The organism is Streptomyces sp. NPDC090499 (assembly GCF_044769305.1).
In the GTDB taxonomy this organism is placed as follows: domain Bacteria; phylum Actinomycetota; class Actinomycetes; order Streptomycetales; family Streptomycetaceae; genus Streptomyces.
In genome coordinates this window covers 56,542-113,173 of record NZ_JBIVXP010000003.1, presented here as the reverse complement: position 1 = coordinate 113,173, position 56,632 = coordinate 56,542, and the positions used below count along the sequence as shown (strand labels likewise).

Annotated in this window: 49 protein-coding genes and 1 pseudogene (2 of these 50 running past the window's edge); 23 read left to right on the top strand and 27 right to left on the bottom strand. The window is 71.9% G+C overall.

Going from position 1 to position 56,632, the window contains the following annotated elements:
* Positions 1–899, bottom strand: partial view of an ABC transporter substrate-binding protein gene (locus ACIQVL_RS12480; RefSeq protein ID WP_403475528.1) — the 5' portion only. Its footprint begins 130 nt before the window's first position; only the first 899 of its 1,029 coding nucleotides appear in the window; its start codon is at positions 897–899; the stop codon falls past the left edge of the window.
* A gap of 115 nt (positions 900–1,014) precedes the next feature.
* Between ACIQVL_RS12480 and ACIQVL_RS12475 the strand changes: the two genes are divergently transcribed.
* Entirely contained in the window at positions 1,015–1,398 is a 384-nt protein-coding gene (locus ACIQVL_RS12475) for a VOC family protein (RefSeq protein WP_403475276.1), read from the top strand.
* A gap of 22 nt (positions 1,399–1,420) precedes the next feature.
* On the opposite strand, the gene ACIQVL_RS12470 is transcribed toward ACIQVL_RS12475, so the two are convergent.
* Together ACIQVL_RS12470 and ACIQVL_RS12465 are read right to left on the bottom strand one after the other, a co-directional pair.
* Positions 1,421–2,542 (bottom strand): serine hydrolase domain-containing protein, encoded by a 1,122-nt coding sequence (locus tag ACIQVL_RS12470; protein WP_403475275.1) that lies wholly within the window; start codon positions 2,540–2,542, stop codon positions 1,421–1,423.
* Positions 2,543–2,653: 111 nt separating this feature from the next.
* Complete coding sequence (locus tag ACIQVL_RS12465) at positions 2,654–3,412, bottom strand: FadR/GntR family transcriptional regulator (protein WP_403475274.1); 759 nt, start codon at positions 3,410–3,412, stop codon at positions 2,654–2,656.
* A 79-nt stretch (positions 3,413–3,491) separates the two neighbouring features.
* Between ACIQVL_RS12465 and ACIQVL_RS12460 the strand changes: the two genes are divergently transcribed.
* The 4 genes from ACIQVL_RS12460 to ACIQVL_RS12445 all read left to right on the top strand — a co-directional run bounded on the left by ACIQVL_RS12460 (position 3,492) and on the right by ACIQVL_RS12445 (position 7,111).
* On the top strand, positions 3,492–4,364 hold the full coding sequence (locus ACIQVL_RS12460) for a carbon-nitrogen hydrolase family protein (RefSeq protein WP_403443555.1): 873 nt from the start codon (positions 3,492–3,494) through the stop codon (positions 4,362–4,364).
* Positions 4,365–4,397: 33 nt separating this feature from the next.
* Positions 4,398–5,837 carry an APC family permease gene (locus ACIQVL_RS12455; protein ID WP_403475273.1) on the top strand — a complete coding sequence of 480 codons (1,440 nt, stop codon included), beginning with the start codon at positions 4,398–4,400 and terminating at the stop codon, positions 5,835–5,837.
* Between the two features lie 80 nt (positions 5,838–5,917).
* Entirely contained in the window at positions 5,918–6,430 is a 513-nt protein-coding gene (msrA, locus tag ACIQVL_RS12450; protein ID WP_403443561.1) for a peptide-methionine (S)-S-oxide reductase MsrA, read from the top strand.
* A 174-nt stretch (positions 6,431–6,604) separates the two neighbouring features.
* Positions 6,605–7,111, top strand: coding sequence for a Dps family protein (locus tag ACIQVL_RS12445; protein WP_403443564.1), 507 nt, complete (start codon positions 6,605–6,607; stop codon positions 7,109–7,111).
* 63 nt (positions 7,112–7,174) lie between these two features.
* On the opposite strand, the gene ACIQVL_RS12440 is transcribed toward ACIQVL_RS12445, so the two are convergent.
* Positions 7,175–8,065, bottom strand: a complete 891-nt coding sequence (locus tag ACIQVL_RS12440) for a LysR family transcriptional regulator (protein WP_403475272.1) — start codon at positions 8,063–8,065, stop codon at positions 7,175–7,177.
* 211 nt (positions 8,066–8,276) lie between these two features.
* Here ACIQVL_RS12440 and ACIQVL_RS12435 point away from each other — a divergent pair, with 211 nt between their 5' ends.
* Positions 8,277–9,251 carry a zinc-binding alcohol dehydrogenase family protein gene (locus tag ACIQVL_RS12435; protein ID WP_403475271.1) on the top strand — a complete coding sequence of 325 codons (975 nt, stop codon included), beginning with the start codon at positions 8,277–8,279 and terminating at the stop codon, positions 9,249–9,251.
* Positions 9,252–9,303: 52 nt separating this feature from the next.
* Positions 9,304–10,170: an MIP/aquaporin family protein gene (locus ACIQVL_RS12430; RefSeq protein WP_403443572.1), complete on the top strand. Its 867-nt coding sequence runs from the start codon at positions 9,304–9,306 to the stop codon at positions 10,168–10,170.
* On the opposite strand, the gene ACIQVL_RS12425 is transcribed toward ACIQVL_RS12430, so the two are convergent.
* From ACIQVL_RS12425 to ACIQVL_RS12405, 5 genes and pseudogenes are all read right to left on the bottom strand, one after another.
* Positions 10,142–10,672, bottom strand: coding sequence for a hypothetical protein (locus tag ACIQVL_RS12425; RefSeq protein WP_403475270.1), 531 nt, complete (start codon positions 10,670–10,672; stop codon positions 10,142–10,144). The two genes, ACIQVL_RS12430 and ACIQVL_RS12425, sit on opposite strands and share 29 nt — an antisense overlap.
* Before the next feature lie 200 nt (positions 10,673–10,872).
* The gene (locus ACIQVL_RS12420) at positions 10,873–11,427 is read right to left on the bottom strand and encodes a hypothetical protein (RefSeq protein WP_403443577.1); all 555 of its coding nucleotides are present in this window, start codon (positions 11,425–11,427) and stop codon (positions 10,873–10,875) included.
* Between the two features lie 405 nt (positions 11,428–11,832).
* Entirely contained in the window at positions 11,833–14,268 is a 2,436-nt protein-coding gene (locus tag ACIQVL_RS12415; protein ID WP_403443579.1) for a SpoIIE family protein phosphatase, read from the bottom strand.
* Between the two features lie 727 nt (positions 14,269–14,995).
* Positions 14,996–16,690 (bottom strand): annotated as a pseudogene (locus ACIQVL_RS12410) (M48 family metalloprotease).
* Positions 16,691–16,877: 187 nt separating this feature from the next.
* Positions 16,878–17,996 carry a hypothetical protein gene (locus ACIQVL_RS12405; RefSeq protein ID WP_403443585.1) on the bottom strand — a complete coding sequence of 373 codons (1,119 nt, stop codon included), beginning with the start codon at positions 17,994–17,996 and terminating at the stop codon, positions 16,878–16,880.
* A 170-nt stretch (positions 17,997–18,166) separates the two neighbouring features.
* Here ACIQVL_RS12405 and ACIQVL_RS12400 point away from each other — a divergent pair, with 170 nt between their 5' ends.
* Complete coding sequence (locus ACIQVL_RS12400; protein WP_362595138.1) at positions 18,167–19,324, top strand: cystathionine gamma-synthase; 1,158 nt, start codon at positions 18,167–18,169, stop codon at positions 19,322–19,324.
* A 139-nt stretch (positions 19,325–19,463) separates the two neighbouring features.
* Here the strand turns inward: ACIQVL_RS12400 and ACIQVL_RS12395 are convergent, their stop codons facing one another.
* The 3 genes from ACIQVL_RS12395 to ACIQVL_RS12385 all read right to left on the bottom strand — a co-directional run bounded on the left by ACIQVL_RS12395 (position 19,464) and on the right by ACIQVL_RS12385 (position 20,906).
* Entirely contained in the window at positions 19,464–19,712 is a 249-nt protein-coding gene (locus ACIQVL_RS12395) for a hypothetical protein (protein WP_403443590.1), read from the bottom strand.
* On the bottom strand, positions 19,709–20,215 hold the full coding sequence (locus tag ACIQVL_RS12390) for a sigma factor-like helix-turn-helix DNA-binding protein (RefSeq protein ID WP_403475269.1): 507 nt from the start codon (positions 20,213–20,215) through the stop codon (positions 19,709–19,711). The genes ACIQVL_RS12395 and ACIQVL_RS12390 overlap by 4 nt, the downstream gene beginning before the upstream one ends.
* Positions 20,216–20,411: 196 nt before the next feature.
* Positions 20,412–20,906, bottom strand: a complete 495-nt coding sequence (locus ACIQVL_RS12385) for a MarR family winged helix-turn-helix transcriptional regulator (protein ID WP_403443714.1) — start codon at positions 20,904–20,906, stop codon at positions 20,412–20,414.
* Positions 20,907–21,075: 169 nt separating this feature from the next.
* On the opposite strand from ACIQVL_RS12385, the gene ilvA reads away from it, so the two are divergent.
* The 3 genes from ilvA to ACIQVL_RS12370 all read left to right on the top strand — a co-directional run bounded on the left by ilvA (position 21,076) and on the right by ACIQVL_RS12370 (position 24,396).
* Positions 21,076–22,305: a threonine ammonia-lyase gene (gene ilvA, locus ACIQVL_RS12380; RefSeq protein ID WP_403443595.1), complete on the top strand. Its 1,230-nt coding sequence runs from the start codon at positions 21,076–21,078 to the stop codon at positions 22,303–22,305.
* 217 nt (positions 22,306–22,522) lie between these two features.
* The gene (locus tag ACIQVL_RS12375) at positions 22,523–23,539 is read left to right on the top strand and encodes an ATP-binding cassette domain-containing protein (RefSeq protein WP_403475268.1); all 1,017 of its coding nucleotides are present in this window, start codon (positions 22,523–22,525) and stop codon (positions 23,537–23,539) included.
* Entirely contained in the window at positions 23,536–24,396 is an 861-nt protein-coding gene (locus ACIQVL_RS12370; protein WP_403475267.1) for an ABC transporter permease, read from the top strand. The genes ACIQVL_RS12375 and ACIQVL_RS12370 overlap by 4 nt, the downstream gene beginning before the upstream one ends.
* Before the next feature lie 61 nt (positions 24,397–24,457).
* Here the strand turns inward: ACIQVL_RS12370 and greA are convergent, their stop codons facing one another.
* Positions 24,458–24,958 (bottom strand): transcription elongation factor GreA, encoded by a 501-nt coding sequence (gene greA, locus ACIQVL_RS12365; protein ID WP_403443603.1) that lies wholly within the window; start codon positions 24,956–24,958, stop codon positions 24,458–24,460.
* Positions 24,959–25,126: 168 nt separating this feature from the next.
* Complete coding sequence (locus tag ACIQVL_RS12360; RefSeq protein WP_403475266.1) at positions 25,127–25,525, bottom strand: DUF4307 domain-containing protein; 399 nt, start codon at positions 25,523–25,525, stop codon at positions 25,127–25,129.
* A 139-nt stretch (positions 25,526–25,664) separates the two neighbouring features.
* On the opposite strand from ACIQVL_RS12360, the gene mca reads away from it, so the two are divergent.
* The gene (gene mca / locus ACIQVL_RS12355; RefSeq protein ID WP_403443606.1) at positions 25,665–26,546 is read left to right on the top strand and encodes a mycothiol conjugate amidase Mca; all 882 of its coding nucleotides are present in this window, start codon (positions 25,665–25,667) and stop codon (positions 26,544–26,546) included.
* Entirely contained in the window at positions 26,539–26,772 is a 234-nt protein-coding gene (locus tag ACIQVL_RS12350) for a hypothetical protein (RefSeq protein ID WP_403443609.1), read from the top strand. The genes mca and ACIQVL_RS12350 overlap by 8 nt, the downstream gene beginning before the upstream one ends.
* Positions 26,773–26,778: 6 nt before the next feature.
* Here ACIQVL_RS12350 and ACIQVL_RS12345 read toward each other — a convergent pair whose 3' ends face one another.
* Together ACIQVL_RS12345 and ACIQVL_RS12340 are read right to left on the bottom strand one after the other, a co-directional pair.
* Positions 26,779–29,979, bottom strand: a complete 3,201-nt coding sequence (locus tag ACIQVL_RS12345; protein WP_403475265.1) for a tetratricopeptide repeat protein — start codon at positions 29,977–29,979, stop codon at positions 26,779–26,781.
* Positions 29,980–30,123: 144 nt separating this feature from the next.
* Positions 30,124–30,531, bottom strand: a complete 408-nt coding sequence (locus ACIQVL_RS12340; protein WP_403475264.1) for a hypothetical protein — start codon at positions 30,529–30,531, stop codon at positions 30,124–30,126.
* A gap of 235 nt (positions 30,532–30,766) precedes the next feature.
* Between ACIQVL_RS12340 and ACIQVL_RS12335 the strand changes: the two genes are divergently transcribed.
* From ACIQVL_RS12335 to ACIQVL_RS12310, 6 genes are all read left to right on the top strand, one after another.
* Complete coding sequence (locus ACIQVL_RS12335; RefSeq protein WP_403443617.1) at positions 30,767–31,393, top strand: ArsR/SmtB family transcription factor; 627 nt, start codon at positions 30,767–30,769, stop codon at positions 31,391–31,393.
* Positions 31,374–33,413, top strand: a complete 2,040-nt coding sequence (locus ACIQVL_RS12330) for a thioredoxin domain-containing protein (protein WP_403475263.1) — start codon at positions 31,374–31,376, stop codon at positions 33,411–33,413. The genes ACIQVL_RS12335 and ACIQVL_RS12330 overlap by 20 nt, the downstream gene beginning before the upstream one ends.
* A gap of 392 nt (positions 33,414–33,805) precedes the next feature.
* Positions 33,806–35,101 (top strand): glycosyltransferase family 2 protein, encoded by a 1,296-nt coding sequence (locus ACIQVL_RS12325; RefSeq protein WP_403475262.1) that lies wholly within the window; start codon positions 33,806–33,808, stop codon positions 35,099–35,101.
* Positions 35,102–35,105: 4 nt separating this feature from the next.
* Positions 35,106–37,058 carry a right-handed parallel beta-helix repeat-containing protein gene (locus ACIQVL_RS12320; RefSeq protein ID WP_403443625.1) on the top strand — a complete coding sequence of 651 codons (1,953 nt, stop codon included), beginning with the start codon at positions 35,106–35,108 and terminating at the stop codon, positions 37,056–37,058.
* Complete coding sequence (locus ACIQVL_RS12315; RefSeq protein WP_403475261.1) at positions 37,055–38,371, top strand: nitrous oxide reductase family maturation protein NosD; 1,317 nt, start codon at positions 37,055–37,057, stop codon at positions 38,369–38,371. Before ACIQVL_RS12320 ends, ACIQVL_RS12315 begins: the two co-directional genes overlap by 4 nt.
* A 122-nt stretch (positions 38,372–38,493) precedes the next feature.
* Positions 38,494–39,864 (top strand): UDP-glucose dehydrogenase family protein, encoded by a 1,371-nt coding sequence (locus tag ACIQVL_RS12310; protein ID WP_403475260.1) that lies wholly within the window; start codon positions 38,494–38,496, stop codon positions 39,862–39,864.
* Positions 39,865–39,882: 18 nt separating this feature from the next.
* Here ACIQVL_RS12310 and ACIQVL_RS12305 read toward each other — a convergent pair whose 3' ends face one another.
* From ACIQVL_RS12305 to ACIQVL_RS12290, 4 genes are all read right to left on the bottom strand, one after another.
* Positions 39,883–40,605, bottom strand: a complete 723-nt coding sequence (locus ACIQVL_RS12305) for a Mut7-C RNAse domain-containing protein (RefSeq protein WP_403443633.1) — start codon at positions 40,603–40,605, stop codon at positions 39,883–39,885.
* A gap of 33 nt (positions 40,606–40,638) precedes the next feature.
* Complete coding sequence (locus tag ACIQVL_RS12300; RefSeq protein WP_403443636.1) at positions 40,639–41,262, bottom strand: TetR/AcrR family transcriptional regulator; 624 nt, start codon at positions 41,260–41,262, stop codon at positions 40,639–40,641.
* Positions 41,259–42,827 carry a DHA2 family efflux MFS transporter permease subunit gene (locus ACIQVL_RS12295; protein ID WP_403475259.1) on the bottom strand — a complete coding sequence of 523 codons (1,569 nt, stop codon included), beginning with the start codon at positions 42,825–42,827 and terminating at the stop codon, positions 41,259–41,261. The genes ACIQVL_RS12300 and ACIQVL_RS12295 overlap by 4 nt, the downstream gene beginning before the upstream one ends.
* 127 nt (positions 42,828–42,954) lie before the next feature.
* Positions 42,955–43,671: a hemolysin III family protein gene (locus ACIQVL_RS12290; RefSeq protein ID WP_403443642.1), complete on the bottom strand. Its 717-nt coding sequence runs from the start codon at positions 43,669–43,671 to the stop codon at positions 42,955–42,957.
* A gap of 353 nt (positions 43,672–44,024) precedes the next feature.
* Between ACIQVL_RS12290 and ACIQVL_RS12285 the strand changes: the two genes are divergently transcribed.
* Positions 44,025–45,848, top strand: a complete 1,824-nt coding sequence (locus ACIQVL_RS12285) for a phosphoenolpyruvate carboxykinase (GTP) (protein WP_403475258.1) — start codon at positions 44,025–44,027, stop codon at positions 45,846–45,848.
* A gap of 345 nt (positions 45,849–46,193) precedes the next feature.
* Positions 46,194–48,173, top strand: coding sequence for a calcium-binding protein (locus ACIQVL_RS12280; RefSeq protein ID WP_403475257.1), 1,980 nt, complete (start codon positions 46,194–46,196; stop codon positions 48,171–48,173).
* 45 nt (positions 48,174–48,218) lie between these two features.
* On the opposite strand, the gene ACIQVL_RS12275 is transcribed toward ACIQVL_RS12280, so the two are convergent.
* From ACIQVL_RS12275 to ACIQVL_RS12245, 7 genes are all read right to left on the bottom strand, one after another.
* Positions 48,219–48,821: a hypothetical protein gene (locus ACIQVL_RS12275; protein ID WP_403443650.1), complete on the bottom strand. Its 603-nt coding sequence runs from the start codon at positions 48,819–48,821 to the stop codon at positions 48,219–48,221.
* Positions 48,808–50,337 carry a substrate-binding domain-containing protein gene (locus ACIQVL_RS12270; protein WP_403475256.1) on the bottom strand — a complete coding sequence of 510 codons (1,530 nt, stop codon included), beginning with the start codon at positions 50,335–50,337 and terminating at the stop codon, positions 48,808–48,810. Before ACIQVL_RS12270 ends, ACIQVL_RS12275 begins: the two co-directional genes overlap by 14 nt.
* Complete coding sequence (locus ACIQVL_RS12265; RefSeq protein ID WP_403443717.1) at positions 50,334–51,533, bottom strand: toxic anion resistance protein; 1,200 nt, start codon at positions 51,531–51,533, stop codon at positions 50,334–50,336. The genes ACIQVL_RS12270 and ACIQVL_RS12265 overlap by 4 nt, the downstream gene beginning before the upstream one ends.
* A 32-nt stretch (positions 51,534–51,565) precedes the next feature.
* The gene (locus tag ACIQVL_RS12260; RefSeq protein ID WP_403475255.1) at positions 51,566–52,642 is read right to left on the bottom strand and encodes a hypothetical protein; all 1,077 of its coding nucleotides are present in this window, start codon (positions 52,640–52,642) and stop codon (positions 51,566–51,568) included.
* A gap of 109 nt (positions 52,643–52,751) precedes the next feature.
* A complete protein-coding gene (locus ACIQVL_RS12255; RefSeq protein ID WP_403475254.1) occupies positions 52,752–53,102 on the bottom strand; it encodes a Uma2 family endonuclease in 351 nt (116 codons plus the stop codon).
* A gap of 318 nt (positions 53,103–53,420) precedes the next feature.
* On the bottom strand, positions 53,421–53,828 hold the full coding sequence (locus ACIQVL_RS12250; RefSeq protein ID WP_403443657.1) for a hypothetical protein: 408 nt from the start codon (positions 53,826–53,828) through the stop codon (positions 53,421–53,423).
* Between the two features lie 93 nt (positions 53,829–53,921).
* Positions 53,922–55,133 carry a pyridoxal phosphate-dependent aminotransferase gene (locus tag ACIQVL_RS12245; RefSeq protein WP_403443660.1) on the bottom strand — a complete coding sequence of 404 codons (1,212 nt, stop codon included), beginning with the start codon at positions 55,131–55,133 and terminating at the stop codon, positions 53,922–53,924.
* Positions 55,134–55,282: 149 nt separating this feature from the next.
* On the opposite strand from ACIQVL_RS12245, the gene ACIQVL_RS12240 reads away from it, so the two are divergent.
* Both ACIQVL_RS12240 and ACIQVL_RS12235 read left to right on the top strand, forming a co-directional pair.
* On the top strand, positions 55,283–55,921 hold the full coding sequence (locus tag ACIQVL_RS12240; RefSeq protein ID WP_403475253.1) for a hypothetical protein: 639 nt from the start codon (positions 55,283–55,285) through the stop codon (positions 55,919–55,921).
* Positions 55,922–56,007: 86 nt separating this feature from the next.
* Positions 56,008–56,632: the beginning of a P-loop NTPase fold protein gene (locus tag ACIQVL_RS12235; protein WP_403475252.1), read on the top strand. 1,127 nt of this gene lie beyond the right edge of the window; 625 of the gene's 1,752 nt are visible here — the first part of the coding sequence; its start codon is at positions 56,008–56,010; its stop codon lies off the right edge, out of view.

Genomic DNA, 56,632 nt, shown 5'->3' with positions numbered 1-56,632 from the left:
GGTCCGGCGAGCACGGTCGCCGCGTCCGTCCTCTGTGCGTCGCCCTGCACGGAGTAGAAGATCCAGTCGCCGTCGGCGATGTCGACCTTCTCCGCGCTGATGTCCTGCGAAATGGCGTTGAACCGCTGGGACTTCGGGCGGGACAGGCCCATGTCGACGGCGATCGAGCCGGTGAAGGAGGAGACGCCGAACATCCGGGTGCGGTCGGGCGTGAAGCGGACCATGGAGACGGTGGCCGAGCCGTCGAGGGCGGAGCCGCTGTCCTTCGCGTTGCCGACGATGTCGTCGAGGAGTTCCTGCGCCTTCTGCCCCTCGCCGACCGCGTCCCCGACGAGCAGCAGGTCCCGCTTCCAGTTGATGCCCTGGCCGGCGGTGACCACGGTGGGCGCGATCTTCGACAGCTGGGGGTAGAGGTCGCCGAGCGAGTCGTTGACCAGGATCAGGTCGGGCCTGGCGGCGGCCAGGGACTCCAGGTTGGGCGCGGTGCGGGTGCCCGCGTCGGTCATCGCGGCGAGCTTCTTCTTGTACTGCGGGAAGGCGTCGGCGAGGTAGCCGGGGACGAGTCCGGCGTTCTCGGCGCGGGTGCCGGCGGTCGGGACGATGCCGAGGGTCAGCAGGTCGTCCAGCTGCCCGGTGCTGAGCACCGCGATCCGCTTCGGCTGCGCCTTGACGGTGGTCTCTCCCTCGAAGTGGGTGACCGTGCGCGGGAAGACGCCGTCGGTGTCGGTGTCGGAGCCCATCCCGTCGGCGAGGGCGCTCGGCGCGGCGGAGGGGCCCTCGGAGGCGCCGGCGACCTTGTTCACGGTTCCGTCGCCGTGGGCGGCGGCCCCGGCGTCGTCGTCACCGCCGGACGACGAGCAGCCGGCCAGCAGGCCGCCCACCACGGACACGGCGGACACCGCCACGACGGCCCTCAACCTCAACGCACGCACGACTGACTCTCCCGATCAATGACTAAGGCGAGCCTTACCTTAGCTGGTGCCGGGAGTACGTTGGACGGGAGGAGGTCCCACGATGACCGTGAACCTGAACCACACCATTGTCGCCGCACACGACAGGCACGCCTCGGCGAGGTTCCTCGCCGACATCCTCGGTCTCGAAGTCGGCCCGGACTACGGCCCGTTCGCCCCGGTCGCGCTGCCCAACGGTGTCACCCTCGACTACCTGGACACCCCCGGGAACATCTCGCCACAGCACTATGCCTTCCTGGTCTCCGAGGACGACTTCGACGAGATCTTCACCCGCGTCCGGGAGGCCGGCCTCAGCTACTGGGCCGACCCGTCCCACAGCCGTCCCGGCGAGGTCAACACCAACGACGGCGGCCGCGGCACCTACTTCGACGACCCCGACGGCCACCGCCTGGAGATCCTCACCCGCCCCTACGGCAGCGGCGGCTGACCCCGGGCCAGGTCGGGCCAGGTCAGGCCCGGAGCCCGGTGAGGCCGTCCTGGGCGGCCATGACCAGCTCGATGCCCCGGTTGTCGGCGGCGGGCTCGCGCATCTGGTTCGTCACGTACGCGATCGCCATCCGTTCGCCGGGGTCGACCCAGACCAGCGCGCCGCCCCAGCCGCCCCAGCCGAGGGCGTTGCCGAAGAGGCCGTAGCCGAGGCCGTACCGGGCCGGCATGCCAAGGCGCCGGTCCTCGCCCTCGAACTGCACCTCCCGCGCCCGCTCGCACCCCTCGGGGGACAGCACCCGCACCCCGCCGACGGTTCCGCCGCAGGCCAGCAGGGACTGGACGAGGGCGGCCGAGCGGGCGTTGCCGTAGCCGCTCGCCGCGGGGATCTGCGCGCGGCGCCAGGCGATGCCGTTGCCGTCCCGGAGGCGGAAGGCGGTGGCGGGAGCGGTGGCGGGGTCGGCGGGGGTCGCGTCGGGGTTCGCCGCACCCGCCGTGTAGTCCTCGTCCCGCCCCGGCGGCGGCAGGGTCGGCGCCACCCGGGAGTCGTGCTCGGGTCCGAGGCCGAGGTGGAAGTCCGCGCCGAGCGGCCCGGCCACCTCCGCGGCGAAGAACTCACCCACACTCCGCCCGGTGATCCGGCGCAGCACCTCGCCCACGAGGAACCCCTGGGTGAGCGAGTGGTACCCGGCCGCGGTCCCCGGCTCCCACAGCGGTGCCTGCCGGGCGAGCCGCGCCGTGGCGGCCGGCCAGTCGTACAGCTCCTCGACCGGTCCCACCCAGTCGGGCAGCCCGGCGGTGTGCGACAGCAGATGCCTCACCAGCACGTGCCGCTTGCCGGCCGCCGCGAACTCCGGCCAGTAGCGGGCGACCGGCGCGTCCGGGTCCAGCTTCCCCCGGTCGACCAGGACGAGCGCGCACAGCGCGGTCATCGTCTTGGTCACGGAGAACACGTTGACGATCGTGTCCCGCTCCCAGGCCCGGGTCCGTCCGGCGTCGGCGAACCCGGCCCACACGTCCACCACCGGCCGCCCGTCCACGAAGACGGCCACGGCACCTCCCACGTCACCTTCGTCGACGAATCCGGCGAGTGTGGAGGGCACGGCGGAGAACAACTCGTCGTACGAGCCCTGGATATCGGCCATGCCTGCCATTGAGCCCGCACGCGCGAGTCCCGGCAACCGAATATCGGTGCCCCGGCGGTGCCGCGATCTGTCGTCTCGGACCGCGGCGACCCCTGCGGGGCGCGCTGCCGCTCAGCGCAGCAGTCCCACGAACATCGTCCGGTGCAGGGTCTCGACGTGGCGGCGGGCGATGTCGGCCGCCGCGGCCGCGTCACCCGCGCGGAGCGCCGCCACCAGGGACCGGTGCTCGTCGTTGGACTCGCGCAGCGCGGCGAGGGGGTAGGGGAGGTAGTACGCGTAGAGCCGGCGCAGCACGGTCCCGTAGGTCCCGACGCTCGCGTCGAGACCGGTGGCGCGGGCCACGGCGAGGTGGAACCGCTCGTCGCAGGAGTGGAACTCCGCCCAGCTCACCGCCCGGTCCATGGCCGCGACCAGCGCGTCGAGCTCGTCGAGGGCCGCGCCGGTCATGCCGCGGGCGGCGAGATGGGCGATCCCGCACTCCAGGACGGTCCGCTCGTCGATCAGGCGGTGCACCTCGGCGCTCTGCCCGTGGTACGCCTCGGCCGCGCCGACGACCCCCCGGGCCGGCTGCTCGGCGACCAGCGTGCCGCCGTTGCGGCCGCGCCTGCGCTCCAGGACGCCGTCCGCGCACAGGGAGCCGAGCGCGCGGCGCACGGTGATCTCCCCGACGCCGAGCGCCTCGGCTATGGCGTCGGTCGGGGGCAGCCGCTCGCCGGGGGAGAGCAGCCCGAGGTCGACCGCCATGGCGATCCGGGCGCGCACCGTATCCAGCGCGGTGAGCCGGCGGATCCCGTTCAGCTTGGGCGAGTTGAGGGCGAGGACGGGCCCCTCGGGGTGCGCCGGTGCGGATCCGTCGGGGGTGCCGGTCATGCCTTCAATGTAGCGGCCAGTAAAACTGCTCATAATGAGACCATTGTATAAGGGCTCATATTGAGTTAATTTCCTGGCCATGTCCCGACCCCTCCCCGTCGCCCTGGTCCAGGCCCCTCCCCGCCCGGCCACCGACCCGCTGTCCGGCTTCGCCGAAGACGTCGGGGGCGTACTGGCGCGCTTCCCGCAGACCCGCCTCGTCGTCTACCCCGAGCTGCACCTGTGCGGCACCGAAGGCCCGCCCGCCGAGTCGGAGGCCCGCCTGGCGGCCGCCGCGGAGCCGCTCGACGGCCCCCGGGTGCGGCAGCTCGCCGAGCTCGCGGGCGACCTGGGCGTCTGGCTGTTCCCGGGGACCGTGGCCGAGCGCGGCCCGGCCGGGGAGCTCTTCAACACCGCCCTCGCGTTCACCCCCGAGGGCCGGCTCGCCGCCCACTACCGCAAGCTCTTCCCGTGGCGGCCCTTCGAGCCGTACACCCCCGGCGACCGCTTCGTCGTCCTGGACCTCCCGGGCACCGGCCGCGTCGGCTTCGCCATCTGCTACGACGCCTGGTTCCCGGAGGTGGCCAGGCACCTGGCCTGGATGGGCGCCGAGGTCATCGTCAACCCGGTCATGACCACCTCGGCCGACCGCGCCCAGGAACTCGTCCTCGCCCGGGCCAACGCCATCGTCAACCAGGTCCACGTCGTCAGCGTCAACACCGCGGGCCCCCTCGGCACCGGGCGCAGCCTGGTCGTCGACCCGGAGGGACGCGTCCGCGTCCAGGCCGCCGACTCCGCGCCCACCGTGCTGACCGACGTCCTCGACCTGGACGACGTCACCCGCGTACGGACCTTCGGCACCGCGGGCCTGAACCGCATGTGGGACCAGTTCACCGAGGCCGACGCCCCCATCGACCTCCCGCTCTACGACGGCCGTCTGGACCCCCGCCGCTGGCGGCCGGCCGGCGACTGATCCGTTCCGTCCCCTCCTCCCGCAAGGAACGCCATGTCCGCACCCTCCGCACCCTCCTCCCCGCCTGCGCTCACCCGCAGCCTGACCCTGAGATCCGTCGTGCTCTTCGGGCTCGCCTACATGACCCCGATCATCGTGCTCGGCACCTTCGGCGTCGTCGCCGACAGCACCCACGGCGCCGTGCCGACCGCCTACCTGCTGGCCCTGGTCGCCATGCTCTTCACCGCGCACAGCTACGGGAAGATGGCCGCGACCCACCCCGTCGCCGGGTCCGCCTACACCTACGTACGGCGCTCCATAGACTCCCGGGTCGGCTTCCTCGTCGGCTGGGCCACCCTGCTGGACTACTTCTTCCTGCCCATGGTCATCTGGCTCATCGGCGGGGCCTACCTCCAGGCGGAGTACCCCTCGGTGCCGTTCTGGGTGTGGATCATCGCGTTCATCGTCGTGACCACCGCGCTCAACATCCGGGGCATCAAGACCGCGGAGCGGGTCAACGACCTGCTGATGGTCTTCCAGGTCCTGGTCGTCGCGATCTTCGCGCTGCTCTGCCTGCACCACGTCTTCCAGCACCGGGGAGCGGCCGGACTCGTCAGCGCCACCCCGTTCGCCAACCACGCGACCGGCCTCGCGGGCATCTCCGCGGGGGCCGCGATCGCCGCGTACTCCTTCCTCGGCTTCGACGCGGTCACCACGCTGACCGAGGAGACCGTCGAGCCGCAGCGCACCATCCCCCGCGCCATCCTGCTGACCGCGCTGATCGGCGGCGGCATCTTCGTCGTCGTCGCCTACACCACACAGCTGGCCCACCCCGGGTACGCGTTCACCGACTCCAGCTCCGCCGCGTTCGAGATCGCCAAGGCGGTCGGCGGCGACCTGTTCTCCTCCGTGTTCCTGGCCGGCCTGATCGTCGCCCAGTTCGCCTCCGGGATCGCGGCCCAGGCCAGCACGTCACGGCTGCTCTACGCGATGGGCCGCGACTCCGTGCTGCCGAAGAAGGTCTTCGGCAGCATCCACCCCAAGTACCACACCCCCGCCCTGAACATCCTCCTCGCCGGTGCCGTCGGCCTGATCGCGCTGCGCCTGAACGTCGCCACCTCCACCTCCTTCATCAACTTCGGCGCCTTCACCGCCTTCACCTTCGTCAACCTCTCCGTCATCGCCACCTACGTCCGGGAGCGCCGCGCGGGCCGCCGCCCCGCCGTGTGGTCGTACGTCCTGCTCCCGGCGGTCGGCGCCGTCGTCGACGTGTGGCTGCTGTGCCACCTCGACGACCGGGCCCGCACCCTCGGCCTGATCTGGCTGGCCCTCGGCGTCTGCTACCTCGCCTACCTCACCCGGGGCTTCCGCAAGTCCCCGCCGGAGATGACCTTCGACGAGGACCCGGCCCCGGACCCGGCCCCGGACCCGGCCCCCGGGACGGCGACCGGCCGGACGGCGGGCGCGGAATCGCCGGGAACCCGCACGCGTTGAGGTGGGTGGACATCGGAGGCCGCCGGTGTGCGAGCCGAGGAGCCCGGGTGACCGGGCCGACGAGAACTGGAGGGGTCACGATGACTGTGCAGACGCAGAGGGCCGTACTGGCCGGCGGATGCTTCTGGGGGATGCAGGACCTGATCCGCAAGCAGCCGGGCGTGACGGCCACCCGGGTCGGCTACACCGGGGGTGACGTGCCCAACGCCACGTACCGCAACCACGGCACGCACGCGGAGGCCATCGAGATCCTCTTCGACCCCGAGAAGACCGACTACCGGGCTCTCCTGGAGTTCTTCTTCCAGATCCACGACCCGAGCACCAGGAACCGCCAGGGCAACGACATCGGCCTCAGCTACCGCTCGGCGATCTACTACGTCGACGACGAGCAGAAGCGGATCGCCGAGGACACGATCGCGGACGTGGACGCCTCCCAGCTGTGGCCGGGCAAGGTCGTCACCGAGGTGGAACCGGTCGGCCCCTTCTGGGAGGCCGAGCCCGAGCACCAGGACTACCTGGAGCGCTACCCGGACGGCTACACCTGCCACTTCCCGCGTCCCGGCTGGAAGCTGCCGGTCCGCGCGGAGGGCTGACGACGGGGACGGGCCCGGCACCCGGTGGAAGCCATCGCACGAGGCTCCGCCGGGTGCCGGGCCGCCTCATGACGCGGATGGACGCCCCGGATGGCGGCGACGCGCTCCGTTCACGAGTCTGAATCCGACCGGATCCACAGACAGCGCGGATCGTCCCGTCGAAGGAGCAGAGGCATGTCCCCCAGCAGCTCGAAGGGCGCCTCGCGCCGCCGCAAGGAAGACGCCCCGCAGTTCACGGCCTCGGCGCAGCTCGCCGGACACCTGCAGGAGATCGTGGCCGATCTGGTCGAACTGCATCTGCAGGGCAAGCAGGCGCACTGGAACGTGGTCGGGCACAACTTCCGCGACCTGCACCTGCAGCTGGACGAGGTCGTCGACGACGCGCGGGAGGCGGCCGACACGATCGCCGAGCGGATGCGGGCCCTGGGCTCCTGCCCGGACGGGCGCTCCGACACCGTGGCGGCGACCACCACCCTCCCGAAGTTTCCGGCGGACGAGCGGAGCGTGAGTGCCGTGGTCGACCTGATCACCGCACGACTGCGCGCCGTCGTCGACACGGTGCGCCGCGTCCACGACGAGGTCGACGCCGAGGACCCGTCCACCGCCGACCTGCTGCACACGGTCATCGACTCCCTGGAGAAGCACGCGTGGATGGTCAGCGCGGAGAACCGCTCAGTCTGACCGCTGACCGCTGACCGCTGACCGCTGACCGCTGACCGCTGACCTGCGCCGGCCGGTGATCCGTCACCGGCCGCTCCGGTCCGCCTGGCGGGCGAGGGCATCCGCCAGAGCCCTGGCGGCGGGCGAGAGGTTCCGCCCGTCGGGTACGGCCAGCGAGAGGTGCCAGGTGACGGTGGGGACCAGGGGGAGAGCACGCAGCTCGGGATAGAGGGCGGCCGCCGACCGGGGCACGAGCGCGGTGCCCAGCCGGTGGCGGACGAGTCCGGCGGCGGTCGCGTAGTCCGAGACCTCGTACGGGGCGGCGGGTTCCGCGTGGGCGTCACGAAGGGCCTCGTCCACCAGACTGCGGATGCCCCAGCCCGTGACGAACTGCACGAGGGTCTCGTCCGCCAGGTCGGCGGCCCGGACCTCACCGCGGCCGGCCAGGACGTGATCGGGGTGGCAGAGGGCCACCAGCGGTTCCGCGACGAGCGGCCGCAGCGTGACCTTCGCGGGCTTGCCGGTCCTGGACACCAGGGCCAGATCGAGGGAGCCGTCGGCGACCGCCGCGAGGTGGCCGGCCGATCCCGCGTGGTTCTGCCGCATCCGCACCGACACCAGCGGGTACGCCGCGTGGAACCGGCCCAGCGCGGCGGGGACGTCGAGCGGGCCGGACGACATGAGCGCGCCCAGGTCGACCGTGCCGCTGAGCCGTCCGTGGAAGCCGGTGACCGTCTCCTTCGCCCGCTGGGCGGCGTGCAGGGTGGACCTGGCCTCGGTCAGGAACGCCCGACCGGCCGGCGTGAGCCTGATGTGCTGCCTCGACCGGTCGAAGAGGGGCGTACCGAGCTCCCGCTCCAGCTTCCCGACAGCCGCGGACACCGCCGACTGGACGACGTTCTGCCGCTGGGCTCCCCGGGAGAAGCTCATTTCCTCGGCGACCGCGACGAAGTACTCCAACTGCCGCAGCTCCACGCTCCCATTATCCCCGGCTCATCTCCCGGATCGATGGGGCTGATCGAACGATTTCGTTGGACGCGATCGCCCGGGAGCGTGACGCTGGATGGAGATGGGGGGGGCCGCCACCGGCGGACGGACAAAGCCATCCCGGTCAGAACCTCGGTCAGTACCTCGGTCAGAGCCTCGGTGAGACCCGGTGAGAATCCCCGTGAGAAAGGCCCCCGTCATGCGTGCTCTGCGTTTCGACCACTTCGGTGGACCCTCGGTCCTGGCGCTGACCGAGATGCCCGATCCGGTGGCGGGGGACGGTGAGGCCGTCGTCGCCGTCAGGGCCGCCTCGGTGAACCCTTCGGACCTCAAGAACGTCGCCGGCCGGTTCGAGGACACGACTCTGCCCCGCACCCCCGGGCGGGACTTCGCAGGCGTCGTCGTCGGCGGACCACGGGAATGGCTCGGCGCCGAGGTCTGGGGCACCGGCGGCGACGTGGGCTTCACCCGGGACGGCTCGCACGCCCAGATGATCACCGTTCCGGCGGCAGCGCTGGCCCGCAAGCCGGAGCGGCTGAGCTTCGAGGAGGCCTCGGCCGTGGGCGTCAACTTCGTCACCGCCTGGCTCGGCGCCGTCGAGGCCGCCCAGCTGGCCAAGGACGAGACCGTGGCCGTCATCGGCGTCTCCGGCGGGGTCGGCGGCGCCGTCGCCCAGATCGCCCACGCGCTCGGCGCCCGGGTGATCGGCCTGGGGCGGGCCCGCCCCGACGACGGCAGCCCGGCCGCGTCGGTCATCGACGGCTTCGTCGCACTGGACGGCTCCGCGCAGGAGATCGGCGCCGAGGTCCGGCGCCTCACCGGGGGCCGGGGCGCGGACGTGGTGTACGACGCGGTCGGGGGCGTCACCACACCGGCGGCGCTGGCCTCGCTGGCCCGCCGGGGCAGGCTCGTCGTGATCAGCGCCGTGAGCTCGCCGACCGTGGAGATCGACCTGCTCGCCCTCTACCGCAACGAGCACCGGATCCTCGGCTGCAACAGCGCGCACTTCGACGTCACCGAGTGCGGTACGCGGCTGCAGCGGCTCGCGCCCTTCTTCGACTCCGGGCAGTTCAGGCCGCTGCCCGTCGCCGACCGCTACCCCCTGGACGACGGCGGGGACGCCTACCTCGCGGTGCAGAACCGGGTCCGCGGCCGGGTCGTCATCTGCCCGTGAACCGGCTCCGCACGCACCGACCCCGTACCCCCGACCCCGACAGGCCACCACCATGACCTCGGAAGCGGGACCACAGGCCCCCTCGCTCCCGCCCGCCTCCGCCTCCGCCCCCGGCTGGCGTACGGCAGCACTCGGCAGCGTCCTTGAGTGCCTGCTGGCCACGGTGCTGCTCTTCGGAGTCACCACGATCGTGCGCTGGGTCGCCGGACCCTCACCCGTCTCGGCGGCGATCCCCCAGATCCACGAGAAGCTGCTGGTCATCGGCGCGTGTGTGGGACTGCTGCTCGCCGGGCTCATCCTCAGTCCGGCGGGCCGGGCGTCCGGAGGGCACATCAACCCGGCCATCTCGATCGCCATGTGGCGCTTCGGGCTCTTCCCCGGCGCCGCGGTCGTCCCCTACATCGCCGCCCAGCTCCTCGGCTCCCTCCTGGGCACCGCCGCGGGCCGCGCCGTGTGGGGTCCGGCGCTGGGCCGCCCGCCCGCCGAGGACGCCGCGCTCCGGCCGGGCCCCGGCTGGTCCGCCGGGACGCTGTTCGCCGCCGAGACCGTCTCGATGGGGGTCATCGTGCTCCTCGTCGGGCTCTTCCTGGCCGCGCCCCGACTCGCCCGGCTGGTCCCCTGGCTCGTCGGACTCCTGATCGGAACGGCCATCGCACTGCTGGGCACCACGACCGGCGGCTCGGTCAACCCGGCCCGCCAGTTCGGCCCCGCCGTCGTCGCCGCCCGGCCGGACTTCCTCTGGGTCTACCTGCTCGCCCCCTTGCTGGGCGCCCTCCTGGCGGCAGCCCTCCGCAACGGCCTCCTCGGCCGACGCACCGCGGACCGCACCGCGCCACACCGCCGGCCGGGGAACAAAGGCGGTTCCGCCGCCCGGCCGGAGGACCGCGGCGTCACATGTCACGGCAGGCCGTCGCTCTGAACTGCGTCAGCGGGACGACGGCCGCGGATTCGTCGCCGTCGTCCGAGACGTGGTCGTACAGGACTTCTCCCGGCGCGAGCCGGTCCCGGTCGGCCCGGGTGAAGGAGACGCTGCTCGTCGACCAGGAGTTGTCCTTGGTCCCGCCGTAAAAGGCGTAGGTGGTCCCGGCGGTGAGCGGGGTGAGCGCCCGGGTCGTGGTCCAGCCGGCGGCGGGAGATTCGAGGGGCCAGACGACGAGACCGGCCTTGTGCGGGCGAGCGGACGTCCACGAACCGACCGTCACCGTCTTGTCGGTGTCGTCGCTGTCCACGTAGAGGGTCGCGCCGTCGATGTGGTGCCCGCAGATCATCATGACGCCGAGCAGGTGTCCGTCGCCGGTCACGGAGACACCGGCGACGGCGTCGACGGGAACCGTGCACCCGGACGTCGCGGCCAAGGCGACGCCGGCCACGACGGCACCGACGAAGCGCCGGAACACCGGTGGTGAAGTGGTCGGTCGCACGGCTCCCCCTCCCGCCCGGAGGGCTTGCGGGCCCCCTCTCCCCGGATGCTAGGGGCGAGCGCCGTCGGGTGGGCGGCGTCGCCGCCCACCCGATGCACGCCTGTTGCCGCCCTGTAGTCGCGGCGGCCGAGCCGGCAGCGAACGGGCATCGCCGATCGGCGGCAACCGACGCCGGTTCCGCGGGCCCGGCCGCCAGGCGCTCAGGCGCTCAGCCGCTCCCGGTCACCCATCACCACGACCGGGTGGAGACGGGGATCGAGGGTGTGCAGCAGGGTCTTCATACCGGACTCGGGAACGGTGACACAGGCGGACGTGCCGTCGCCGTGGTCCAGGTGCAGCCATATGCCGCCGCCCTTCTCCACTCCGTCGGGGCGGCTCCAGTCGAACGGCGGGACCCCCTTGAGCCGGTTGTAGTTGATGGCGATGACGTAGTCGAAGTCGTGGACGTGGTCGTCGCCGTCCTCGACCATGGAGGCGAAGGCGTTGTCGTCGTACCAGTAGCGCAGGCGGCTGCCCGGATCCTCGAGCGAGCCTCCCGCATCCGTCAGGGAGAACACGCCGACGGGACTGCGCTCGTCGTCCATGCGATGGTCGGCCGTCCAGCCCAGCCTGCCGTTGTGCGCGGGCCAACTGCCCTCGCGTTTCCAGGCGGTGCCCTGCTTCTCGTAGAGCACGACGGTGCTCTCGGCGGAGTCCGTGTCGTCGCCGTAGACGACCACGGCCTGGCGGGCGTCGGCCGGTACGCGCTTGCCCATGCGGCTCCCGACGCCCGGAAGGCGCGGGCCCGCTTCCGGGCCGGGGGAGCCGGAGGCGGCCGGGTTGTTGACACCCGGGGCACCGACGTGACTCCTGTGCCCGCCGGTTCCGGCACACGCCGTGGTGCCGGCCAGCAGCACGCCGCAGGCGAGGGCCGCGGCTATGGCATGACGCGCACTGCCGTGCCGCGCCGGAGGAGAACAGGGCCGTATCTCAGAAGTTGTCCGCATGACCAGGATCCTGTGGCGGGCCGCTGCGGCACGCACCCCGAGGACGCCAACCGGCCTAGCGACCGGGCGGACCTGCGTGCCGGAGCCCCCACGGCGGCAGCCGGCCCGGCTCGCGGGCGCCGCGCGCGTGCCGCCCGGTGGCGGGCATGACCGTCCGTCACCGGTGGGCGTGGGTCATGTGGGTGGCAGGGGCTGTTCCGTCCAGACGGTCTTGCCGTCGTGGGTGTAGCGCGTGCCCCACCGCTCGGTGAGCTGCGCGACCAGGAAGAGCCCGCGCCCGCCCTCGTCCGTGCTGAGGGCCCGCCGGAGGTGGGGCGAGGTGTGGCTGGCGTCGGAGACCTCGCAGATCAGGGAGTGGGTGCGGATGAGGCGCAGGGTGGCGGGGCCGGTCGCGTACCGGTAGGCGTTGGTGACGAGCTCGCTGGCGACCAGTTCGGTGGTGAACGCCAGCTCGGACAGCCCCCATTCGGTCAGCTTCGCCGCGGTCAGCTCCCTGGCCCGGGCGGCGGCGGTCGCTTCCAGCGGCAGCTGCCAGGAGGCGACGTTCTGCGGCTGCAGCACCCGGGTGCGCGCGACGAGCAGCGCGATGTCGTCGATGGGCCGGTGGTCCTTGGGCAGCAGTGCTTCGACCACGGCGTGGCAGGTCTGGTCCAGAGGCTCGGTGACGTGGCTGAGACACGCGTTCAGGGTCTTCAACGCGGCGTCGATGTCGCCGTTGCGTGCCTCCAGCAGACCGTTGGTGTACAGCGAGAGCAGGCTGCCCTCCGGGAGGTCGAGATCGTACGTCTCGAACGGCAGGCCGCCCAGGCCCAGCGGCGGCCCCGCGGGCAGGTCGAGCACGGTCACCTCGCCGTCCGGGGTGGACAGCAGCGGCGCCGGGTGGCCGGCGCGTGCCAGGGAGCAGCGCTGGGAGACCGGGTCGTAGACCGCGTAGAGGCAGGTGGCCCCGAGCACCTGCTCGATCGCCGAGTGGTTGCCCTCGGCGTTCGCCTCCAGTTCGGTGGCCAGCAGGCTGACCAGATCGTCCAGCCGCGCCACCACCTCGTCCGGTTCCAGGTCGAGGCTGGCCAGGGTGCGCGCGGAGGCCCGCAGACGGCCCATCGAGGCCGCGGCGTGGATCCCGTGGCCGACCACGTCCCCCACGACGAGGGCCACCCGGGCCCCCGACAACGGGATCACGTCGAACCAGTCGCCCCCGATCCCCGGCTCGGCGCTCGCGGGCAGGTACCGGCAGGCCACCTCCACGGCCGGCAGGTCGGACGCCACGCTCGGCAGCAGACTGCGCTGAAGAGTCAGCGCGGCGCTCTGCTGCTGGGTGAAGCGGCGTGCGTTGTCGATGCACACGGCCGCACGCGAGGTCAGCTCCTGGGCCACCGCGGCGTCGTCGTCCTCGAAGGGCTCCGCGTGCCGCGACCGCCACAGGCTCACCACGCCCAGTACGAGGCCGCGCGCGACCAGGGGCACCGCGATCAGGGAATGGACACCGAGACCGGAGGCGATCTCGATCCGCCGCCGGTCCATGGCGTACCACTCGGGGCGCAGCGACAGCAGCCCTTCCAGGATCGGGCGGCGCTCGGTCAGGCACCGCGCCTGCGGGGACTCCGGAAGCAGCGGGACCACCTCGCCCTCCTGGTACGGCACCCGGTGTTCCGGTGGCGCGAGGGCGGCCCGGAGCAGCGGACCTGCCGTACCCGCAACAGGATCGTCACCGAGTGTCACCGATGTGAGGAGGTCCACCGAGCAGTGGTCGGCCAGGCCGCGGACGGCCACCTCGGCCAGTTCCCGGGCGGTCTGTATCACGTCCAGCGAGGTTCCGATCTCGGTGCTCGCCTCGTTCAGCAGCGCGAGCCTGCGCTGCGCCCGGTGGCGGTCGGTGACGTCCTGGATCGTCTCCGCCACTCCGAGAACCCGGCCCGAGGAGTCCTCCATCCGGAACGCCGAGACGGACACGATCCGTTCCCGGCCGGGGTCGTGGCGTGCGCGGGCGGACTGCTCCGTGAAGATCAACGGCTCGCCGGTCTCCAGGACGTGCCGTACCCGGTCGTCGGTCGGCCCCGCGTCCTCGTCGACCATGAACTCGCGGGGGTGACGGCCCACCGGCGCCTCGGCCGGGACGCCGCTCGCCTTCTCGACGGCGCGGTTGACCCGGAGCACCGTCCGGTCCGGGCCGTAGGTGACCAGTCCGATCGGCGAGCGGCGGTACAGGCCGTCCAGCAGCGCACGGTCCCGCTGCCAGGCGATGACCTCCGCGGCCGGAGCACCGACCAGGAGCCACTCCTGACCGCCCCCTTCCCGGGTGATCGCACGGGCCCGGAAACCCATCTGCACGCGGTGTCCGTCGCGGTGCCGGACGGGCAGGACACCGAACCAGCCCCCCGCCTTCACGGCGTTCACGACGACGGACCGCACGACACGCAGGTCGTCGGCGTCCACCAGGACGTCCCGCCACGCCCGGCCGAGCACCTTGCCTGCCGGATAGCCCAGCAACTCCTGCGCACGTGTGCTCCAGCCGACCACGGTGCCCCGGGCGTCGAGCACGGCCGAGGCCCCGCGCCCGAGGGCGAACGGGTCCTCGGGACTCTCGCTGAAGTGCGTCGAGGGCGTCCCCATGGCCATCACCTTGCCTCCGTGCCTTCGATGGTCCTCCCCGCGCTCTCCGTCCGCGACTCTCCCGCTCCGCCCGGCCCGGACCTTCGGCGGACACCGCCTGCCGCGAAAGGGACGGCCACGGCCACTGTCGGCTTCGCCGGGACGATCAGGTTGCGGCAGCGCGCGCGGAGGACGGCCGACGTCGCGGTGGTGCGGGGGCGGAGGACGGCCGACGTCGCGGTGGTGCGGGGGCGGAGGACGGCCGACGTCGCGGTGGTGCGGGGGTGGAGGACGGCCGATGTCGCGGTGGGCGGGGGTGGAGGACGGCCGACGTCGCGGTGGTGCGGGGGTGGAGGACGGCCGATGTCGCGGTGGTGCGGGGGTGGAGGACGGCCGATGTCGCGGTGGTGCGGGGGTGGAGGACGGCCGATGTCGCGGTGGTGCGGGGGCGGTACGGACAGTCGCGGGCCGGTCAGAGATGTGCCAGATGTGCCACCACTCCTCTCCGTGCGGACCCGCGTGCGGGAGCCCGCCGTCGCCCGGCAGCAGGACCCGTTCGTTCGGCCAGGCCGGGGCGACGACTTCCAGGGTCCAGCCGTCTTCGGTCGTGGTGTGCAGCCCGCCGCCGAAGAGCCCGGCGATGCGTATGCGGCTTCCGGCGATCACCCCGAGCCCGCGGCAGGGATCCCCGGCAGCGCTGCGGTGTCCGGCCTCGCGCGCGGCCACTGCGCGGCCACTGCGCGGCCGGTCAGGCCGGCTGCGGGGTCGGTGGCAGTAGTGCTCGCAGGGGCCCGGTGTCGGGGTGATCGGCCAGCGCGGCGGTGAGCGCGGCGTGCAGTGCGGCCTCCGTGCCCGTCTCGCCGTCGAGGTCGGACGCGGAACCGGGCAGCCGGACCGCCGCCGGGCTCGACCAGGAGAACTCCCAGTGCAGCAGCGACCGGGCGCTGAACTCGGCCAGCACCATGCTCCGGAGCGAGTCGCGCAGCACCGGCCGCACGGACTCCCGGAACGCCGGGTCCTGCTCGGTCGGCGCCTGCTCGGTCGCCGCCTGCTCGGTCGCCGCCTGCGCGGTCGGCGCCTGTTCGGTCGGCGCCTATTCGGGCGACGGCAGCCGCAGTGCCAGCTGCCACAGCCGGCCGTCGTCGATCAGCCGGAGCAGCGCGGGCAGCGTCGGCCGGTCCTCGGTGTGGAGGGCGAGCGCCCGGTGCAGGGGAGTGTCGAGCGAGGCCAGCCCTGCCGCCATCGACGAGCACAGCAACTGCTCCCACTCCCCGGCCCGCTCGAACTGCCGTACCTCGTCGGTCAGCACCGCGTCCTCCAGCGCGGCCAGGGTCCGGGCCGGGTCGGTGAGCAGGGCGAGGGCCGGGCCGTCGTCGTCCGCGCCGCGCCCGTCGGCGGGCAGTTCCCCGATCCGCCGTACCCGGTCGGCGATCGGCGGATGCGAGTCGTACGGCGATCCGGGCGCCGTCGGCAGTTGCTCCCGCAGCCCCGCCAACTCCGTCTCGCGCGCCGTCAGCATCCGGCCGAAGCCGCCGAAGAACTGCCCGCGCGGCGGGAGTTGCCGGGCCGGCAGGCCGAGTGTCGCGTACGTGTCGAGATAGAAGCCGTGGGCGGCGGACAGGACCGGGAGCTCACGCAGCGCCGACACCGTCGCGTCCCGGCCCGCGATCCGCGCGGCGGCCAGGTCGGCGGCGTACTCCTGCGCGCGGGCCGTCGACAGCGTGGCCCGCATGTAGAGCCGCGCGTACGCCGTGTAGACCGCCGCCATCAGCCGGTACGTGATGCCGGCCCCGGCGGTGTCGACCTTCCTGGCCTGTCTGCCCTTCGCGGTGCGCCTGGCTGCGGCCTTCTCCTGCCGGGTGCGTTCGGCGGCCTCCCTGCCGTCGGCCTGCGCGTGGAAGTGCCCGACGGTCCGTGCGATCTGCACCCGGCCGCGCACCGCGAGCACCGACAGCCGGGTGTCTCCGCCGGTGAAGTGGCCGTACTCGTGGGCGAGTACGGCCTTCAGCCGGGCCTCGGTCAGTCCGGTCAGCAGCGGCACGCCCAGGTAGAGGCGGCGCGGTCCGGGGCGCAGGCCGAGCAACCGGGGCTCCTCGCCGACCCCCGCGTTGACGTCACCGGTGAGGACCACGGCGTCCGGCGCGCGGGTGCCCGTGGCCGCCGCGAGCTCCCGCACCAGCGCCCACAGCCGGGGCTCGTCGGCTTCGGTGACCGGGAGGCCGGGCGGTTCCTCGCCCCTGGGTGTGCGGAGCATGAACATGCCCCTGACGACCGGCACCGCCAGCAGCAGGGAGACGATCACGACCTTCCCGGCGAAGGCGTCGGGCGCCCACGTCACCGCCGCCACGTCGACGGCGGCCGCCACCGCCAGCAGGACGAGGCTCAGCAGATAGAAGCCGCAGAACAGAACAAGGGCGCGCAGCGCCCGCAGAGTTGCGCCCATCGGGCAGATCCCCCCATGCAACCCCGTACAGCCCCGTGAAACGGGGCCAACGGAAAACGAACGGGACTCAAGCGCCCCGTCAGGGGCGCTGGGGGTACCCCCAGCCGAAGGCCGGGGGAGGAACTGCACGACCGGCCCCCCACCGGCCCGCGGCCGACACTCGACGTGTCCTTTCGACGGCGCCCCCTCAGCTGTGCAGCGTCGCCGGGCTCCCGCCGTTCGCCTCGTAGCCCGCCACCGCCAGTGCGCGGAAGAGGGCGAACTCGGCGGCCGGGTTCGCCGACAGCGTCCAGGGCAGGGCCCCGACATGCCCGTCGACGTGTATCAGCTCGCCCATGGCCTCCGCCCAGCGCTCCGAGCGGACCAGGAAGAAGACCAGCAGGTGACGGACGTGCGCGAGCATCGGGTCGTCCTGGCGCGCCGAGTGCACCGCGTGCAGGGCGCCGTGCACGGCCTTGGTGACGACCTCGCTCTGGTAGAAGCTCACCACCAGGTTCACCTCGGGCAGGTGCTCGAAGACCGCGAACAGCGGCATCGCGGCCAGCAGCGAGCCCTGCGGGGCGCGGGCGGCGGCGGCCTCGGCGAAGGAGTACGCCAGCTCGCGCGAGCCGTGCCACTTCTCGCACCAGTAGTGCAGCGCGGCGAGGTGCGCCCCCATGTGGGCGGGCGCGCGGTCCAGGATCTTCAGCCACAGCTGCTCGAACTCCGGCTGCGGGTAGTTCAGCCCGCGGGCCACCGACAGCTCGACGATGTACGGCACCGGGTCGCCGGGGGAGAGCAGGGCGGCCTGCCCGCAGGCGTCCCTGGCCTCCTCCATGATGATCCGGAAGTCGTCGGTGCCCGGCACCGACGTCCGCCACGCCTGCTGCGCCAGGAACTCCGCGTGCACGGCGGCGCCGCCGGCGTCCTTGGGCTGCTCGGCCCGCCAGACCCGCAGCCACTGCCCGCCCGGCGTCTCGCTGACCCCGCCCGGCCGCTCCTTGAGCTCCAGCGCCGCAGCGCCCGCGAAGGCCTGCACCCGCTGCCAGCGCAGCTCACCCGCGATCTCCGTGCCCGCGAGCAGCTGCGAGGCCGCCCGGTAGTCCTGGGTGCGCCGCACCACGTCGAGGACGTCCAGCAGGTCCTGGTCGGGTCCGGGCATGCGGATGTCCAGGTCCTCCTCGCGCACGAAGCCGTAGTCCGCCGGGTCGGCGGCGTCCGGGTGGCTCGGGTGGACCCGCTCGATCATGCCGCGCCGCCGCCGCAGGACGGGGAGCAGCGCGAAGCTCAGCAGGAGCAGCGCCATCAGGGCCCAGAGAATCGCCATGCGTCAAGCGAACCAGACGGCGCCGACAATTGGCCAACCGGTCCCTGGGCCTGTGGACAACCGGCGTCCGGTGACCTGTGGACAACAGGCGGCCCGGTGACCTGTGGACAACCGGCGGTCCGGCCTGTGGACAACGCACGGGGGCCGCCGGAGCACTAGGCTCGTCAACCATGAGCGACAGGCACCACATCAGTCAGCACTTCGAGACGCTCGCCATCCACGCGGGCAACACGGCGGACCCCCTCACCGGTGCGGTCGTACCGCCGATCTACCAGGTCTCGACCTACAAGCAGGACGGCGTCGGCGGTCTGCGCGGCGGCTACGAGTACAGCCGTAGCGCCAACCCGACCAGGACCGCCCTGGAGGAGAACCTCGCCGCCCTGGAGGGCGGGCGGCGCGGGCTCGCGTTCGCGTCCGGCCTTGCGGCCGAGGACGCCCTGCTGCGCACGCTGCTCAGCCCCGGCGACCACGTGGTCATCCCGAACGACGCCTACGGCGGCACGTTCCGGCTGTTCGCGAAGGTCGTCTCCCGGTGGGGCGTGGAGTGGTCCGTCGCCGACACCAGCGACCCGTCCGCCGTGCGGGCCGCGATCACCCCGAAGACCAAGGCGGTCTGGGTGGAGACCCCCTCCAACCCGCTGCTCGGCATCACCGACATCGCCGCCGTCGCCCAGGTCGCCCACGACGCCGGTGCCCGGCTCGTCGTCGACAACACCTTCGCCACGCCCTACCTCCAGCAGCCGCTCGCGCTCGGCGCGGACGTCGTCGTGCACTCGCTGACGAAGTACATGGGCGGTCACTCGGACGTGGTCGGCGGCGCGCTGATCGTGTCCGACCAGACGCTCGGCGAGGAGCTCGCCTACCACCAGAACGCGATGGGCGCGGTCGCCGGGCCGTTCGACTCGTGGCTGGTGCTGCGCGGCACCAAGACGCTCGCGGTGCGCATGGACCGGCACAGCGAGAACGCCACGAAGATCGCCGACATGCTGAGCCGGCACGCGCGCGTGACGCGGGTCCTGTACCCGGGCCTGCCGGAGCACCCGGGGCACGAGACCGCCGCCAAGCAGATGAAGGCGTTCGGCGGCATGGTGTCCTTCCAGGTCACAGGGGGCGAGGAGGCGGCTGTCGAGGTCTGCAACCGCGCCAAGGTGTTCACGCTCGGCGAGTCCCTGGGCGGCGTCGAGTCGCTGATCGAGCACCCGGGACGGATGACACACGCCTCGGCGGCCGGCTCCGCCCTGGAGGTGCCCGCCGACCTGGTGCGTCTCTCCGTGGGCATCGAGAACGTCGACGACCTGCTGGAAGACCTCCAGCAGGCGCTCGGCTGATCGTTTCACCGCCCGTGGACCGGTCCGCGGGCCGGGGACTGGTCCACCGGCCGTGGACCGGCTCACCGGCTGTCGACCGGCTCACCGGCTGTCGACCGGCTCACCGGCTGTCGACCGGCTCACCGGCCGTCGACCGGTCTTACCAGCCGACGATGGGTGGGGTCGTCGTGGACGGCGGCTGCACCCACGGATGCACCGATGCCGCCCAGACCGCGAACGCCACGGCCGCCGCGCACAGCAGCAGCCACAGCAGCCGGCGGGCCCTGCGCCGGCGCCGCAGCATCCGGCCGCCCCGGCGCAGCACCTCGCCGTAGAGGTCGGGCGGTACCGGGGGCGGTGTCCTCTCCATGACCCGCCGGGCCGCCGCCTCGCGTTCGACCCGGTTCACGACGGCGCCACCTTCGCCCCCAGCACCGCGGGCGCCGCCTTCCGCGGCGGATGCAGCAGGGTGGCCGTCGCCCGGTCGCAGAGGGCGTGCACGCGCTCCGCGGGCAGGCCGAGCAGTGCCGCCGTCTGCTCCTCGGCGACCCCCTCGTACAGCCGCAGCACCAGGATCAGGCGCTCCTGGGGCGTGAGTCCCGCGAGGGCGCTGCGGGGGTGCGGGCGGGTGCGGCTGAGCGGGCCGCCGTACTGGTGCCAGGCGGAGTTCGCGAAGCGCAGCGCGAGGTGCTGACGGGCCCGGTCGTACGGGTCCTCGCCGCGCAGCCGGTCCCAGCCCGCGTACGTGTGCGCGAGCGCGAGGGTCAGCAGGCGCCGGGCGCGGGGATTGGCGTCCGGGCCCTCGGCGGTCAGCAGGGTGGCGGCATGCAGCAGCCGGCCTGCCGCGCCCGCGACGAACGCCTCGAACTCCCGGGCCCGGCGGGCGTCCTGCAGAGCCTGCCGATCACGCACCGCCCCTCCTCGGCTGTGGGGGCCCGGACGCGGTCACACCGGGGCCCGGTCTCATATGAGGCCAGGGCCGGGCCCACGGTCAAGAGCCGCGCGGCACGCGTGCGCGACGGATACGTGCGCGACGGATGCGTGCGTGACGGATGAGTGCGGCACGCGCGCGTGCCGGATGCGGCGGCTGCCCACGGCCGGCCGGCGGTCAGGAGGCCGACGGGGTGTCCGAGCCCGGCGACACCGCCATCCGCGCCGACAGCGCGCTGTTGAATCGGGTGAGCAGCGCGCAGAACGTCTCGCGCTCCTCCGGCTCCCAGTCCTGCGTCAGCTCCGCCATCAACTGGCGCCGCGACGAACGCACTTCCTCCAGCCGCGACAGCCCGCGCGGGGACAGCTGCAGCACCACGGCCCGGCCGTCCTCGGGGTGCGAGGTGCGCTTGACGAGCCCGGTGTCGACCAGCGGAGCCACCTGCCGGGTGACCGTGGACGAGTCGATCCCCATGCTCGCGGCGAGCGCCTTGACCCCCATGGGGCCTTCCTTGTCGAGGCGGTTGAGCAGCAGATACGCGGCGCGGTCCATGGAGTTGCGCACCTGTCCGACACCGCCGAGCCGGGTCTGTTCGGCACGGCGGGCGAACACCGCCACCTCGTGCTGCAGAGTGTCGAGAAGACCGGTGTCACCGACGGTCGTCATGTCCATCGACATTTCAGGTGTTGTGGGCATGGCCGGGGGCTCGCTTCATGAAAGGAGTGCTGATGTGGGGGACAGAGTACGCGGACAGGGGGCGAGCCGTACCGGCGCTGCGCAAACCGGTCTCGGAGCTTGGTCACACCCGCGCCTTCGGCCTGTGAACTGCGAGACTTGAGTCATGAGCTACGGCACGGCTGACTCCTTGCGCCCCGTCACCCTCGACGACGTGCGGGGCGCCCAGAAGATGCTCACGGGCGTGGCGCGGGCGACCGCGATGGAGGGCAGCAGGCACCTGTCCCAGCTGGTCGGGTCGCCGGTGCACCTCAAGTGCGAGAACCTCCAGCGGACCGGTTCGTTCAAGCTGCGCGGCGCCTACGTCAGGATCGCCGGGCTGCTGCCCGAGGAGCGCGCCGCCGGGGTGGTCGCCGCGAGCGCCGGGAACCACGCGCAGGGCGTGGCGTTGGCCTCGTCGCTGCTCGGCGTGCACTCGACCGTGTTCATGCCGCACGGCGCCCCGCTGCCCAAGATCAGTGCCACCCGGGAGTACGGCGCGGAGGTGCGGCTGCACGGCCAGGTGGTCGACGAGACGCTGGCCGCCGCCCAGGAGTACGCGGCCGAGACCGGCGCGGTGTTCATCCACCCCTTCGACCACCCGGACATCATCGCCGGTCAGGGCACGGTGGGGCTGGAGATCCTGGACCAGTGCCCGGAGGTCGGCACGATCGTCGTGGGGATCGGCGGTGGCGGGCTCGCGGCCGGGATCGCGGTCGCGGTGAAGGCGGTCCGGCCGGACGTGCGGATCGTCGGCGTCCAGGCGGCGGGCGCGGCCGCGTATCCGCCCTCGCTGGCGGCCGGGCGACCGGTCACGGTGGCGAACCCGGCGACGATGGCCGACGGCATCAGGGTCGGACGGCCCGGTGACGTGCCGTTCGCACTCGTCCAGGAGCTGGTCGACGAGGTCCGCACGGTCGGCGAGGACCAGCTGTCCGCCGCGCTGCTGCTCTGCCTGGAGCGGGCCAAGATGGTCGTGGAACCGGCCGGGGCCAGTCCGGTCGCGGCGCTGCTCGGTGAGCCCGGCGCCTTCGCCGGACCGGTGGTCGCCGTGCTGTCCGGCGGCAACGTCGACCCGGTGCTGCTGCAGCGGGTGCTGCGGCACGGCATGGCCGCGCAGGGCCGCTACCTGGCCGTGCGGCTGCGGCTGACCGACCGGCCGGGCGCGCTCGCCACCCTGCTCGGGGTGCTGTCGGCGGTCGACGCGAACGTCCTCGACGTGAGCCACGTCCGCACCGACCCCCGTCTCGGGCTCACGGAGGCGGAGGTCGAACTCCACCTGGAGACCAAGGGCCCGGCCCACTGCACCGAGGTCGGCCGGTCCCTGCGCGAGGCCGGTTACACGGTCATCGACTGAGCACGGCGGCCGTTTCCGGCGGTAAAGGTCCAGGTCCGCGCCCGTTCATTCACTCGTTCGAGGAAATCCGTCGACGGACGCGATACATCGCGTTATGGTGTGTCGCGTGGCCACCGCGCTCTCTTCCGCCCGCCGCCGTGCCGGCGGAAAACCACAGGCGGACCGAGGGTCGCATACCTAGCCTTCTCACAGAATCCCCGACGACGTGGAGACCCATATGCCAGGCGCCATCTATGCCGAAGGGCTGGTCAAGACCTTCGGTGACGTAAGGGCTTTGGACGGCGTCGACCTCGATGTCCCCGAAGGCACGGTCCTCGGACTGCTCGGGCCGAACGGCGCGGGCAAGACGACAGCCGTCCGCTGCCTGACGACCCTGCTCCGGCCCGACAGCGGCAAGGCCGTCGTCGCGGGCATGGACGTCCTCGGGCAGCCGGACGCCGTACGCCGCTCCATCGGCCTGTCCGGACAGTTCGCGGCGGTCGACGAATACCTCACCGGCCGCGAGAACCTGCAGATGGTCGGCCAGCTCTACCAGATGCGGGCCAAGCAGGCCAAGGCCCGCGCGGTCGAGCTGCTGGAGCAGTTCAACCTCAGCGACGCCGCGGACCGCCCCACCAAGACCTACTCCGGCGGCATGCGCCGCCGCCTCGACCTCGCCGCCGCCCTCGTCGTCTCCCCGCCGGTGATGTTCATGGACGAGCCGACCACCGGCCTCGACCCACGCAACCGCCAGCAGCTGTGGGAGGTCATACAGCAACTGGTCTCCGGCGGCACCACCCTGCTGCTCACCACCCAGTACCTGGAAGAGGCCGACCACCTCGCCCACGACATCGCGGTCGTCGACCACGGCAAGGTCATCGCCCAGGGCACCTCCGACGAACTCAAGGCCCGCACCGGCGGCGAGCGCGTCGAGGTCGTGGTGCACGAGCGCGGCCACATCCGGACCGCCGCCGAGGTGCTGCGCGGCTTCGGCAAGGGCGACACCACCGTCGAGGAGCACACCCGCAAGCTCACCGTCCCCGTCACCGGCGGCGCCAAGCTGCTCGCCGAGGTCATCCGCGAGCTGGACTCCCGGGGCATCGAGATCGACGACATCGCCCTGCGCCGCCCCACCCTCGACGACGTCTTCCTCTCCCTGACCGGACACGTGGCCGAGGAGAAGCCCGAGGGCGGCGGCGGGCCGGACAACAAGAAGGACACCCGCAAGGACAGCCGCAAGGAGGCCGTGAAGTGAGTGCCGTCAGCGACACCACACGGGTGCCGGCCGCCCCCGGCAACGCCCTGACCCAGTCGTTCCGCGACTCGATGGTCGTGGCGAAACGCAACCTGATCCGCATGTCCCGGATCCCTGAAATGATTATTTATGGGCTGATTCAGCCCATTATGTTCGTGGTGCTGTTCACCTACGTCTTCGGCGGTTCCATGCAGATCGGCGGCAGCACCAGCGCCGTCGACTACAAGAACTTCCTGATGGCCGGCATCTTCGCGCAGACCGTCACCTTCGCGACCGCCAGCTCCGGAGCCGGCATCGCCGACGACATGCACAAGGGGCTCATCGACCGCTTCCGCTCCCTGCCCATGGCGCGCGGCGCGGTGCTGACCGGGCGCACCCTCGCCGACCTGGTGCAGACGGCCCTGACCCTGGTGGTCCTGGCGGTGGTCGCCCTGATCGTCGGCTGGCGCGTGGGTACCGACGGCGACACCAACGCCGGCAAGGTTCTCGCCGCCTTCGGGCTGCTGCTCCTGCTCGGCTACGCGTTCACCTGGATCGGCGCCCTGATCGGGATGTCCGTCCGCACCCCGGAGGCGGCCACCTCCAGCGGACTGATCTGGCTGTTCCCGGTCACCTTCATCTCGAACGCGTTCGTGGACACCGGTCACATGACCCCGTGGCTGCGGCACATCGCCGAGTGGAACCCGTTCAGCGCCACCGTGCAGGCGGCCCGGGTGCTCTTCGGGAACCCCGGCCAGTCCCTGTCGGGAGCCTGGCCGATGCAGCACCCGGTGTGGGCGTCGCTGATCTACTCGGTTCTGATCATCGCGATATTCCGGACTCTGGCGGTCCGCAAGTACCGCTCCGCCACCGCCTGACGCCCGGCACGGCAAAAGCCCCCGGCGTCACGCGGACGCCGGGGGCGGGTGTCTGTCCGGGTCAGCCCGAGTAGGGCTCGGCCTTCAGGATCTTCACCGAGGCCTTCTTGCCGTTGGGCAGTTCGTACTCCGCGTCCTCGCCCACCTTGTGGCCGATCACACCGGTACCCAGGGGGGACTGCGGGGAGTAGGTCTCGACCTCGGCGCTGGCGTACTCGCGGGAGGCCAGGAGGAAGGTCATGGTGTCGTCCTCGTCGCCGTCGAAGGCGATGGTCACCACCATGCCGGGCGCGACGGCGCCGTCGGCGGACGCCGGGGCCTCGCCGACCTTGGCGTTCTCCAGGAGCTGGGTCAGCTGGCGCACGCGAAGCTCCTGCTTGCCCTGCTCCTCCTTGGCCGCGTGGTACCCGCCGTTCTCGCGCAGGTCGCCCTCCTCACGCGCGGCGGCGATCTTGGCGGCGATCTCCGTGCGCGCAGGACCAGACAGGTACTCCAGCTCGGCCTTGAGCTGGTTGTACGCCTCCTGGGTCAGCCAGGTGACGTTCTCGCTGGTCTGGGTCACAGGTGCTCCTCGTCGGTACTGGGAATACAAAGCATCGCCCTACCCGGAAGCATGTTCCTTCTTGGAAGGGCGAAACCACGAGCCTAACAATTCAACGACGGAAGGGGGAGGACATAAGCCATCAGAATTACGTCAACGCAGGTCAGGCCCTACGTATTGCGGCTGACGTCAGTCGGCGTGGCAGCCGAGCAGCTCCGCCGTGGTGCCCCGGGCCGTCGTACGGAGGGTGACCACCCGGTCGATCTCGGTCGCGGAACCGGTGAAGCGGAAGTCGGCCCGGCCCACCTCGGAGCCGTCCGCCGCCTGGGAGCGCAGTGTGCAGTAGCCGGAGGTGCCGGAGTCCTTGTGGACCTCCAGGTGCACCTCGACCGCGTCGTCCGACGCGGCGAAGGTCACGACCTGGGCGCTGATCTTGTTCTGTACGACATAGTGGTAGGCCCAGTAGCCGACCAGGACGAGCAGCAGGGCACCCAGCACCGCACCGGCGACCCTGAGCTTGCGGTCGGCGCGCTCGTCCGAGGAGCTGCCGTAACGGCCCTCGGGCAGCCGCGTGCTCGCGGTACTCATGATCGTCCTCCTGGCAGGAACCACCCCCGGACCCGTCGGGAACCGGACCCCGGAATTATTCGCCCCCCGATTCGGTCACTATAGAAGCCGCCGATCGCACCCCATGACACCGGGGCGCCGACTTACCAAGGATTGAGTCTTGACTGACCAGCTGCGACTGATGGCCGTCCACGCGCACCCCGACGACGAGTCGAGCAAGGGCGCGGCCACCATGGCGAAGTACGTGTCCGAGGGGGTGGACGTGCTGGTCGTGACCTGCACGGGCGGGGAGCGCGGCTCCATCCTCAATCCCAAGCTGCAGGGCGACAAGTACATCGAGGAGCACATCCACGAGGTACGCAAGAAGGAGATGGACGAGGCCCGCGAGATCCTCGGCGTCGATCAGCAGTGGCTCGGCTTCGTCGACTCCGGTCTGCCCGAGGGCGACCCGCTGCCGCCGCTGCCCGAGGGCTGCTTCGCCCTGGAGGACGTCGACAAGGCGGCCGGCGAGCTGGTGCGCAGGATTCGCGCGTTCCGCCCGCAGGTGATCACCACCTACGACGAGAACGGCGGCTACCCGCACCCCGACCACATCATGACCCACAAGATCTCGATGGTGGCCTTCGAGGGCGCGGCCGACGCCGAGAAGTACCCCGAGGCCGAGTTCGGGCCGGTCTTCCAGCCGCAGAAGCTCTACTACAACCAGGGCTTCAACCGCCCGCGCACCGAGGCGCTGCACCACGCCATGCTGGACCGCGGCCTGGAGTCGCCGTACGGGGACTGGCTGAAGCGGTGGAGCGAGATGGAGCGCACCGAGCGCACCCTGACCACGCACATCCCGTGCGCGGAGTTCTTCGAGATCCGCGACAAGGCGCTGATCGCGCACGCCACGCAGATCGACCCGGACGGCGGCTGGTTCAAGGTGCCGATGGACCTCCAGAAGGAGGTCTGGCCGACCGAGGAGTACGAGCTGGCGAAGTCGCTCGTCGACACCTCCCTCCCCGAGGACGACCTCTTTGCGGGCATCCGCGACAATGCCTGACATGAGCGCAAGCCTGGCACTGACGCACCTCGTCCCCCTCGCCAAGGAGGTCGACGAGAACAAGGTCACCCCCGGAGTCCTCGGCTTCATCGTCTTCGCGGTGATGGCCCTGGCGGTCTGGGGCCTGATGAAGTCCATGAACAAGCACATGCAGAAGGTCGACTTCAAGGAGTCCGCCCAGACCGGGGCGGACTCCAAGGCGCCGACGGCCGACCCCGGGAACTGACCGGCGTCAGATCGCGGCCGGTACCGGCACGCCCATCACCTCGCGGGCGTGCCGGCCCGGCACCATGCCCAGACGCCAGGCCTGCCAGCCCGCCTCCAGCTGCACTCCGCGTTCCAGCAGCAGTCCGTACGCCGTGACGTACTCGGCCAGCTTTCCGTCGCGCAGCGGGTGCGCCGCGCGGGCGAGCTGGGCCAGTTCCTCCTGGGCGACGGCCGTGCCCACCTCCACGCCGCCGGGCGCGGCGTACGGCAGCAGGGTGCAGCGCAGGAACCGGGCCCAGTCCTCGCCGCGCCGGTCGCCGTACGACGTGAACAGCGTGACCGCCTCCTCGCACAGGGCGAGGGCCTGCTGGGTGCGGGTGTTGCCGGCGTCGACGACGGCCAGCTCCAGGCAGGTCCAGGCCTCGCCGTGCACCACGCCGATGCGCTGGAAGTCGGCGCGGGCGTCGACCAGGAGCTGGCGGGCGAAGCCGGAGTTGCGCAGCGAGCCGGTCTGGGCCGCCCGCTGGTCGCGGGTGACCCGGGCCGAGTGGTGGCGGGCGCAGGCCAGACCGTAGACGTCCCGCATCCGGGAGAACATCGACCGCGACCGCTCCAGCTCACGGACCGACTGGTCCAGGTTGCCGGTCTCCTCCAGGGCCAGGCCCAGGTAGTACACCGTCCAGGCCTCGCCGCGCGCGTCCTCGTTCTCCCGGTGCCGGGCCGCCGCCGCGCGCAGTCCGTCGGCCGCCGGGGACGCGTCGCCGGCCACCAGCCGGGCCCGTGCCAGCTGGGTCAGCGCCCACGCCTCGCCGCGGGCGTCCCGGGTACGGCCGTAGCGGTCCAGCGCCGCCCCGAGCTCCCGCTCGGCCCGCGGTACGTCGCCCATGCGCAGCGCCAGCTGGCCGAGCTGGAAGTGCGCCCAGGCCTCGCCGTGCACCGAACCGCCCTCCCGGTGCAGGACGAGCGAGCGGGTGAGCAGGTCGAGGGACTCCGGCAGCCGGGCCCGGTCGCGCTGCACCGCCGCCAGGGCGTGCATGGTCCACGCCCGGTCGGTGGCCAGTTCGGGGGCCGCCTGGAGATCCAGGGCCTCCTGGAGCTTGGCGGCCGCCTCGGTGAGGTTGCCCTGGTGGTGCAGGGTGATCCCGAGCGAGCACAGCGCGCGGGCCGCGCCGGCGTCGTGATGTGCCTCCAGGTAGAGGTCGACGACGGAGGTGAGCGTGGTGCGGGCCTTGTCCAGCTCGCCCAGCTGACGGGCCGCGATGCCGGTACGCCACTGCACCGAGCGGACGAGCAGACCCTGGTCGACAGCCTGGGCCAACTCGCTGATCTCGCCGAGCCGGTAGAGGTCGCCGCGCAGCAGGCAGTAGTCGCACAGCGCGCCCAGCAGGTTCTGCACGGCCGCCTGGTCGACGCCCTCCGCGTGCCGCAGGGCCGCCGTGATGAAGCTCGACTCGTCGTCCAGCCAGCGCAGCGCCTCGTCGAGCGAGGTGAAGCCGTGCGGGCTGAACCGGTCCGAACGGGTCGACATGTTGCCGTCGACCAGCCGCAGCACCGAGTCGGCCAGCTCCGCGTAGTTCACGATCAGCCGCTCCTGCGCCGCCGTGCGGTCGGCCGGGGACTCCTCGTCCAGGAGCCGGGCCTGGGCGAACGAGCGGACCAGGTCGTGCAGGCGGTAGCGGCTGCCACGGACGTGGTCGATCAGGCCCGCCCGGGTGAGTGCGACCAGGTGCCGGGTGGCCTCGGCCTCGTCGGCACCCAGCAGGGCGGCGGCGGCCGCCGCGCCCATCGAGGCCCGGCCCGCGAGCGCCAGCCTGCGCAGCAGCCGCCGCCCGGTCTCCGGCTGGTCGGTGTACCGCAGCCACAGCACCCGCTCCACCGGCCCGACCGGGCCGTACGCACCCAGGTCCGTGGCCAGCTGGAGCGGCGAACGCGAACCCAGCGACGACCCCGCCACCCGCAGCGCGAGTGGCAGCCCGCCGCACAACTCCCGGATCCGGTCCGCGGACTGCGCGTCGTACGGCCCCGACGCGTCCTCGGCCGCCGCGTCCAGCAGCTCCTCCGCGCCGGCCGCGTCCAGCGCCGTGACCGGCAGCCGGTGCACCCACGCGGACAGGTCGGCGGGCAGGTCGAGCTGGTCCCGGGCGGTGACCAGGACCAGACTGTCGGAACGCTCCGGCACCAGCGTGCGCACCTGTTCCGGATCCGAGGCGTCGTCCAGCACGATCGTCACCGGGAGCCCCGTCAGGTGCTGGTGGTACAGCTCGCTCAGCCGTTTGACCTGCTGGTCGGCGGAGGAGCGCTCACGGAACAGCAGTTGTTCGCGCGGCGCGCCCAGCCGGTTGAGCAGATGCAGCAGGGCGTCCCGGGTGGGCAGCGGGGGCTCCTCCTGGCTGGCGCCGCGCAGGTCCACGACGACCGCACCCCGGAAGAGGTCCTTCAGCTCGTGGGTGGCGCGGACCGCGAGGGCGGTACGGCCGGAGCCGGGCTCCCCGTGCAGGACGACGACGGTCGGCCGGGTCTCCGTGGCCGCTCGGGCCGCCTGCGCCCACTGCCGGATCCGCGCCAGCTCCTGCTGCCGGCCGGCGAACGGGCCGTCTCCGTCGGGGAGCTGCCCGAACGACTGCTGCAGCACCGTACGCCTGCGGGCCGCCGCGCTCTTGTCCGCGCCGCGCAGCCCCGGGCCCTGCTTCTTCGGTCCTGTGGAGGCGCTGAGCACCCGCTGCTGGTCGAGGAACGGCCGGATGCCCCGTACCTCCAGCGCGGTCAGCCACTGCAGCCGCAGTTGCTCGGGGCCGCCGGGCTGGCCGGCCGCGCCGGCGTGGTGATGGGCGGCGGGCAGATGGGAGGCGGCGGCCTTGACGACCGTGGCGGCCGCCCCGATCACCCCGACGGCCACTCCCGCGCCGAGGGCCGTGGCCGCCCCGGTGCCCAGGGAGAGGTCGGCGACGGTGGCGGCGACCGCGGCGACGGCTGCGACCAGCAGGGGAGTTCCGGAGCCCTCCTTGGCGTAACGCCGGCCGAAGCTCGGCCGGTCGGCCTCCGTCTCGTCGAGGGCGTGGGTGTACGCCGTGTACTCCTCGGCGGCCGTCCGCTCCATCTCCGCCAGCCCGCCGCGTGCCCGGGACAGCAGCACCTGCCCGTCGACGCGGCCGCCGGAGCGGCGGACCTCCTCCTCCACGGCCCGTACCAGCAGCCGGTCGGCTTCCGCCCGATGGGCGTCCCGCATGTTCCGTCCCCCTCCAGCGGTAACTCCTTTGTCCACAAGTGTCCTTGCGGAGGGGCGCGATGGCGAGGGGGCGGCGATCAGGGGTGGGTGAGGGTTCGGTGGCGGTCGGGGCCACCGGGCGGCCGGGCCGGGCGGGCGGCCGGGTTACCGGGTGGCCGGGCCGGGCTGGGCGGTGGCCATGCGACCCCACCCTTTGGACAGGGCCAGGTACACGCAGGCAGCCGCCAGCCCCGCCTCCGCCACCGCGCTCGCCAGCGCCTCCAGCAACTCGGTGCCCACCGCCGACGTCGTTATGTCGAACCACGCGTCCAGCACCGCGACCGATGCCGTCGCCGACGCCGTGAGCCGGGCTCGGGCGTCGCCCCGCAGACCGAGTACCGCCGTTGCCGCACACCCCGCCGCCATCAGGACGTCCAGCCCGATCCAGGCCACCGCCCAGTTGTGCACCTCGGTCTTGGTGGGCAGCGTCAGCGCCAGCACCACCATCCACGGTACGAGCAGCACGGCGGACGACCCCAGAAGGATCAGTGCCCACCGCTTCAGCCGCCTCATCCGCTTCGCCCTTCGGGTCTGCGTCGCCGTTAACCACTTCAACACCTGATCCCCCTCGCCTTGTTCCGGACGGGTGGCTGTGGAACCTGTGAATCGCTCGGGTCCTCCGCCCATCCCGGGCCATGGCTTCACGCTAGACCGCAGAGAAAATTCTGCAAAGGAAATTCGGCAGACATCGGGGAAGGGTCGGGGAGGCTCAGGGATGTCTCAGGGTTCTCCGGGTTACGGTGGCCGCATGACCGACGGCACGCCCCGCGGGGCCGGAGCACCCGAGCCCGCCGCCCCCGCCGAGCTGACCAGCCTGGAGCGCACCGCCCTCTACAAGTCCCTCGGCAACCCCCTGCGCCGCCGGATCCTCGACTACCTCGGCCGGCACGGCGAGGCGAACTCCACCGTGCTCGCCCGCGAACTCGGCGAGAGTTCCGGCACCACCAGCTACCACCTGCGCAAACTCGCAGAGCAGAGGCTCATCGAGGAGATCCCCGAGAAGTCGGGCGGCCGGGAACGCTGGTGGCGGAGCCTGCCGTTCAGCCACACCACACCCGACCCGGCGACGATGGCCCCGGACGAGTACGCCGCCGCACGCCGGCTCGCCGCACTCAAGATCGACGTCGATACCGAACTGTTCCGCCGCGCCCACCGGGAGTACCGCGGGCCGGAGGGGTGGGCGCAGGTGCAGCGGTACGGCACCTGGCTCACCCAGGACGAACTCCTCGCGTTCATGCGCGAGTACGAGGCCCTCCTCGGCCGTTACGCCCACTCCCGTGAGACCGCCGCCGAGGGGGCGCGCCAGGTCAGCATGCGTTTCTACGCGGTGCCCGAGCCCGTGGGAGAGTGGGAAAGTGAACCGACTGGCCCATGAGACGTCCCCGTACCTCCTCCAGCACGCCGACAACCCCGTCGACTGGTGGCCCTGGTCGGCCGAGGCCTTCGAGGTCGCGCGCGCCGCGAACAGACCCGTGCTGCTGAGCGTCGGGTACAGCTCCTGCCACTGGTGCCACGTCATGGCCCACGAATCCTTCGAGGACGAGGCCACCGCCGGCTACCTCAACGAGCACTTCGTCAGCATCAAGGTCGACCGCGAGGAGCGCCCGGACGTCGATGCCGTCTACATGGAGGCCGTGCAGGCCGCCACCGGGCAGGGCGGCTGGCCGATGACGGTGTTTCTCACCCCGGATGCCGAACCCTTCTACTTCGGCACCTACTTCCCGCCCGCCCCGCGGCACGGCATGCCCTCGTTCCGGCAGGTGCTGGAGGGGGTGCGGGCCGCGTGGGCGGACCGGCGGGAGGAGGTCGCCGAGGTGGCCGGGAAGATCGTCCGGGATCTCGCCCAGCGGGAGCTCGGGCATCAGGGCGGGCGGCCGCCAGGTGACCAGGAGCTGGCGCAGGCGCTGCTCGGGCTCACCCGTGAGTACGACCCGCAGCGCGGCGGATTCGGCGGTGCCCCCAAGTTCCCGCCGTCCATGGTCATCGAGTTCCTGCTGCGGCACCACGCCCGGACCGGTTCCGAGGGCGCGCTGCAGATGGCCGTGGACACCTGCGAGCGGATGGCCCGGGGCGGCCTCTACGACCAGCTCGGCGGCGGGTTCGCCCGTTACTCCGTCGACCGCGACTGGGTCGTACCGCACTTCGAGAAGATGCTGTACGACAACGCCCTGCTCTGCCGGGTGTACGCCCACCTGTGGCGGGCCACCGGGTCCGACCTGGCCCGCCGGGTCGCCCTGGAGACCGCCGACTTCATGGTCCGCGAACTGCGCACCGCCGAAGGCGGGTTCGCCTCCGCGCTCGATGCCGACAGCGACGACGGGAGCGGTCGGCACGTCGAGGGCGCGTACTACGTGTGGACGCCCGCCCAGCTCCGCGAGGTCCTCGGGGAGGACGACGCGGCGCTGTCCGCCCGGTACTTCGGGGTCACCGCGGAGGGCACCTTCGAGGAGGGGCGGTCCGTGCTGCAACTCCCGCAGCAGGAGGGCGTGTTCGACGCCGAGCGGATCGAGTCCGTCCGGCGGCGGCTGCTGGCCGCACGGGCCGAACGCCCGGCCCCGGGCCGGGACGACAAGGTCGTCGCCGCCTGGAACGGCCTCGCCGTCGCCGCGCTCGCCGAGACCGGCGCCTACTTCGGCCGCCCCGACCTGGTCGAGGCCGCCGTCGGCGCCGCCGACCTCCTCGTCCGGCTCCATCTCGACGACCGCGCGCGGCTCGCCCGCACCAGCCGGGACGGCAGGGCCGGCGCCAACGCCGGTGTGCTGGAGGACTACGGCGACGTCGCCGAGGGCTTCCTCGCGCTCGCGTCCGTGACCGGCGAGGGGGTCTGGCTGGAGTTCGCGGGACTCCTCCTCGACCATGTCCTGGCCCGGTTCACCGACCAGGAGAGCCCGGAGAGCGGGGCCCTGTACGACACCGCGGCCGACGCCGAGCAGCTGATCCGCCGGCCGCAGGACCCGACCGACAACGCCACGCCCTCGGGCTGGACCGCCGCCGCCGGTGCCCTGCTCGGCTATGCGGCCCACACCGGTTCCGAACCTCACCGGACCGCGGCGGAGCGGGCGTTGGGGATCGTGCGGACCCTCGGACCGCGCGTGCCGCGCTTCGTCGGGTGGGGGCTCGCCGTCGCCGAGGCGCTGCTGGACGGTCCGCGCGAGGTCGCGGTCGTCGGACCGGACGTGACGGATCCCCGCACGGCCGATCTGCACCGTACGGCGCTGCTGGGCACCGCGCCCGGCGCGGTGGTGGCCGTGGGGACGGTGGAGAGCGACGAGTTCCCGCTGCTCGCGGGGCGGCCGCTCGTCGGCGGGGAGGCGGCCGCGTACGTGTGCCGCAACTTCACGTGTGATGCGCCGACCGTTGAGCCGGAGCGGCTGCGGGCGGCACTGGGGGGCTGAAGGCCGCCGAAGTCCGGCGACGTCCGTGGACGTCTGTGGTGCGTTGCCGGCTGCGGGTGGGTGGGGGTTGCTCGGGCAGTTCCTCCCCCAGCCTCCGGCCGGGGGGTACCCCCGGCGCCCCTGACGGCGCGCTGTGTCCGTTGTCTTGAAACATGCCATTTATCAGCCGAGTTCACGCTCTTCACATCACCCTCATAGGATCCACCCCATGCCGTGACGGGTGTGACCCGCCGTCACGGTTGGGGCGGGATGGGTGTGAAGACTTTGTAAGTGAAGTTTGTGCTTTGTGTGATCGCCGTTCACCCGAGAGCCCCTAGCATCGCTGGAGCAGTGCCCGGTTCTGTCGTATTTCGGACCGTGGCAGTCATGTCATGTGGGGGGAGAGCACAACATTGTCCGAGTTCTTCGACCAGGTCTGGTCGTGGATCGTCGAGGCTGTGGGGGAGACTTCGTGGCGAGAGCTGATGCCGCTGGGGCTGGCCGGACTGTTCGTCTGGGCCCTGTGGCTGTACCGAGCGGTGCTCTCGCGGTTCGCCAAGCCGGTCGTCAACAACTTCCGTACCAGCGTCTCCGTGGTGGTCCCGGCCTACCGGGAGGACCCGGAGATCCTGCTGGAGTGCCTGGAGACCTGGCTCGCCCAGGATCCGGCCGAGATCATCATCGTTCCTGACGTCGAGGACCACGAGGTACTGCACCGGCTGTCGCTGGTGGAGGACCCCCGGGTCCGGGTGCTCGCCTTCGAGCACAGGGGGAAACGTTCCGCCCTGGGGGTCGGCATACGGGCCGCCACCAGCGAGCTCCTCGTCCTGGTGGACTCCGACACCCGCTGGGAGCCGGGGCTGCTCGACGCCGTGCAGATGCCGTTCGAGGACCCGGCGGTCGGCGGCGTGGGCACCCAGCAGAACGTCTACCAGCGCACCACCAGCGTCTGGCGCCGTGTCGCCGACTGGCTGGTCAACCTCCGTTACTACGACTACGTTCCGGCCATGGGCCGGGCCGGTGCCGTGGCCTGTCTGTCCGGCCGTACCGCCGCGTACCGCCGCGAGGCGGTCCTGCCGGTGCTGGAGAACCTGGAGAACGAGTTCTTCCTCGGCCGCCGCTGCGTGGCCGGCGACGACGGCCGGCTGACCTGGCTGGTGCTCGCCTCCGGCTACAAGACCGTGCACCAGTCCTCCGCGCGGGCCATCTCCATGTTCCCGTCGTCCTTCCGGGCCTTCGTGAAGCAGCGCGTCCGGTGGAGCCGCAACTCCTACCGGTGCTACCTCACCGCGCTCTACAAGGGCTGGCTGTGGCGGGTCCCGCTGGTCACCAAGATCACCGTGCTGCAGATCCTGCTGACCCCGGTGACCATGGGCATGGCCCTCGGCTATCTGCTGCTCAGCCGGCTGGACTTCAGCCCGCGCGGTGTCGTCCTCACTTTGATCTGGCTGCTGCTGGGCCGTGCCGTCCGCGGCTACTCGCACCTGCGCAGGCACCCGCAGGAGATCCTCCTGCTGCCGCTGACGGCCGTCGTGGTCATCATGATCTCGCTGCCGATCAAGCTCTACGCATTCGTCACCATCAACAAGCAGGGCTGGCTCACCCGCACCAGCACCAGCATCGGAGGCGAGGGCCAGAGCGCGGCCACGCTCTCCGGATCCGCCGGCGGCGGCCAGAGCCACACCGCACTCCAGCCCGAGGTGATCTGACGCCATGACGACCCCCCTCATGACGCATCCCACGAAGAAGAGAAGACCCGGCCCCGGCACCCGGCTGCGCCGGGCCGGTGCCAGGACGGCGGCCCTGCTGGGCGCCTTCGCGGTGGCGGCGACGCTGCTGCTGGGCGCCTCGGCCACGGCCCACGCCGGCGGGGACGGCGACAAGAAGCAGCAGCCGGCCGCCGAGGACGCGGAGACCGAGGCCGCGCTGGTCGCGGACGAGGACCACCGGCTCAACCAGGTACGGGCGTTCAGCTCGGTGGCGCCCCTGCAGAGCACCAAGTGGACCGTGCCGTACCGGCTGGACACCGACAACGGGTACACCCTGGTACTCACCCAGCGCAGCAACGCCTACACCATCGCCGACCTGCTGAAGCTCGCCCCGCAGACCTTCGTGCGGCGCAAGGACGGCTCGTACCTGCTGACCGAGAACATCTACCTCAACGTCGGCGCCAAGCTGAAGCTGTCCAACCCCGGCGGCCTCACCCTGCGGATGGCCAGCAACCGCAGCGGCTTCGTCTCCATCGTCTCCTTCGGCGGCGAACTGACCCTCCAGGGCACCGCCCAGGCGCCGCTGACGGTCACCAGCTGGGACCCGCAGGCCAACAAGGCCGACAGCGACGTCCGGGACGGCCGCGCCTATATCCGCACCATCGGCGGCCAGTTCGAGATGGCGCACGCCAGACTCGCGAACCTCGGGTTCTGGAGCGGCCGTACCGGCGGGCTCAGCCTCACCGGCACCGACCGGCCGAACACCGGCTCGCTGGAGGACACCGGCCAGGTGCACGGCAAGACCGCGCGCGAACGGGCCGACGCCCAGGGCGACCAGGACGGCCAGGACTCCGGCAGCGGTGACGTCACCGCGATGCCCTCGGGCGAACTGACCACGCCCGACGCCCGGTTCTCCACCGGCGGTCTCTCCTACGTCTCCGGGTCGATCACGCACTCGACCATCACCGGCAACGCCTTCGGGATCTTCATCTCCAGCGCCACCGGGATCGAGATCAGCGACACGACCGTGGAGAACAGCCTGGAGGACGGGGTGGTCATGCACCGGTTCGTCTCCAGCTCGCTCGTGCAGCGCACGGTCGCCAAGGACAACGGCGGCGACGGCTTCATCCTCTCCCGGGCCACCCAGCAGGTGCGGGTCAGCGGCTCCACCGCCGAGGGCAACGGCGGCAACGGCTACACGCTCAGCGGCAAGCCCCTCGCGGACGGCCCCTCCGCCTCCGGGCAGGCCGTCGACAGCTACGGCTCCAACTCGGTCGCCAACAGCGTGGCCAAGGACAACGGCCGCTACGGCGTCGAGGTGCTCGGCGGCTTCGACGTCGGCGTGCAGAACAACCGCATCGAGGGCGGCGACATGGGCATCGTGGCCCGCCTGGCGTCGGACAAGGTGTCCATCACCGGCAACCGCCTGAGCGGCCAGAAGCGGCAGGGCATCTCGGTCCGCGACGGCGTCACCGACGCCACGGTCACCGGCAACATCATCGACGGGCCGCAGACCGGCGTCTACGTCCGCGACTCGGCCGCCGAGATACGCGGCAACACCGTCCAGGACGCCACCAACCACGGCGTCAGCCTGGTCGGCGGCGTGGACGGCACCACGGTCTCCTTCAACGTGATCGGCGGGGTCGGTCCCAGTGCAGTGGACTCCAGCCGCTCCCACGGCGGCGCCGACATCAAGGAGAACCAGACCTTCGCCTGGTACGACACCAGCTCCTTCTGGGTCAAGGTCAAGCACTACGCCAGCCCGATGACCCTGCTGTGGACGGGCATCCTGCTCCTCATCCTGTTCTCGGCCGCCATGGGCCGGCGCAGGCGGCGAGCGGCCGGGCAGGGTGCGCGCATCGTGCACCCGTACTCCGACAAGGCGCCGCTGCCCGCCCCGCCGCCGAACGAGGTCGCCGTGGTCGGCCGCCGCCGGGAGCCGGTGATGAGCGAATGAGCGAGGACACCCCGGCAGTGCCGCCCGGCGGCGGCGTTCCGGGCGACGGTGGTCCGCCCGACGGCGGTGCTCCGGGCGACGGCGGCGGTGCTGCACCGGCCGAGTCCGCCGCCGAGCGGGCGCGCCGGATCTGGCTCGCCGGCGGGCTGCCGCTCTGGGTGGCCTCGGCCGCCCTGCTGATCTCGGTGGTGGCGCTGATCGTGGCGGGCGTCTCGGCCGGCGACGACCGGTCCGTCGTGTACGGCGCCGGCCCCACCGCCGGCCCCACCATCCCGGTCGCCGAACCCACCGACGACGGGGACGACACCGGCGACCCCGGTGATGCCGGCGCCACGTCCTCCGGTCCGGCACCGGGCGACACGGCGGCCTCCGGACCGGCCACGCCCACCGCGACCGGTCCGGCCGTCGCCTCCGGTCCGGTGAAGTGCCCGGCCGCCACCGTCACCGTCAGCGACGCCAAGTCCCTGAAGGACGCGCTGGACCAGGCCCGGCCGGGAGACGTCATCGAGATGCGGGACGGGGTCTACTCGGACCGCTTCACGGCCGCCACCCCCGGCACGGCGGACCGCCCGATCTTCCTGTGCGGCGGTCCCGGCGCGGTGATCGACGCCGGCGGCGTCGACGGCGGCTACGCCTTCCACCTCGACGGCGCGAGCCACTGGCGGCTGATCGGCTTCACCGTGCGCAACGGCCAGAAGGGGGTCATGGCCGACAAGGTCCAGGGCACCGTCGTCCAGGGCCTGACCGTCGAGAACATCGGCGACGAGGGCATCCACCTGCGCGACTTCAGCTCCGGGAACGTGGTCGAGAACAACACCGTCCGCGCCACCGGCAAGCGCAAGGAGCAGTTCGGCGAGGGCATCTACGTCGGGTCCGCGGAGTCCAACTGGTGCACCGTCACCGACTGCAAGCCCGACAAGAGCGACGACAACGTGATCCGCGGCAACCACGTCAGCGACACCACCGCGGAGTCCGTCGACATCAAGGAGGGCACCGCCGGGGGCTCCCTCGTCGGCAACACCTTCGACGGCGCCGGCCTCAGCGGGGGGCACGACGACTCCTGGGTCGACGTCAAGGGCAACGGCTGGCTGATCAAGGGCAACGTCGGTCGGCACTCCAACGAGGACGGCTTCCAGACCCACCGGATCCTCGACGGCTGGGGCACCGGAAACGTGTTCCAGGGCAACACGGCACAGGTGGACGGCCCCGGCTACGGCTTCCACTTCGCGCCCGTCGAGAACAACAAGGTCACCTGCGACAACAAGGTCACCGACGCGGCGAAGGGCCTCGCCAACGTCGCCTGCTCCTCCTGACGGCGTGGGGCCCGGTCCGCACCCGGGCCCCGCATGGTCGCGGCTCCCGCTCTTCCCACCACCGCACCCACGCGTGTCTTTGGCATGCGCGCAGCCAGCTCGGAAATCCCCTCGGAGGCATCATGGACACTCTTCCCGCCACCACCCACGGCACTGAATCCACCGTCGGCGCCGGCGCTCCCCGTCTCACGGTCATCGGCACCGGCTACCTGGGCGCCACGCACGCCGTGTGCATGGCGGCGCTCGGCTACGAGGTGCTGGGCGTCGACGTCGACCCCGGCAAGATCGAGCTGCTGAGAGCGGGGGAGGTGCCGTTCTTCGAGCCAGGACTGCCCGAGCTCCTGGTCAAGGCCCAGGAGTCCGGCCGGCTGCACTTCACGACCAGCCTCGCCGAGGCCGCCGAGTTCGGCGACATCCACTTCGTCTGCGTGGGCACCCCGCAGCAGCCCGGCTCCTACGCCGCCGACCTGACCTACGTGGAGGGCGCGGTGACCGAGCTGGCCCGGCACCTGAACCGCCGGGCCCTGGTGGTCGGGAAGTCGACGGTGCCGGTGGGCACCGCGGCCCGCCTCGCGGAGCTGGTCCGCGCCACCGCCCCGGCCGGGGACGCCGTGGAGCTGGCCTGGAACCCGGAGTTCCTGCGCGAGGGCTTCGCGGTCGAGGACACCCTGCACCCCGACCGCCTGGTGTTCGGCACCGAGTCCGCCTGGGCGGAGCAGCAGCTGCGCGCGGCGTTCGCGCCCGTCATCGCCCAGGGCACCCCGGTCGTGGTCGCCGACCTGCCGACCGCCGAACTGGTCAAGGTCGCCGCCAACTCCTTCCTGGCCACGAAGATCTCGTACATCAACGCCATGGCGGAGGTCTGTGAGGCCACCGGCGCGGACGTGCACCGGCTGGCCGAGGCCCTGTCCTACGACGACCGGATCGGCGGCCGGTTCCTGAAGCCGGGGCTCGGCTTCGGCGGCGGCTGCCTGCCCAAGGACATCAGGGCGTTCATCCACCGCGCCGAGGAACTGGACGTCGCCCAGGCGGTCGCCTTCCTGCGCGAGGTGGACGCGATCAACCAGCGCCGCCGCGCCCGCACCGTGGACCTGGTCCGCGAGCTGGTCGGCGGGGACCTCGCCGGGACGAGGGTGGCCGCGCTCGGGGCGGCCTTCAAGCCCAACTCCGACGACATCCGCGACGCCCCGGCGCTGGACGTCGCCGCCACCCTGCACCGGGCCGGCGCCCGGGTGACGGTCTACGACCCGGTGGCGATGGACAACGCCCGCCGCGTCCACCCCGAGCTGGACTACGGGACCGACGCGCTGCAGGCCGCCGCGGGCGCCGACGTCGTGGTCCTGCTCACCGAGTGGACGCAGTTCCGGGAGATCGACCCGGAGGCCATGGGCGCCGTGGTGAACCGGCGCCGGGTCGTGGACGGCCGGCACGCCCTGGACCCCGCCGAGTGGCGCGCGGCCGGCTGGGAGTACCGGGCGCTGGGCCGCAGCTGACCGCGAACCGGCGCCGGTTCAGGCGAACTCGGCGAGGGCGCGCGCCACGATGGCCTCCAGCTGCTGGTGGTGCGCGCCCTTCCAGTACGCGCGGCCGCACTCCGCGCACTGCGCGAAGACGTCGTACGACTTCTGCGTCCCGCCCTTCAGCTGGTCCGCCACCTCGTCCTTCGTGGCCTCCTTCAGCAGGCCGTTGCAGGCGGTGCAGCGGGTCCAGGGGCGCAGGTCGGGGGCGAACCGGTCGAGGACGTCACGGAGCTGTTCGTCGGGTCCTGTGCTGTAGACGTAGCCGCCGGCCCAGAGCTCGCGGCGGCGCAGCAGGCCCCGGTCGCGGCTGAGCAGGACGCGTTTCTCGGCCGCCGAGCGGGCGGCGAGGGCAGGGTCGCCGATGTCCGTCGACTCGTAGGCCGTGTCGACGCCGAGCAGGCGCAGGCGGCGGGCGAGGGTGCCGAGGTGGACGTCGAGGAGGAAGCGGAGCGGGGCGCCGGGGACGCGCTGGGGGCGGGTGACCGGGCGTACGGTCACCCGCTCGCCGTGTGCCGGGACGTGGGCCACGGGGACCTCCCGGCCGTCGACCACCAGGGCGCCCACCTCGGTCAGGGGGACGCCCAGGGACTCGATGACGTGGCCGAGGGTCGAGACGCCGTCGACGGCGAGGGGATGGACGCCGACACGGCGGGCGTGCGGGACGAACAGGGCCAGCTCGGGGGCGACTTCGACCTGGATCTCGGAAGCGTTCACCTGGTCAGGATGGCACGGGTGGCGGCCGTGACCTCAGTGGTTTTCCGGGGGCAGGCCGTGCTCGATGACGTCCAGGGCGCGGTCGACGAGGGCCTCGAAGTCGCCCTCGTGCGCGTTCTCCGCCCAGTACATCGAGACCTCCATCAGCCCGCCGATGAAGGACATCGCGTAGACCCGGACCTCCAGGCTGTCCGGGGAACGGCCGGTGCGCTCCCCGATGGCCTGGCAGAGCAGGCGCCCGGTGGACGACATGCTCTCCATCATCCGGGAGCGCACCGCGGGGACCTCGACCATCAGCCGGGTACGCAGCCGGGAGACCACCGGATCGTCCTTGACGCCCAGCCGGATCGCCCGGTGCATCACGTAGCGGAGGGACGTCGGCCACGGCTCGTCGGCGGGCCGTGACCGGAGCTCTTCCATGATCAGCAGGTCGTACTCGTCCGTGAGGACGATGTCCTCCTTGGTCGGGAAGTACCGGAAGACCGTCGACGGCGACACCTCGGCACGCTCGGCGATCTGCTCGATCGTCGTGGCGTCCCAGCCCTGCTCCTCGACCAGCGCGTACGTGGCCCCGCGGATGGCCTCGCGGGTCTTGATCTTCTTCCGTTCGCGGAGGCCGGGCTGGGGGGAGGTGTGCGGTGCCGTCATGCTGGTCATTGTCCGGCATCGGCGGTGGCGGGGGCCACGGCCGGGGAATCGTTCCCTTCGGTGGGGCGCTCGGCGGGGGAGTTGGGCAGGAGCGCGGCGGCCAGCAGGGCGGTGGCGAGCGCGGCGATGCCGCAGACCAGCAGGACCAGGCCCATGCCGTGCACGTAGGAGGCGTTCGCGGAGGCGACGAGGTGGGCGGAGTCCGTCTTCTCGGCGACCAGGTGGGCGGCGACCACCGACTCGCCCGCGGTGTGGCCGAGCGGTGCGGGCAGCCCGGTGACGTCGAGGCGGTCGCGGAAGGTACTGGCCAGCAGGCTGCCGAGCAGGGCGATGCCGATCGCGCCGCCGACCTGGCGGGTGGTCATCAGCAGCCCGGAGCCGCTGCCGGCCCGGTCCGCGGGCAGGGCGCCGAGGGCGCCGTCCATGGCGGGGACCACCGAGAAGCCGAAGCCGAGGCCCGCGACGGAGAGCCACAGTGCGGTGAAGCCGTAGCCGTCGCTCACCGAGGTGCGGCTGCCGAGCAGGGCGGCGAAGGCGAGCACGACCAGGCCCGCGGCGACCACGGCGCGGGCGCCGAAGCGGGCGACGACCGGCTGGGCGGCCCGCGCGGCGACGATGAGGCCGCCCATCATGGGCAGCAGCCGCAGGCCGGTGCCGAAGGCGTCGTTGCCGAGGACCGCCTGGAGGTACTGCGGCAGCACGAACAGCAGGCCGGACAGCACGAACATCACGAGCGTGGCCGCGAGGGTGTTGAGCAGGAAGCCGCGGTGGGTGAGGAGCTCCATGTCGAGCATCGGGCGGTGGGCCCGGCGCTCGCGCAGCACCAGAGCGGTGACGAGGACGGCGGCGACCGCGAACAGGGCGAGGACCAGCGGGTCGCCCCAGCCGCGGCCGGGGGCCTCGATGATCGCGTAGACCAGGGCGCCGAGGCCGATCGCGGTGAGCGCGGTGGAGAGGGTGTCGACCTTGGGGGAGGCGGGGTCGCGGGTCTCGGGGAGCAGGAAGACGCAGGCGGCGACGCCGATGGCGGCCATCGGCACGTTGATCAGGAAGACCGAGCCCCACCAGAAGTGGTTGAGCAGGAAGCCGCCGATGATCGGGCCGAGCGGCAGCCCGAGCGCCGAGGCGGCCGAGACGATGCCGACGGCCCGGGTGCGCTCGGCGGGCCCGAACAGCGAGGGCAGCACGGACATCGCGAGCGGCATGACCAGGGCGGCGCCGACGCCCATGGCGGCGCGGGCGGCGATCACCCAGTTCACGTCGCCGGCCAGCGAGCCCATCACCGACCCGGCCAGGAAGATCAGCAGGCCCACGACCAGCATCCGGCGGCGGCCGAAGCGGTCGCCGAGGAGTCCGGCGGGGAGCATCAGCGACGCGAAGACGATGACGTAGGCGTCCGCCATCCACTGCTGCTGGCTGGTGGTGGCGCCGAGCTCCCCGGCCATCGTCGGGAGCGCCACGTTGAGGATCGTCGTGTCGAAGCCGAGCACCAGCATGCTCGCGACCAGGGCACCGAGGGCCCACCAGCGGCGGGGGTTCTGGTGCGTCTCTTCAAGATGAGTGACAGTAGCCATGAAATGAGAGTAGCTCTCAAAATCCAGTTGATGTCAATGGCGAGTCGATGTCGTAATGTGGAGGAGGGCATGAAAAAAGTGGCCACGGCTCGGGGAGCCGTGGCCACTTCGAGGAGCGGCGGTGGGGCTACGCGTGCTGGTAGGCCACCAGGGAGATGCCGACGTAGTGCACGACGAACGCGGCCAGCGTGAGGGAGTGGAACACCTCGTGGAAGCCGAAGTACCGCGGTGACGGGTTCGGGCGCTTGATGCCGTAGATCACGCCGCCCGCGCTGTAGAGCAGGCCGCCGACGACCACCAGGACCAGGACCGCGATGCCTCCGGTGCGCATGAAGTCGGGCAGGAAGAAGACCGCCGCCCAGCCCATCGCTATGTAGCAGGGCGTGTACAGCCAGCGCGGGGCGCCGACCCAGAAGACCCGGAAGGCGATCCCGGCCGCCGCGGCGCCCCAGATGCCCCACAGCAGCCACTGCCCCTTCGCTTCGGGCAGCAGCAGCATGGTCAGGGGCGTGTAGGTGCCCGCGATGATCAGGAAGATGTTGGCGTGGTCGAGTCTGCGCAGGATGCCGTCCATGCGCGGGCTCCAGTTGCCCCGGTGGTACAGCGCGCTCACGCCGAACAGCAGGCACGCGGTCAGGGCGAAGATCCCGCAGGCGATGCGGCCGCGCGGTGAGTCGGCGAGGGCGGTGAGGACGAGACCCGCCACGAGGACGGCCGGGAACATGCCCAGGTGCAGCCAGCCGCGCAGCTTGGGCTTGACCTGCTGTGACAGGGAGGAGAGCGCGGCGGGGCCACGGCCGGCGGCCGGCGAGTCCGTGGGCGCGTCGGGGACGGGCGCAGTCATGAAGGGCATCGTACCTACGGAACCGTAGGTTACGGATCAGTCCCGCTCCATGACCGGCCGAGAGTGGCCATCGTCTCACGGAGCCTCGGTTGCGCTCACATCGGTGGGCAAAAAGACCTTGAGGCGAACTCAATGTGGACGCAAAGAAACGCAGGTGGACCCAGAAACCGTGGCCTTCCTCACGTCGCTCATCTGTGACTCCCTCTGGACAGATGGGAGATCGAGTCGGAGGATCAAATGAGTGCGGTCGGCACCGGATGAGCGGCTACGAAGCATCCGGGTCGCAGCCCCCACGGGGCAACAAGGCCTGAAAAAGGGCCACAAGATCAAAAATCCCTCATTTAGGAGCAATCGTGGCGCGCGACAACGCGGCTCCCACCGTCATCCCCACCCACCATCAGGAACTGGTCTCGTGGGTCAACGAGATCGCCGAACTGACGCAACCGGACAGCGTGGTCTGGTGTGACGGATCCGAGGCCGAGTACGAGCGCCTGTGCGAGGAGCTCGTGGCGAAGGGCACCTTCAAGAAGCTCGACCCGATCAAGCGCCCCCACTCCTACTACGCGGCCTCCGACCCGACCGACGTCGCCCGGGTCGAGGACCGCACGTTCATCTGCTCCGAGCAGGAGCAGGACGCCGGCCCGACCAACCACTGGAAGGCCCCCGCCGAGATGCGGGAGATCTTCGCGGGCGAGAAGGGCCTGTTCCGCGGCTCGATGAAGGGCCGGACGATGTACGTCGTCCCGTTCTGCATGGGCCCCCTCGGCTCGCCGCTGTCCGCCCTCGGCGTGGAGATCACGGACTCGGCGTACGTCGCCGTCTCGATGCGCACGATGACGCGCATGGGCCAGGCCGTCCTCGACGAACTCGGCGACGACGGCTTCTTCGTGAAGGCCGTCCACACCCTCGGCGCGCCCCTCGCGGAAGGAGAGGCGGACGTGGCCTGGCCGTGCAACCAGACCAAGTACATCTCGCACTTCCCCGAGTCCCGCGAGATCTGGTCCTACGGCTCCGGCTACGGCGGCAACGCCCTGCTCGGCAAGAAGTGCTACGCCCTGCGCATCGCGTCCGTCATGGCGCGCGACGAGGGCTGGCTCGCCGAGCACATGCTGATCCTCAAGCTCACGCCCCCGCAGGGCGAGTCGAAGTACGTCGCCGCAGCCTTCCCGAGCGCCTGCGGCAAGACGAACCTCGCCATGCTGGAGCCCACCGTCTCCGGCTGGACCGTCGAGACCATCGGCGACGACATCGCCTGGATGCGGTTCGGCGCCGACGGCCGCCTCTACGCGATCAACCCCGAGGCCGGCTTCTTCGGCGTCGCACCCGGCACCGGTGAGCACACCAACGCCAACGCGATGAAGACGCTGTGGGGCAACGCGGTCTTCACCAACGTCGCGCTCACGGACGACGACGACATCTGGTGGGAGGGCATGACGGAGGAGCTCCCGGCCCACCTCACGGACTGGAAGGGCAACGACTGGACGCCGGGCTCCGAGACCCCGGCCGCCCACCCCAACGCCCGCTTCACCGTCCCCGCCGCCCAGTGCCCGATCATCGCGCCGGAGTGGGAGGACCCGAAGGGCGTGCCGATCTCGGCGATCCTCTTCGGCGGCCGCCGCGCCACCGCCGTCCCGCTGGTCACCGAGTCCTTCGACTGGAACCACGGCGTCTTCCTCGGCGCCAACGTGGCCTCCGAGAAGACCGCCGCCGCCGAGGGCAAGGTCGGCGAACTGCGCCGCGACCCGTTCGCGATGCTGCCGTTCTGCGGCTACAACATGGGCGACTACATGGCCCACTGGATAGACGTGGCCAAGGACAAGGACCAGGCCAGGCTGCCGAAGATCTACTACGTCAACTGGTTCCGCAAGAACGACGCGGGCAAGTTCGTCTGGCCCGGCTTCGGCGAGAACTCCCGCGTCCTGAAGTGGATCGTGGAGCGGCTGGAGGGCAGGGCCGAGGGCGTGGAGACGCCGATCGGCGTGCTGCCGACGCGGGAGTCCCTGGACACCGACGGGCTGGACCTCGACGACAGCGACCTCGACTTCCTGCTGACCGTCGACAAGGAGGTCTGGCGGGAGGAGGCGGCGCTCGTCCCCGACCACCTCAACACCTTCGGCGAGCACACGCCGAAGGAGCTGTGGGCCGAGTACCGGGCGCTGGTGGAGCGGCTCGGATAAGTCCCCTCCGGAAAGACTCCGCGGCCGGTTGGGGGATGTGCCCTGACCAGCGATCGTCACGACCGGCCGCGGTGTGAGACCGGCGAGGCTGCGTACAACGGCGTGCGCGGCTCCTGGGCCTGTCGTCACCTGCTCCCGTCCGCCCCGACGGGAGCCCGGTGGCGACAGGCCTTCGCCTGGGTGCGGGCCTCACCCGCGCGGGTGGATTCCTGCGGCCGGTGAGCGCAAGACGGCTCGTGGCGAGCCGACTTGTGGACCGGCGTCGGAACGCTGTCGCCCATGCTCACACCTCAGGTTCGATCGTTCACACCTGGTGTTCGATCACTCACGGTCCGAGCCGGCACCGTGGCAGCCACCCTCCTGGCGCTGCTCCTGGCCCTGCCCGGCACCGCGGTCGCCGCTCCCGGCGACCTGGACCCCGCCTTCGCCGGCGACGGCACGGTCCTCACCGACTTCGGCGGCGACGACTCCGCCGCCGACGTGGCGGTGCAGTCCGACGGCAGGATCGTCTCCGTCGGCACCTCCTTCGACAACTCCGCGTCGGAGGGCGACTTCGCGCTGACCCGGCACAACGCCGACGGCTCCCTGGACACCACCTTCGGCGGCGACGGCAGGGTGACGACCGCCGTCAACAACCTGCCGTCGAGCGAGGGCCTCCAGTGGAGCGAGGCGCACGCCGTCGCCCTGCAGCCCGATGACGGCAACATCGTGGTGGCGGGCAGCAGTTGGCGAGGGCCCGAGAACTGCTGCTGGTTCACGCTGGTCCGGTACAGGGCGAGCGACGGCTCGCTGGACACGAGTTTCGGCAACGGCGACGGCCGGGTGTTCACCGACTTCGGCGTCCCCGAAGAGGCCACCGACGTGGTGGCGCTGCCCGGCGGCAAGATCGTCGCCGCGGGCTATGTCGGCGGCGATGCCGCGGTGGCCCGTTACAACGCCGACGGCTCCCTGGACACCACCTTCGGCGGTGACGGCAAGGTGACCACCGCTCTGGGCGACTCTCTCCAGGAGGGCGGCGACGTGCGCGCCCTGGCCGTGCAGCCCGACGGCAAGATCCTGGTCGCGGGCGAGGTCGGGACGACCCGCTTCGACTTCGTGCTCGTCCGCTACAACACCGACGGCAGCCTCGACACCGGGTTCGGTACCGGCGGCATCCAGCGCACCGACTTCGGTGACTACGACTCCGCGGAGGCGCTCGCGATCCAGCCCGACGGCAAGATCGTCGCCGCCGGTTCGAGCGGTGGCAGGGTCGCACTCGCCCGCTACAGCACCAACGGCGCCCTGGACCCGAGCTTCGACGGAAACGGCCTGGTCGTCACCCCCGGCGGCGGCGCCCAGGACATGAAGCTGCAGAGCGACGGACGGATCGTCGTCGCCGGCAACGGGCCGGGCGGCTTCAACGTCCTGCGGTACAACACCGACGGCGGCCTGGACAGCGGCTTCGGCAACGGCGGCCGGACGGCCACGAGCTTCGGCGGCAGCGATGCCGCCCACGGCGTGGCCGTGCAGTCCGACGGACGGATCGTCGCCGCCGGCCAGGGCGGACCGGACAACGACTTCGCCCTGGCCCGCTACCTGGGCGGCGGAGGCAGCACACCCCCGCCCCCGCCGCCGCCCAGCGCGGACCTCTCCGTCACCAAGACGGGCCCGTCCACCGTGACCATCGGCGACCGGGCCACCTACACCGTCCGCGTGACCAATGCGACCGCCTCCACCGCGTCCGCCACCGGCGTCACACTGACCGACACCCTCTCCGGAGCGGGCGCGACGCTGATCTCGGCCACGCCCTCCCAGGGCAGCTGCACCACCACCGCCACCGGCGCGACCTGCGCCCTCGGCACCCTGGCCCCGGGCGCCGGCGCCACGGTCACGGTCGTCGCCGAACCCCGCGCCACCGGCACGCTCACCAACACGGCCGCGGTCACGGCCACCCAGACCGACCCGGCCACGGGCAACAACACCGCCACCGCGACCGGCACCGTCAACAACTCCCGGGGCTGCACCATCATCGGCACCAGCGGAGCCGACACCCTCAACGGCACCCTCCGCAACGACGTGATCTGCGGCCTGGGCGGCAACGACACCCTCCGCGGCAACGACGGCACCGACACCGTCTACGGCGACTACGGCAACGACACCATCGACGGCGGCGCCGGCAACGACACGCTCTACGGCGGTCCGGGCAACGACACCGTGAACGGATCCGCCGGCAACGACCGTGTCGTCACCACCGACGGGGTGTCAGGCAACGACACCGCCAACGGCGGTGCCGGCTTCGACACCTGCACCACCGACCCGGGTGACGGCCGCATCAGCTGCCCCTGAGCCCCCGTTCCGGCCCGGCCCCTCGCGCGCACGCGGGGGGCCGGCTCAGTTGTTGCGGTCCTCCAGGTACCGCGTGTGCGTCTCCTGGCGCCTGGCCTCCGCGTCCCGCAGCCCGGCCGCCAACTGCTCGGCCTCCTCCTTAAGGAGGGACAGCTGGCGTTCCAGATGCCGCTCCGGCGGCTCCTGGCCGGGCGTCAGACGCGTCCACCACCGCGTCCGCACGAAGCTGTCGACCGCCTCCGGGATGTCCTGCCGGACCGTGCGCGACAGGACGTGGACGCCCTCCGGGTCCTGGGCCAGGAGCTCGGCGGCCCAGCCGGGGTCCAGCAACGCGGTGAGCAGGTCGGTCAGTTCGGCGAGCCGGGCCTCCGTCGAGGCGGGCAGGCCGACCTCTGCCAGATAGGTCTCCAGCTTGCGGAAGTCGGCCCGTACCTCCTCCAGCTGGGCGGAGGGCGTCGGGAAGTCCGGCAGCGGCGGCCGCTCCGGCGGGGCGATCAGCGCGCCCGCGCCGTACAGGCCCGCCACCACCACCGGCCAGTACGTGCCCGCCACCCCCGTGAAGGTCAGGACCAGGCCGACGAGACCGGCCCCGCTGCCCGTGAGGTTCTTACGGGATTCGAGGTAGGCGAGAGCCTTACTGGTAGCCACGGATCTCCTCGAAGGCGCCGTCCAGGGAACCCTGTTGGGCGTCGAAGAGACGGCCGCCGGTCAGGTCGGCGATGTGCTGGAGCTCGGTGCGGGAGGAGTCGCCGAAGAGGATGGGGAAGACCGGGATCTGCTGCCGGTCGGCGGAGAGCTTGTGGTAGAAGTCGTCGAAGTCACCGGCCTTGGCGCCCGTGGTGTTCTCGCCGTCGGTCATCAGCACGATCGACGTGAAGGCGTCCGCGGAGGTGTTCAGCCGGCCGTACGCCTTCTCCAGCGAGGTGTAGATCGCCGTGTTGCCGTCGGCGTGCAGGGCGTCGGTGTCCTTGCGGATCGCGGCGAGGTCGGACTTGTCGTCGACGACGTGGGTGCTGACGCTCTTCACGGCCGAGCCGAACGGCATCAGGGTGACCTCCTCGCGGTTGCGGAAGTCGCTGGTCAGGCCGGTGAGGGCGGCCTTCAGGCGGGAGAGGCGGTCGCCCTCCATCGAGCCCGAGGTGTCCAGGACGTAGACCGTGCGGGAGGGCCGGCGCAGGTCGTTCTCGTAGGCCGAGATGAGCCCGTCGGCCACCGACCGGCTGCCGGGGAAGGGCAGTTCGCGGCGGCGGCTGGTGTCCAGGCCGGCGGCCGGGGCGACGGAGGCCACCACCGGGCGGCGGCGGGTGGTGTCCGTGATCAGCTTCTGCACGGCCGTGGTGCGCAGGTCCTCCGTGACCCGGCGGACGTCCTCGCGGGTGGCGGAGGAGGACGAGGCCAGCGAGGAGAACGGGTAGTCGGCGGTGACCACGCCGTCCTTCGGGCGGATCACGGTGAGACCGGGGATGCCCTGGAGCACCGACTCGTAGTTGAGCAGGGCGTCGACGTTGCCGCGCCGCTGGTAGGCCGAGGCCAGCCAGCCGGAGGAGCCCGAGGTCAGGGTCTGGCCCTTGAAGAACTTCTTCAGCCGGGGAGTCGCCTTCGTGACGTCGGCGTCCGTGAGCGCCGACTGGGCGCCGGAGAGCGCGGAGGCCACCGAGACCAGGGTGGCGAAACCGGAGTTGGAGCGGGCCGGGTCCGTCATGCCGTACGTCAGCCTGCCGGCCTCCACGGCCTGCTCGACCTGGGACCAGGTGACGTCGGCCGGCTTCCAGCCCAGCGTCTGCACGGTGGTCGTCTTCACGCCGATCGCGACCGGGCTGGACATGATCGACGTCTCGGAGACGACCTTCTTCGCCGCCTCGGGGCGCAGCCGCAGATAGTCGTCGGAGGACAGCCAGAGCGCGTCGTACCTGCCGTCCGTCTTCCCCTTCGCCAGCAGGTCGATGGCGTCCAGGGTGCCCATGTAGGTGGGCCGGATCGTGACGCCGGTGTCCTTGCGGACCCGGTCGAAGACGGCCGTCATGTCGCTGAGTTCGGAGGAGGCGAGGACGCGCAGGGTGCCCGGCTTCGGGGCCGTGGAGTCGTCGCCGTGGTCCTCGGAGGTGCAGCCGGTCAGGACGACGGCCGCCGCCGCGAGGAGGGCGAGGAGCGGGCGTCTGCTCATGCGGGGCCGCCCTCCAGTGCGCTCTTCGAGCGGCTGCGCTCCAGGTAGGCACTGGCCTGGTGGAGTTCGTCGGTCAGCGACTGCACGGTGGTCGCCATCACCTCGGTCGCCTGCACCTTGTAGGTGTCGATCGCGTCGAGGGTCCGGTAGATCTGCTGGAACGCGGCCCGCAGCGTCTCGGCGCCCACCGCCGGGTCAGCGGCGATCCGCTGGATCTCCCCGCTCTGGGTCGCGAGCATCTCGGCGTTGCCCCGGATCAGGTCCTCGGTCGTCCCGCGCAACGCGTTGACCTGCTCGATCACCTTCTTCTGGTTGTCGAGCGCGGAGGCCAGCATCACCGAGATCCGCAGCGCGGAGACGGTGGTGGTGGCGGCGCGTTCGACGCCCTTGATCAGCTCGTCGTTGTTGCGCCGTACGACGTCCATCGCGAGGTAGCCCTGCGCGGACACCGCGAGCTGGGTGAGCAGGTCCTGGTGCTTCTGCCGGACCGGGAAGAGCACGTCCGCCCGTACCGCGTCGGCCTCCTGGGGGTCCGGGATCCGGGCGACGTGCTGCTCGACGGCGGTGTCCAGGGCCTGGGTGAGCACGACGTACTCCTGGAGCTTGCCCATCGTCTCCCAGAGCCGCACCCGCTCCGTCTGCAACGCCGCGTTGTCCCGCCGCAGTTCGTCCTGGCCGCCGCGCAGCGAGCCCACGATCTTGTTCAACGTCCCCTGCGCGGACGCGTACTTGGCGACGTGGTCGCGGAGCTTGTTGCCGCCGGGCAGCCGGGACAGGAACTTGCGGCCCTTGCTCGCGGGCAGGTCGCGCGGGTCCAGGTCCTCCACGACCCGGCGGAGTTCGACGAGCGAGCCGGCCACCTTGGCCTGGGCGTCACCGCCCTTGTCGGGCAGGCTGCGCACGGCGCGCTCCAGCATGCGGTTCGACTGCGAGGCGGCGGTGCGCATCTCGCCGGCGCCGAGGCCGGTGATCTCGCCGACCTTGCTCGCGAACTCCGGGGACCGGGCGTCCAGGGCGGCGAGGTCCCGGACGTAGTCGGAGGCCCTGCGCGCCATGTCCGTACGGACGCCGTCGTCGACGGGCACCAGCCCGCCCGCCTTCTCCCGCGGCACGGGCACCACCGCCTCCGGCGGGGTCAGCGTGAAGACGTCGTCGCCGCTCAGCGTGGGCGGGTGCGCACCGCCGCTCGGCACCATCTTGTCGAAGTTGCTCACAGGGTCCCCCCGGGTCAGCCGCGCGCCCGGCGGGCCATCTCGTGCAGCACCGCGGAGGTGGGCACGGGCGCCTGCCGGACGCCGGTCAGTGTCTGGTTGAGGTAGGCGGTGTGGCCTGCGGTGGCCTTGACGAACTCGGCGGAGTCGCCCTGGGGCCGGAAGCCGTGTCTGACGGCGAGCCTGCGCAGGGTCGGGTCGGTGCTGAGGAGTTCGCCGAGCCGGCGGCCGGCGTCGTCGAGCGGTACGACGGTGTGGTCGCTGTTGACCGTGGTGTCCGGGTAGAGGACGACGAGGTCGTCGGCGCCCTGCTGCTCCCCGAGCAGCGAGACCACCTGCGACTCGTACAGGCACACCAGCGGGTTTCCGGCGCCGCTGACGAAGTCCCTGAACACCGAGTCGCTGCTGGGCTGTTGCGCTCCCTGCACGCTGACCAGCTTGTGCAGCAGCGGCGCGGTCCGCGCGACGTCCGCGTCACTCGCCACCACCTGCCCCCCGTTGGCGACATAGGAGGCGGCGGCGAGGTACAGCGCACCGGAGTTGGAGGTCTCCGGGTCCGTACTGGTGATGTACAGCGTCCCGGTCAGCTCCCCGTGCGCCTTTGCCCCCTTGAGCTGCTGCCAGGTCCGGTCGTGCCGGGCGGCGTCCAGGTAGGCGGCCATCTTCAGGGTCCCCTTGCCCTTGCCGTCGAGGACGGCGAGCCCGTTGGCGGCCAGCACCTCGGCCGCGCTGCGGTGGGCGACCACGACGAGGGGCGAGTAGAAGGGGCGGGGGAGGGGCTGGCGGGCATGGTACTTCGCGGCCAGCGTGTCGGCCGGCGCCGAACTGGACGGGAAGGCGAAGTCGTAGCCCTTCAGGTCCAGATCCTCCATGGCCCAGGATCCGGACGCCTCCGTCTTCACGGTGTAGCCCTTGGCGGCGAGGGCCTTCACCACATCGGGATCGGCGAAGAAGTCCGACTTCTCCGAACCGATCACACCACGCACGGTCTTCGTTGCCGTGCCCTTGTCATCCCCCTGCCGGCCTGCGACGACGGCAGCCACCACGCCACCGATCAGCAGCACCGCGAGGACGATTCCTGCGATACGTCTCACGAGGTGGAGAGTGCTCCCGGAATCCCTCAGTCCTGGGTGGAACGGATGAACGGGGGGTGAAGGGGGCGCCCCGGAACGAAACCGGAGCGCCGAAGTCCGCCGGGCGCCGTCAGACGGGGCCGTTCGGGTCGTTTCCTGCCTTGCCGTAGCGGCGGAAGGCGGAGGTCTCCACCTGCCAGGGGCCGAAGGGCACCATGTCGCCGTAGATATAAGGGTCCATGTGCCGGTAGCGGTTTCCGCACGGGTCGGAATGCACTTCGATCGTGCCCTTCCGGGGGTCGACGATCATGTAGTGGGCGATGCCCATGGCCGGGTATTCGCTGATCTTTTCGACGTAGTCATTTTCCGGGTTGGACGGTGAGACGATCTCGACGACGGCCAGCACCTGTGAGGCGTCGACAGCGAGACCCTCCTCGTCGAGCACGTCCTCGGGGATGACCACGGCGTCGGGGCGGCGCATGCGGGGTGCTCGATCTCCGGGCCGTTCTCGCACATGTAGCCGGGGTGGGTGACCTGGAGTTGGGTGTTCAGCTGATTGCGGATACGACTGATCGTGCCCTCACGCCGTTTCGACGGGCACATCATCGCCAGTATCGGGCCGGACGGTCCGATCTCGACGCTCCAGGTCCCTTCGAGCTGCTCGGCGTAGGCCCCGAGTTGCTCGGCGATCCCGCGCATCTTTGGGTAGTCCATGCCCATGACCTCAGCGTACTGACCTATGGCAACCCGGTCCGCGCGTCGCTGCGGGAGCGCGCGGACCGGGGCCGTATGGGGTGGGTCAGCCGGCCGTGGTGAGTTCCCCGGCTGCCGCGTGGGCGTCCATGCGTTCCGCCGCGAGGATCGCCGCCGCGGTGTCCGCGCGGGACGCCGCGACCAGCAGGGCGCGGCCGGCGACGGCGTGCGCGCGCTGGTGCAGGGCGGTCGGCTCCGCGGCCGCCGTCGGCGACGCGCGGACCGGTGTCCGTCCGCCCCGCAGCCGGGCCACCTGCTCGGCCAGCCGGGTCGCGGCGGTGTCGAGGTCGGTGGACGGCGCGAGTGCGCGCAGTTCGTCGGTGACGGCGAGGAGTGCCGCGAGGTGTCCCGCGAGCTGGATGTCCAGCTCCTCCTCGCGCGTCCGGTGGGGGAAGTCGGAAGGGGAGCCGGCCATCGTGCTGTGGACCGACTTGGTGCGGATCGGTTCGTACATGGGAGATGGCCTCCTGTGCTCTGACAGGAAACCATCCTAGCTTAGATTCCGTCTAAAGTTGACCGGGGTCGCGGACGGTGGCCCGGCGGCCGCCTACGGCTGGCCGTACCCGTCCAGGAACCGGCCGATCCGGGTGATCGCGTCCCGCAGGTCCCCGACCGTCGGCAGGGTCACCACCCGGAAGTGATCCGGCTCCGGCCAGTTGAAGCCGGTACCCTGGACGACCATGATCTTCTCCTGCCGCAGCAGGTCGAGGACCATCTGCCGGTCGTCCTTGATCTTGAAGACCTGGGGGTCGAGGCGCGGGAAGAGGTACAGCGCGCCCTTGGGGCGGACGCAGCTCACGCCCGGGATCTGGGTGAGCAGCTCGTAGGCGAGATCCACCTGCTCCTTCAGTCGCCCGCCCGGCAGGACGAGGTCGTCGATCGTCTGGCGTCCGCTGAGCGCGGCCACGACCCCGTGCTGGCCGGGCATGTTCGCGCACAGCCGCATGTTCGCGAGGATCGTCAGGCCCTCGATGTAGGAGTCGGCGTGCGCCCGGGGCCCCGAGACGGACATCCAGCCGACCCGGTAGCCGGCCACCCGGTACGCCTTCGACATGCCGTTGAAGGTGAGCGTGAGGAGATCCGGGGCGACCGCGGCGGTCGGCGTGTGCGTGGCGCCGTCGTAGAGGATCTTGTCGTAGATCTCGTCCGAGCAGACGAGGAGGTTGTGGCGGCGGGCGATGTCGGTCAGCCCGCGCAGCACCGCCTCGTCGTACACCGCGCCCGTCGGGTTGTTCGGGTTGATGATGACGATCGCCTTGGTGCGGTCGGAGACCTTGCGCTCGACGTCGGCGAGGTCGGGCATCCAGTCCGACTGCTCGTCGCAGCGGTAGTGCACGGCCGTACCGCCGGAGAGGGAGACAGCCGCCGTCCACAGCGGGTAGTCCGGCGCCGGTACGAGGACCTCGTCCCCGTCGTCGAGCAGCCCCTGCATGGCCATCACGATCAGCTCGGAGACGCCGTTGCCGATGAAGACGTGCTCGACGTCGGTCTCGATGCCGATGGTCTGGTTGTGCATGACGACCGCGCGCCGGGCGGCCAGCAGCCCCTTCGCGTCACCGTAGCCGTGTGCCGAGGAGACGTTGCGGAGGATGTCCTCCAGGATCTCCGGCGGGCACTCGAAGCCGAAGGCGGCCGGGTTGCCGGTGTTGAGCTTGAGGATGCGGTGCCCCGCCGCCTCGAGCCGCATCGCCTCCTCGAGAACCGGGCCCCGGATCTCGTAACAGACGTTGGCGAGCTTGGTCGACTGGATCACCTGCATGCCGGTGAGCTTACGGGGCGGTAACGCCTGTCGGGCCGTGTTTTCCACCACGTGAGACCCGTGTGGGGGACAGCCGCAGGTCCGGCGCTTTGGCCTGTTATCGCCGGTAGCTGTCTCAAAGGCCGCTCCCCTCCCTAGAATCCGCGTTCATGCCGAGACCTGCCGAGGACGAGACCGGGGCGCCCAGCGTCTACCGACCCGAGGGCGAACCGGCCCCCGCCTACGAGGAGTACCGGGATCCGGCCTTCGCGCACGGCTGGCTCAACGCATACGACGAGACGCGCGAGCTGCCGAGGGTCGCGCTCGCCGCGCCGGGACCGGGCCGGGCGGAGCGGCGGCGGGCGGCCCGTGGCGTGGGCGGCCTGCGCGCGAAGCACGTGGCGGTCGCCGTGGGTGCGGTGGGCGCCGCGTCCGTGGCCGCACTGGTCGCCGGTTTCACCTTCTCCTCGTCGTCCGGTGGCGGCCAGGTCCAGCAGGACCGTGCGAAGCACACGGCCGGCGAGTCGTCGGCGCCGGCCCAGGCGCCGGGAGAGAGCCCGAGCGGCGCGTCGTCCGCCACGCCCTCGGTGAAGTCGGCCGCGCCGGTCGTGGAGTCGCCGTCGGCCCGGGGCACGTCCACGGCCGGGACACCGGTGTCGGCAGCGGAGACCCGCTCGGCGAGTGCCACCCCGACGCGCAGTGCGAGCGTGACACCGTCGCCGACGGCCGCCGCCACGTCCCCGACGGTGAGCCCCACGTACGGGGGCCACGGCTGGGGGCACGGGCGGGGCGGCGGCAGGGGGCGCTAGCGGCGAGCCCCGCGGGCAGGGCGGCACGCTCGGTCCCAAATGGCCGCGGACATATGTAGTTTGGCCCCCTGGGTGAAGGGGGCCGCATGGAATTCTCGCTGCTCAACGACGAGCCCGTGACCGGCCCCGCGGCCGATCTGCTCGGCGCCGGGCAGGCCGCCCGGCAGCTGGCCAAGCTGCTGCACGACTCCCGGTCCGCGACTCCGCTGACGCTTGCCGTGGACGCCGGCTGGGGCATGGGGAAGAGCAGTCTGATGCGGCTGGTCGAGGCGGAGCTACGGCGGAAGGACGTCGAGACCGTCTGGTACAACGCCTGGACCTCCACCGGCGCCGACGCCCTCGAAGGGCTCATCAAGACCGTCCTGATGCAGCTGGACGAGCGAGTGCTGCGGCGGGCGGTGGCCCGGCTCTCCGGGAGGAGACCGTGGCTCACGACCCTGCGGGCGACGCTGACGGTGGCGGGCGCGACGGTCGGGCTCGCGGGCCTGGTCGACCGGTTCTGGGAGGAGCTGTCGGTCGACGCGAAGGCCCGCAACGACCTGCGGACCGAGCTGCGAGGACTTGCGACCGCCTGGGCGGAGGGGGCCGGCGACCGGCCCCGCCGCATGCTGGTCGTCTTCGTCGACGACCTCGACCGCTGTGCCGAGGAGACGGTCCTCGCGGTGTGCGAGGCGGTGAAGGTCTATCTGGACGTCCCCGGCCTCGCCTTCG

What these genes read in the sequence shown, in the direction of transcription:
- ACIQVL_RS12475 (WP_403475276.1), top strand. Translation starts at nt 1,015, where the DNA reads ATGACCGTGAACCTGAACCACACCATTGTCGCCGCACACGACAGGCAC.
- ACIQVL_RS12470 (WP_403475275.1), bottom strand. Translation starts at nt 2,542, where the DNA reads ATGGCCGATATCCAGGGCTCGTACGACGAGTTGTTCTCCGCCGTGCCC.
- ACIQVL_RS12465 (WP_403475274.1), bottom strand. Translation starts at nt 3,412, where the DNA reads ATGACCGGCACCCCCGACGGATCCGCACCGGCGCACCCCGAGGGGCCC.
- ACIQVL_RS12460 (WP_403443555.1), top strand. Translation starts at nt 3,492, where the DNA reads ATGTCCCGACCCCTCCCCGTCGCCCTGGTCCAGGCCCCTCCCCGCCCG.
- ACIQVL_RS12455 (WP_403475273.1), top strand. Translation starts at nt 4,398, where the DNA reads ATGTCCGCACCCTCCGCACCCTCCTCCCCGCCTGCGCTCACCCGCAGC.
- msrA (WP_403443561.1), top strand. Translation starts at nt 5,918, where the DNA reads ATGACTGTGCAGACGCAGAGGGCCGTACTGGCCGGCGGATGCTTCTGG.
- ACIQVL_RS12445 (WP_403443564.1), top strand. Translation starts at nt 6,605, where the DNA reads ATGTCCCCCAGCAGCTCGAAGGGCGCCTCGCGCCGCCGCAAGGAAGAC.
- ACIQVL_RS12435 (WP_403475271.1), top strand. Translation starts at nt 8,277, where the DNA reads ATGCGTGCTCTGCGTTTCGACCACTTCGGTGGACCCTCGGTCCTGGCG.
- ACIQVL_RS12430 (WP_403443572.1), top strand. Translation starts at nt 9,304, where the DNA reads ATGACCTCGGAAGCGGGACCACAGGCCCCCTCGCTCCCGCCCGCCTCC.
- ACIQVL_RS12420 (WP_403443577.1), bottom strand. Translation starts at nt 11,427, where the DNA reads ATGGGCAAGCGCGTACCGGCCGACGCCCGCCAGGCCGTGGTCGTCTAC.
- ACIQVL_RS12415 (WP_403443579.1), bottom strand. Translation starts at nt 14,268, where the DNA reads ATGGGGACGCCCTCGACGCACTTCAGCGAGAGTCCCGAGGACCCGTTC.
- ACIQVL_RS12405 (WP_403443585.1), bottom strand. Translation starts at nt 17,996, where the DNA reads ATGGCGATTCTCTGGGCCCTGATGGCGCTGCTCCTGCTGAGCTTCGCG.
- ACIQVL_RS12400 (WP_362595138.1), top strand. Translation starts at nt 18,167, where the DNA reads ATGAGCGACAGGCACCACATCAGTCAGCACTTCGAGACGCTCGCCATC.
- ACIQVL_RS12385 (WP_403443714.1), bottom strand. Translation starts at nt 20,906, where the DNA reads ATGGACATGACGACCGTCGGTGACACCGGTCTTCTCGACACTCTGCAG.
- ilvA (WP_403443595.1), top strand. Translation starts at nt 21,076, where the DNA reads ATGAGCTACGGCACGGCTGACTCCTTGCGCCCCGTCACCCTCGACGAC.
- ACIQVL_RS12375 (WP_403475268.1), top strand. Translation starts at nt 22,523, where the DNA reads ATGCCAGGCGCCATCTATGCCGAAGGGCTGGTCAAGACCTTCGGTGAC.
- ACIQVL_RS12360 (WP_403475266.1), bottom strand. Translation starts at nt 25,525, where the DNA reads ATGAGTACCGCGAGCACGCGGCTGCCCGAGGGCCGTTACGGCAGCTCC.
- ACIQVL_RS12350 (WP_403443609.1), top strand. Translation starts at nt 26,539, where the DNA reads ATGCCTGACATGAGCGCAAGCCTGGCACTGACGCACCTCGTCCCCCTC.
- ACIQVL_RS12345 (WP_403475265.1), bottom strand. Translation starts at nt 29,979, where the DNA reads ATGCGGGACGCCCATCGGGCGGAAGCCGACCGGCTGCTGGTACGGGCC.
- ACIQVL_RS12340 (WP_403475264.1), bottom strand. Translation starts at nt 30,531, where the DNA reads ATGAGGCGGCTGAAGCGGTGGGCACTGATCCTTCTGGGGTCGTCCGCC.
- ACIQVL_RS12335 (WP_403443617.1), top strand. Translation starts at nt 30,767, where the DNA reads ATGACCGACGGCACGCCCCGCGGGGCCGGAGCACCCGAGCCCGCCGCC.
- ACIQVL_RS12320 (WP_403443625.1), top strand. Translation starts at nt 35,106, where the DNA reads ATGACGACCCCCCTCATGACGCATCCCACGAAGAAGAGAAGACCCGGC.
- ACIQVL_RS12315 (WP_403475261.1), top strand. Translation starts at nt 37,055, where the DNA reads ATGAGCGAGGACACCCCGGCAGTGCCGCCCGGCGGCGGCGTTCCGGGC.
- ACIQVL_RS12310 (WP_403475260.1), top strand. Translation starts at nt 38,494, where the DNA reads ATGGACACTCTTCCCGCCACCACCCACGGCACTGAATCCACCGTCGGC.
- ACIQVL_RS12300 (WP_403443636.1), bottom strand. Translation starts at nt 41,262, where the DNA reads ATGACCAGCATGACGGCACCGCACACCTCCCCCCAGCCCGGCCTCCGC.
- ACIQVL_RS12295 (WP_403475259.1), bottom strand. Translation starts at nt 42,827, where the DNA reads ATGGCTACTGTCACTCATCTTGAAGAGACGCACCAGAACCCCCGCCGC.
- ACIQVL_RS12290 (WP_403443642.1), bottom strand. Translation starts at nt 43,671, where the DNA reads ATGACTGCGCCCGTCCCCGACGCGCCCACGGACTCGCCGGCCGCCGGC.
- ACIQVL_RS12270 (WP_403475256.1), bottom strand. Translation starts at nt 50,337, where the DNA reads ATGAGCAGACGCCCGCTCCTCGCCCTCCTCGCGGCGGCGGCCGTCGTC.
- ACIQVL_RS12265 (WP_403443717.1), bottom strand. Translation starts at nt 51,533, where the DNA reads ATGGTGCCGAGCGGCGGTGCGCACCCGCCCACGCTGAGCGGCGACGAC.
- ACIQVL_RS12255 (WP_403475254.1), bottom strand. Translation starts at nt 53,102, where the DNA reads ATGCGCCGCCCCGACGCCGTGGTCATCCCCGAGGACGTGCTCGACGAG.
- ACIQVL_RS12250 (WP_403443657.1), bottom strand. Translation starts at nt 53,828, where the DNA reads ATGTACGAACCGATCCGCACCAAGTCGGTCCACAGCACGATGGCCGGC.
- ACIQVL_RS12245 (WP_403443660.1), bottom strand. Translation starts at nt 55,133, where the DNA reads ATGCAGGTGATCCAGTCGACCAAGCTCGCCAACGTCTGTTACGAGATC.
- ACIQVL_RS12240 (WP_403475253.1), top strand. Translation starts at nt 55,283, where the DNA reads ATGCCGAGACCTGCCGAGGACGAGACCGGGGCGCCCAGCGTCTACCGA.